We start from the raw sequence: 57671 nt of genomic DNA, 5'->3' as shown, positions 1-57671 counted from the left end.
TTTGTAGGTTGTGTAAAAGCTGTGGATAAAGATAAATATCCACAGCTTTTACACAATAAACTCGGCTATGTTGAAGATTGAAAAATGCAGGAGAGAAGAAAGAAAAAATGATAGAATAGATGAGGTGTATATATCGATGTAGCAGAGATTAGGCGGCAGAAGCAGGATCTATGCGGCATCTAGATAAATAAAGTTAGTACGTTAGTAACAAGAGGTAAGAAACAGCATATTCGCGCTGTTAAATAAATATACAAAGATAATAGGAGAGTTGAATATGTTACAAGATAATCTCATCCTAGAGCACTATGGATTAAATGAATTAAATTTTGATACGATCAAAAGCTACCGGGATCGATTTGCTGAAGTAAAACCAGCTCATCCTTGGAATGCGCTTGAAACAAAAGAGTTTTTATACAAAGTAGGAGCATGGGGAAAGGTAAGAGATACCCATAAAGAAGGAGTTACGCTCGCAGGCCTGCTTTTATTCAGTGAAGAACGGATTATCACAGAAGTTTTACCACAATACTTTTTAGAATACCGGGAAAGTAAAGGGAATGAAGAATGGACAGAGCGTTTTACCTCTCAAGACGGGACGTGGTCAGGAAATATTTTCGATTTTTATTTCCATATTCATGAAATTGTTCGCAATAGCGAACCCCAGTCGTCAATCGCTTCCTCTTTAACAGAAGTTTTAATCAATATGCTTATTCATGCAGATTATAATGGCGAGGGCGGCGTTATTTTAGAAAAGCAACCTTCTCATTACGTTTTTTCTAATCCAGGTCTTTTGTTAGTACCTACAGATTCAGTTTTTAGTAAAACCGTTAGTCAGCTTCGAAACCCGAATATCGTTAAGCTATTCAGTTTACTAGGGCTATGTGAACGTTCGGGCTCTGGCTTGAAAAAAGTGAAGCAAAACTGGAGCTTGCATCATTATAAAAAGCCTTCTGTTGATCAAGATGTTTCTATGCATCGTACGGTAGTCACGTTATCTCTGTCCACTCAAGAAAGACAGATTAGTTCTTCTGAAAAAGACACTTATCATACGTCTGTAACTGATTTGGGAAATAATTTTAAAAGTGTCGAAAAATATCAAAACATACCTGAAAACAATGTCGAAAATAACTCCTATAATAAAAATAAAGACTCTTATAATAAAGATTTATTAGAGGAGTTAAACTCATGTAATAACGACAATAACTCCTATAATAAAGAAGAAAACTACTATAATAGTGAACTTAACTCATATAATAAAGATGATTACTCCTATAATATTTATCAAAGCTCCTATAATAAAGAATCGGAAGATGGTTCTTCTAATTCAGGGAATGGTGAGGATATTGATACGAAGCTATGGGATATTGCAGCGCTGGCTCGTGAAAAAAAACGGCTTTCGCCTAATCAGATGGAGCATATTATTCTTGAATTATGCAAAGAAAAACCGCTCATGCTTAAAGAGTTTGCTTATTTACTAGAAAGAACGCCGGATGGAGTACGTAATAATTATTTAACAAAGCTATTACGAAAAGGACAATTACAGTTGAAATATCCAAATCAGCCAAACCATCCAAAGCAGGCATATTTATTCCATAAGAAAGATACAGGGAAGTAAATCAAGCAACCGCTAGAACAAATAAAGATTAGGCTGAAAAAATTGATAAGGGAGAGTTTGCTGAAAGCTACAGATCTAAGGGAGAAATTCACCATAAAGTTGCCAAGCTGCCAGACTCTCTTTATATGAGTTCTGGCTCGTATAAAGGAGGAAATAGAGTGTGAAAAGCAAGTGCGTTCTTATTTTTCTGGTGGTTGTATGGCTGTTTAATATGGGGAAAGGAACAGGATGTGGATCAAAGGTGAATGCAGAGATGAATATACCGCTGTCGACGTGGGTGTGGGATACAAAGAAATGGATGTTGGACCAAGAAGCTATTCGTGAAAAACTTCAAGAAAAAAAGGTGACAAAGGTTTATTTACAAATTGACGCTCATCTTTCACCTTCTGTATATAGGCATTTTATCCAACAAGCGCAAGTCCAGGGTATAGATGTCTACGCACTTGACGGCGCTCCTTCTTGGATAGGGCCTTCTGGTATAGAAGAGCAAGACGCATTTTTTAATTGGATAACAGCTTACCAAGCAGAAGCGGAAGAACAACAGCAATTTTCAGGGGTTCATTTAGATATAGAGCCGTATTTGTATAAAAGCTGGAAAAATAATCGAGCGAAAAGTATTCTGCAGTATCAATATGTTATTTCTCAAGCTGCAGTACAGTCTCGTCAGTTACACTTGCCGCTTGCTGTAGATATACCGTTTTGGTTTGACGAAGTTCCATTCAAAAATAGCAACGGTTCCGGTTCGCTGGGGCATTGGATTATTCAGTACGCTGATGAAGTCACAATTATGTCGTACCGAAACCATGCGGATAAAGAAGACGGTATTGCTGACATAACGCAAAATGAACGCAAGTGGGGACGTGTACTATCCACTCCGATTGAAATAGGGGTAGAAACGATGGCTTCAGATGAAGGGGAATACATTTCTTTTTCTGCTAAAGGAGAAGAAAAGATGATGCAAGAGCTGGGTAAGTTGCTTACGAAGTGTCAAGCTAAAAACCCTCCAAGCAGTATAGCTGTTCATCATTTTGATAGCTGGCTACAGATGAAACCATGACAACGAAAAGACCGCTGCATCACTGCAGCGGTCTTTTTGGGTTTAGGGAGTATAGATACAATATAGCCATTTTATTAAAGGACTATACATAAAAAAAGTAACCATTTAAAAAATGGCTACTCACACAAAGGGGGGGAACTTAATCTTATCATTCCCACTTTTTCTAAAAGATATGCCTCTTTTAACCCGTTTTTTTAAAATAATTTAGTCGTCCAAGATTCGCAGTTCCACACGTCTGTGACTACATCTTGATAAAATTCAGGTTCGTGACAAATAATTAAGATACTTCCTTTGTATTCTTTTAAAGCTCGTTTTAATTCATCTTTCGCATCTACATCCAAGTGGTTTGTAGGCTCATCCAGTACAAGAATGTTGGTTTCATTGTTAATCAGCTTACATAGACGGACTTTTGCTTTTTCTCCACCGCTTAGAACTTCTACTTTACTTTCAATATGTTTGGTTGTTAAGCCACATTTAGCTAACGCTGCACGAATTTCATATTGGGTAAAGTGAGGAAACTCGTTCCATGCTTCTTCAATACACGTATTGTAGTTAGCTGATTTAACTTCTTGTTCGAAATAGCCAATATGCTGGTAATCGCCTTTTTCTACAGAGCCTGAAATCGGTTTGATTTCTCCTAGAATACTTTTTAAAAGAGTTGTTTTCCCGATTCCATTTGCTCCTACAAGGGCAATCTTTTGACCTCGCTCCATTTTTAGATTCAGTGGCTTAGAAAGCGGCTCTTCGTATCCAATGACTAAATCAGATGTTTCAAAAATTAATTTGCTTGAAGTACGAGCACTCTTAAAGTTAAACTCTGGTTTTGGACGCTCTTGAGCTAGTTCAATTACTTCCATTTTATCCAGCTTTTTTTGACGGGACATGGCCATATTTCGTGTCGACACGCGCGCTTTGTTTCTCGCTACGAAATCTTTTAAATCTGCCATTTCTTGCTGTTGTTTTTTATAAGCTGCTTCAAGCTGCTGTTTTTTCATCTCATATACTTTCATAAAATCGTGGTAGTCTCCTACATAGCGATTTAACTCTTGGTTTTCCATATGATAAATTAAATTGATCACGCTATTTAAAAATGGAAGATCGTGAGAAATTAAAATAAAGGCATTTTCATATTCTTGCAAGTAGCGTCGTAGCCACTCAATATGCTGTTCATCCAAGTAGTTTGTAGGCTCATCAAGTAAAAGAATTTCTGGTTTTTCAAGCAATAGTTTGGCTAGCAATACTTTTGTACGCTGTCCGCCACTTAAATCCTGTACGTCACGATCTAAGCCGATATCTTCTAATCCTAATCCGCGCGCAATTTCTTCGACTTTTGCATCGATAACGTAAAAGTCATTGTTTGTTAAGAGGTCTTGAAGCGTACCGACTTCTTCTAATAGTTTTTCGAGTTCTTCTGGTGATACATCCGCCATTTTCTCATAGAGGCCATTCATTTGAGCTTCTAAATCAAATAAATATTGAAAAGCACTTTTTAGTACATCACGAATAGAAAGGCCGCGCTCTAATGCCGTGTGCTGATCTAAATAGCCAACGCGCACTTTTTTAGACCATTCTACTTTTCCCGCATCCGGTTCTAGCTTGCCTGTAATGATGTTCATAAATGTTGATTTACCTTCGCCGTTTGCTCCAATCAAGCCGACGTGTTCACCTTTTAACAATCGAAATGATACATCGTTAAAAATCGCACGGTCACCAAAACCATGGCTTAGATTTTTTACGTTTAATACACTCATGCTGACACACCTTTTCTTTTAAAATATCTATCGTACGTTTCGTTATAAACAAATTGATTCATAACGATTATAGCGAACTTATATACATAAATCCATATGAGTTTTCCAGCCTTGAAAGTCATATAAAATTCACTCGCGTCTTCCTTTCACTTGATTCATACTATATATATCAATGTAGAAAATCCTTCATGACGAAGGGACGGTTATATCGAATCATTCAAATAGAGTATATAGAAGAATAAAAAGGCAGGGGGAAAAGAAATGAACATTTATACGATACTAGTGGCAGGAAGAATGCATAAGGAGCTGGAGGAGATAATCAAACAAAAGCAGCTGTCTCAGACGTTTCGATTTATGGAAGAGCAAGACGTTACAATGGAAGATTTAAACTGGGCTGACGCGCTTTTATCCTTCGGTCCAACGAATTACTTTAAAGACCATAGCTTCAAATGGATTCATTCTCTCGGTGCAGGAGTTGATCGGTTCTTAGAAAGTGGGGATTGGAAAAAGAGCGTGATGTTAACACGTACGGTTTGTTCATTTGGTCAGCGGATCAGTGAATATTGTCTTAGCTATATGCTAGCTGAACTTCAGCACCACGCACAGTTTCAGCATCAGCAAAAACAAAAGCAGTGGAAAGCGGTAGAGCCTCAGCAGCTTTCTGCTCAAACGGTCATCATTTATGGAACAGGTGAAATCGGAGGACGTCTTGCAACCGTTTTAAAATCTTTTGGTGTACGAGTGATAGGAGTATCTAAAAGTGGAAATGAAAAGCCGTCATTTGATCAAGTAGTCTCGATTTCAAATGAGAGAGACTTGCTAAAAGAAGCTGATTGGATTATTAGTACAATGCCGCTAACGAATGAAACAAAAAGCTACTTTGATTCAAAATGGATGAATGTAGTTGAAAATGCATACTTTATAAATGTTGGACGAGGTGCAACTGTAGATGAAAATGCGTTAGTAGAGGCTATTGAGCAAAAGCGTATTCGAAAAGCATACATAGACGTATTTGAACGTGAGCCGTTAACGAAAGAATCTTTTTGGTGGAATCATTCACATATCATCATAACACCTCATATTTCGGCGGTGACTACGCCTGCAGAAGCCGTAGAGTGCTTTGTTGAAACGCTGCAAAAAGTTGAGCAAGGCGAATTGCCTTCTAACTTGGTTAATATTGAAAGAGGTTATTAAAGCATTATGATGCGCGTTTCCGCTATGAGAATGGTATACTGAAACTTGCTTTTCGTGGACGAAAAGAATGAAATCTGTTCTTCTAGGGGGGAACAAACGTTGAAGCAAGAAGAATTATTTGAACAAGCACGTGTATTTATAGAGACGTGCTACGCTGAACTTGAAAAAAGCGAAGTGGAAAAAAACAAGCGATTAAAAGAAATTCATCAGCAAATTATGTCACTCGGACATTATGATCATACATTTGAAGAGTTAGAGCACGGAGCTCGCATGGCTTGGAGAAACAGCAATAAATGTATCGGACGACTATTTTGGCAATCGCTCAATGTATTTGATAAGCGAGAGGTGAGCACAGTTGAAGAGGTAAGAGACGCTCTGTTTCATCATATTGAATATGCAACAAATGACGGGAAAATCCGGCCTACTATTACGGTGTTTAAACCGAAAATGCAAGCAAAAGAACCGGTTAGAATCTGGAATCATCAGCTAATCCGCTATGCTGGGTACGAGACGGAATATGGTGTGATAGGAGATCCTGATTCTGTTGCGTTCACGGAGGTTTGCCAAAAGCTAGGGTGGGAAGGTGAGAAAACTCACTTTGATGTTCTTCCTCTGGTCCTGCAAGTTAATGAAGCGTCACCTCGATGGTTTGAGATTCCAAAACATTTAGTGAAAGAAGTAGCTATTACGCATCCGGAACTTCCTGAATTTGAAGACTTACAGTTAAAATGGTACGCTGTCCCGATGATTTCAGATATGAAGCTAGAAATTGGAGGGATTGATTACGTCGCAGCACCATTTAATGGATGGTACATGGGGACTGAAATTGGTGCCCGAAATTTGGCGGATACGTATCGCTATAATCAACTTCCAAAAATAGCTTCTATGATGGGATTGAACATGGATTACAACGCGACGCTTTGGAAGGACAAAGCTATTATTGAATTAAACGTTGCGGTGCTTTCTTCTTTCAAACGAGAAGGTGTTAGCATTGTAGATCATCATACGGCTGCTCAGCAATTTCACTTGTTTGAAGAAAGAGAACAAAAAAATGGCCGGGAAGTGACTGGGAACTGGACATGGTTAATCCCACCGGTTTCACCAGCTACCACACATATTTTTCATAAGCCTTATAAAAATAAAGTATTATCACCAAATTATTTTTATCAAGACGCAGCTTATTAAATGAACAAAAAAGAGAGTACAAATTTGTACTCTCTTTTTACACGTTAATTAATTTTTGTGTTTATCAAGCAAGTTAGCAAGTACATATGTTTTGTACTTTTCCACTTTGCGGCCTTCATGGTTGCGAACTCCTCGTTTTTTAAGTTCCTCAACATACCAACCTTTGCTTCCTACGTGCATACTCAAACACCCTTTCGTCATTTTTTTAGGATGAACAGAATGAGGTTCATTGTCTGCTCGAATGGAGACATCTTGTCTTTCCAATACGTGCCTCATTGTAACATCTTTTATTTTATGATGAAAGGGAAAAAGGTCAAAAAAACGAGAATGATTTCAGGTGAATTTTAGTTTGTTCATTCCTCGTTTTTTTGAGATAGGAGGAGGAGGTTTAATTCGTCTTTATTTTGGATTAGATCTTCTAATGTATACTGATCTAACACTTTAATGAAGGCTTGCATGGCTTCATGCAAAACACTTTTTAACTTGCAGACGGGGCTAATAATGCAGAAGTTTCCTTCACGGTCAAAACATTCAACAATATGAAAATCTTCTTCAGTTTGACGTACCACTTTGCCAATATTAATGTCTTTTGGAAGCTGAGCTAAACGAATACCGCCGTTTCGTCCTCGTATCGTTTCAATTAAGCCAAGTTTTCCAAGTTCGTGAATGATTTTCATAAGATGGTTCTTTGAAATATTATACGCTTCAGCAATTTCTTTTATATTGCTTAGTTTATTATTATCGCGAACGCCTAAATATAATAAAACTCGCAGTGAGTAATCTGTATATTGTGTGAGCCTCATCTTTTTACCTCTTCTCTTATCAGCAGCTGATATATCTATAATAGCATGTCTATATCTAAGAAATACAGAAAGAATGCTCACATTTTTGACAGGGTGAATTTGTGAACATTTCTTTAAATGTGTATATAAAATATATCTTTTTAAGTAGGATATGAGTATCATAAAGATGTATTAAAAATATATCTTTTAAAAATGAATCTTTCGGAGGCGAAAGTTATGAAACAAACAACTATTTCTATTGTAAAAAGTACAGTTCCTGTTTTAGAAAAGCATGGGCAAGCAATCACAACTCGTTTTTATGAAATGCTTTTTGAACAGTATCCTTCTTTAAAAAATGTATTCAACCAAACAAATCAAAAAACAGGACGTCAGCAAATGGCGTTAGCTAATACAGTTTATGCCGCTGCGCAGTACATCGATCGGCTTGAAACGCTGCTTCCAGTTGTGAAGCAAATCGCCCATAAACATCGCAGTATCGGCGTGAAAGCAGAGCACTATCCAATTGTCGGCGAGTTCTTATTAAAGGCAATTAAAGATGTTTTAAAAGAAGCTGCGACCGATGAGATTATGGAAGCTTGGAAAGAAGCTTACGGTGCCATTGCAGACGTATTCATAAGTGTGGAGCAAGAGTTATATGAAGAAGCTGAAAAAAAAGGATGGAAAGATTATAAAAAACTAATGGTTCATAAAAAAGTAAAAGAAGCAGAAGGCGTGTACTCGTTTTATTTAGTATCACCTGATCAAAAAGCACTGCCTGCTTTTCTGCCAGGTCAGTACGTGAGTGTACGAATTCCTGGTCAAGAATATTTATCCATTCGCCAGTACAGCTTATCTGGCTATCCAAACCAACCATACTATAAAATTACGGTGAAAAAAGAAAAACAAATGGAAGACGGGGTCGTGTCAACGTATTTACATGATCAATTGAAAGAAGGAGACTTGCTTGAAGTCAGCGTTCCAGCAGGAGATTTTGTCTTAAAAGAAAATAATAAATCAGTATTTATCAGCGGAGGTGTAGGAATTACTCCAATGATGTCAATGCTTCATCAAGCATTGGAAAACAATCAAGAAGTAACATTTATTCACAGTGCTAAAAATGAGCAGTTTCATGCAATGAAACGAGAGCTTCAATCGTTGTCAGAGACATATACGTTTGAACAGCACGTTTTCTATAGTCAAGCGCAAACAGATCAGCATGATGAAAACATAACGTATGGTCGCTTAACTAAAAAAGAGCTAGCTAAATATGTCGGCGATAGACATGCATATTATTATGTTTGTGGATCTTCTTCATTTACACAAATGGTGTTAGAAGGCCTAGATGAAATGGGCATTTCCCAAGAAAATATCATGTATGAATCGTTTGGCCCGAAAATGAGTATGACTCCTTCCGCATAAATGTATGGAAAAAGGGTAAAAAGCTAACAGTAGACAATACTGTTAGCTTTTTTTATGAAAGGGAGTTTAAAGATGACAAATAAGCAGTATGACATGGTGGGAATAGGAATAGGCCCTTTTAATTTAGGCTTAGCGGCCCTTGCTGAGCCTCTTGATGAAATTGATGCAGTCTTCTTTGATAAAGAAGAGAAATTTGAATGGCATCCGGGCATGTTAATTGACGGCACGGACTTGCAGATTCCGTTTCTAGCAGACTTAGTTACATTTGCAGATCCAACAAGCCCCTATTCTTTTCTAAATTATATTCACAAGCAAAAGCGCTTGTATCCGTTCTTTTTCTTTAATCGTTTTGACATTCCGCGTCAAGAATACAACGAGTACGCGAAATGGGTAGCGGAGCAGCTATCTTCCTGCCACTTTTCTTCAAAAGTTGTGGATGTGATACCAAAAAATGAAGAAGAGTATTATGAAGTAAAGGTAGAAACACCTGAGGGAATTCAAACGGTAAATGCTAAACACGTTGTAATGGGAACAGGAAGCATTCCACTTGTGCCTCCGGCTTTTGAAGAAAAGCTAAATGAGCATATTTTACACAGCAGCGGCTATTTACATAAAAAAGAAGAGATTCAAAAAGGAAAGCATGTAACGATCGTTGGTTCAGGGCAAAGTGCTGCCGAGATTTTTCTGGATTTACTAGAAGAACAGACTGAACATCATTACCACCTTACATGGTTTACAAGATCCTCTAATTTTTTTCAGCTTGATCAATCCAAGCTTGCTCAAGAGTTATTTTCGCCAGACTATGTAGATTACTTTCATTCGCTGTCTTTTGAGGAACGTACAAGCACGGTAGAAGATTTAAACCCCCTACGTCACGGAATTGAATCTTCTACCTTAACGAAAATCTATGATTTACTCTATCATCGTTCACTTAAAGGAAGAGTACCCGTTACGATTCAAGCTTCGACTGAAGTAAGTGACATTCATAAAAAAGCAAATGGATATGAGCTGGAGTGTAAACAATTAAAGGCTGATCGCTCTTTTCAATACGAAGCGGATCGTTTGATATTATCCACGGGCTATAAGCCAAAGATTTCGCCGTTCATCGAACGAATAAAAGATGATATCGAATGGGAAGATGACAAGCGTTTCAACGTCACAAAAGATTACCGGCTTGTCTTTAAACAACCCCGTAACCACCACTTTTTTACGTTAACTAACATTGAACATTCACACGGATCTGGCGCAACAAATCTTGGTTTATCCGTTCAGCGTAATCAGCGTATTCTGAACGTAATTGCAGGTAGAGATGTGTATCCAGTTCCAGAAGAGACGACGTTTCAGACATTTAATTTGTTTTGAATGTCTGATTTATAAAAACCTACACTGTGTTTTTAGATTATTGTAGAAAAGTTTTTTACTCATAAACCATGTTTAAAAGAATAGTGTACGGGTATTTTATTTATAGAACATTAGTACACAAATCAATTAAGGAGTTGCTTAGAATGAGTAAGAAAATTGCAGTATTAGTAACAGATTTATTTGAAGATGTGGAATATACAGATCCAGCCAAAGCCTTTGAAGAAGAAGGCCATACGCTAACAAAAATCGATGTGAAAACAGGCGAAGTAACAGGTAAACAAGGCGAAACAACATTAACAATTGATAAAGCAATTGCCGATGTAAAACCAGAAGATTTTGACGCATTGTTTTTACCCGGAGGCTTCTCACCAGATATCTTGCGTGCGGACGATCAAGTCGTAGCTTTTACAAAATCATTTATGGATGAAGGCAAACCGGTTATGGCTATTTGTCACGGGCCACAGCTGCTAATCAATGCTGAAACATTAAAAGGACGTGACGTAACTGGTTTCAAATCAATTGCTATTGATTTGAAAAATGCAGGCGCAAACTTCCATGATAAAGAAGTTGTGGTATGCGGTAATCAACTAGTTACAAGCCGTACACCAGATGATATGGAAGCATTCGTACGTGAATCAGTAAACGTCTTAAAATAAGTAAATAATATTAGTAAAACTTTCTGTAAAAGGCGATAACAGGGTGATTTACCACTCTGCTGTCGCCTTTTTTGTATGTAACGTTTTTGACGAGGAATTTACAGTTATATTACCGCATTGGATGGAGCTGTTTCTCAAAGTATATGAAAACCTTTTACTATCAATAGATGGAAGCCGCGTAATATAATCGAAATATTTTTTACATAAGTGTGAGTATAATTTTGGTAGCTTAAAAGGCGTTGCGAGTTTCATAGTTTTCATGCAACAATGAGGGTGCATCACGAGATTGGCTTGCTACAAGCTTAGATGCGTTGCGGTTTTACAAAAAACTTTATTATCACATAGGAGGATTTCAAACATGAAGAAAAGGTTTCGTATTGCCACTGTCGCAGGTGCCGTATCATTAGGATTACTAACAGCAGGACAAGCAAATGCAGCAGCTCCTGATTGCAACACTCCAAAACAAATTACCATTAAAGATGCTCAAGCAGCACAAAATATAAATGTAGATGAGCTATTAAAGAAATTTAACGCTCAAGGACAATCTGCTCAAGCAGAAGCTCCACAACAAGAAACACAAACACCAGAGCAAGCTGAAGCAGCTCCACAGGAACAAGCAAAAGCACCAGAGCAAAGTGAAGAGGCAAAAGCTCCTGAGCAAACACAGCAAAACACAAAAGCTCAACAATCAGAAAATACTGATAAAGCAGAACAAACAAAAGATGCTAGTCAATTTGAACAAAAAGTAGTAGATTTAGTAAACCAAGAACGTCAAAAACAAGGTTTAAAGCCTTTAACACTTAACAAAGAATTAAGTGACGTTGCACGCACTAAATCAAAAGATATGATGGATAAAGGTTACTTTGACCACAATTCACCAACGTATGGTTCACCATTTGATATGATGAAACAATTTGGCATTGAATATACAACTGCAGGTGAAAATATTGCAAAAGGTCAGCAATCTCCTGAGGATGTAATGAATGCTTGGATGAATAGTGACGGTCACCGCAAAAACATTCTAAACCCTGATTTTACTGAAATTGGTGTTGGATACGTAAAAGGTGATACTACGTACTGGACTCAACAATTTATCGGTAAGTAATACAAAAAGAGCAGGATATACCTGCTCTTTTTTGCGTTTTTAGCTGTCCAATTTGGGTATAGTAAAGTAAGAACACGTAAAGGAGTGCCTTAAATTGGGACGTATAGTAAAAAAAATTCTAGTCGCTGTTTTTCCTATCCTGTTAAAAGAAGGATATCGTCATTATAAAAATCGTAAAACTCGAACTACTCCGTCTAAAGGGTATAAATAAAAAGGACTCGAAAGAGTCCTTTTTATTTTATGCTTGAACAGGGATATGCTTAAATTCTTTTACGTTAAATAATCCTTTGTCGGTTAATTTTAGACATGGAATAACAGGTAAGCTCAAGAAAGATAAAGTCAGCAACGGATTGAATTTCTGTGAGATATCGAGATCATGAAGAGCTCCGTGAAGCTGCTTAAGTAAGCTGTTCACTTCATTGTAAGGATGAGGTGACATTAATCCTCCGATGGAAAGAGGGAGGGAGCCAATCACTTCATTGCCTTTTACAATAACAATACCTCCGCCGATTTCTTCAATTGCCGCAATTGCTTTTGCTAAATCCTCGTCATTTGTTCCTACCGCTACGATGTTATGTGAATCGTGAGCAATCGTAGTAGCAATCGCTCCGTCTTTTAACTGAAAGCCTTTTACGATCCCCAGACCAATATTCCCTGTTAAATGATGGCGCTCAACAACAGCCATTTTCAGCTGATCGTTTTCTACAGAAGGCTGAAATTCGTTTTGCTTCACTTGAACTTCTTCTACAATATGATTTGTAAGCAGGCTGTTTGGATTAATTTCAATAATATTAGCCCGATTGTGCTGAAGTGGTATCGTAAGTTTGTTAATAGAGAACTCTTTCAAATGAACAGAATTCATTAGTTCTGTCGGAAGATCAATTTGTTCTTCTTGAACAGACAGCATCTCTCCATTTTCAGCAATGAGCTCTCCGTTTTGATAAACATGTGCTGCAGATATATCGGTTAAGTCTTCCAGCAGAATAAAATCGGCTTTGTAACCAGGAGCAACCGCACCTCTATCTTTTAACCCGTAGCATTCAGCGGCATTTAATGAAGCCATTTGAATCGCAATTAACGGATCCAGCCCGAGTTCAATAGCAAAACGAACATTATAATCAATAGAACCTTCCGTTAATAAATCATCTAGGTGTTTGTCATCTGTACAGAATAAAAATCTGCGTGCGTTGCGTTCATTTACAGCGGGTAATAATTGCTTCAAATCTTTAGCGACAGAACCTTGGCGGATCAGAACATACATCCCGCGCTGAATACGTTCAATTGCTTCTTCTGCTGTTACGCATTCATGATCTGTTGAAATGTTAGCGGTACGATAAATATTAACGCCCGTAGCATCTAACCCTGAGCCGTGCCCATCAATTACACCATTTGCATCGTTAGCTGCTTGTAATTTATCGAGCATATCGTTATCTCCATCTCGCACAGCAGGGAAATCCATCACTTCTGCTAATCCAAGCACGCGAGGGTGAGAGAAAAATGGCGCTAAGTCAGCTGCTTTTAAGACGGCTCCAGAGCTTTCAAAAGGAGTTGCTGGAACGCTTGAAGGTAAATTCACAAATACGTCTAAAGGAATGGAATCCGAGTTTTGAAGCATAAATTCAATGCCAGATTTCCCTGAAACATTCGCAATTTCATGAGGGTCCGTTACGACAGTTGTGACGCCTCTAGGTACAAGAAGTTTTGAGAACTCTTTAGGTGTAACCATTGATGATTCAATGTGAACGTGTCCATCAATGAATGTAGGAGAAATGTATTTTCCTTTTGCATCCACGACGTTATTCCCATCGTATTGACCTATTCCAACAATCACTCCATCTGCAATCGCAATATCGGCTTCGATGATGGAAAGCGTAAAGACATCGATAATTTTCCCGTTTTTCACTACAAGATCTGCAGGTATTTTTTTATTGGCAACAGCAAGCTGTTTTTTTAAGGTTGTTTTTGTATTTGACATGAATGTGACTCCTCTCATTGTATAACTGAATAACAATGAAGGACTATGTAAGGGAGAACATAAAGAAGAATAAAAATGCAGTATGAATGATGTTCAACCCTCGTAGTCCAACTATTTACGGTAGTTCGGTAGAAACTCTTGGACCCTATTTCCAAGACTATACGAGCTTTAGGTATTTCGATACATTCTATAGACAAATAATAAAAACGTCAATTCCTAATAAAAAAGAAAGATTTTTGGGAATATTTCATCTATGTGTATGTAAACGATTTAACTCTTATTTGCTCGCTAAAAGGTGCAGCATTCATGTATAGAAAAAAATGTAGAAAAAACCGTCAATGGCTATTAGTCATTGACGGAGTTGTCATTAAGCTTGTTTACGCAGTGTACCTAATTCTTCCGCGATCGCTTGCATTTCACTTGGGCTAAAAGAATCTTTTCTCATTACCATATCGTATAAGTACTTTAAGTCTTCATACATTTCTTCGTCAAAAGCTTCAGCTTTAATTGCTCCGATATTTAGCATGCGCAATTTTTCACTAATGCTATCGACCATATGTTTAATATTCTCTGGAGATTTTACTGATAAATCCACTTTGTTCATCCTTCCAGTTGCGTTTTTTTTATTGTAACATGTTTTTATCGTGTGAACACTTTTATGTCAGGTTCTTATCCACAGAAGAGTGGAAACGATATAAATAAAAGAAAACTATTTTTTAGTTTAAAAATGATTGTATATAATGTTTGTAATAAGGGAAAGGAGTCGAGACTATGATTAACGTATTATTCGTTTGTTTGGGAAATATTTGTCGTTCACCGATGGCAGAAGCGGTTTTTAAAGATATGGTGAAGAAAAAAGGGCTAGAAGGACAAATTCACGTAGATTCTGCAGGCACAGGAGGCTGGCACAAAGGCAATCCTCCTCATGAAGGGACGCAGTCTATTTTAACGAAAAACAACATTGATTTTAAAGGGCAAACAGCAAGACAAGTGATTCAAGAGGATGTAGCTAAATTCCATTATATTATTGGAATGGATATCGAAAATGTAGGAAATCTGAGAAGGATGGCTGGACATACTAAAACAGGTTATATTGCAAGACTTTTGGATTTTGTGCCCGATTTACATATTGAAGATGTGCCTGATCCTTATTTCACGGGAAATTTTGACGAAGTATATGACTTAGTTCAAGAAGGATGCAAGGCTCTTTTAGACGAAATTATAGAGAAGCATTTCTCAGAATAAGTGATACTTAAAAAATAAAAAACGGAGGAGAAACGACAAATGGGTAAACGAAATAAGCTAGTAGAAGGTATGGTCATTGGAGCAATTATAGGAGGAGCTGTTTCTTTATTTGATAAAGAAACCAGACGTTCCGTCATTCAAGGAAGTAAAAAACTGAAAGACAAAACAAAAACTCTTATTCAGCATCCTGAACTTGTGACGGATACTGTGAAAGAGAAATATGAAACGATCCGTACGACCATTGAGCAAGTTTCTGAAGATGTATCATTTGTAGCGGGAAAAGTAGAAAAGTTAAAAGAAACAACCCCTCAGGTGATGGAAATTGTAAACGATACAAAAGAAGCATTTGTAGAGAAGTATGGTGATGAACAAAAATAAATAAGGAGGCACATATGGCTGGAATATACATAAATAACATCGTAAAGTTTGGAAAAGAACTGATGGGCCGCATTCATCGAGATGAGCTGCCCAGCTTATCAGCTGAATTGGCTTATTATTTGCTGCTCTCGCTATTTCCTTTTTTAATTTTCTTAATTACGCTGATTGGATTTTTGCCATTGGAATCAACAGATCTGCTTGACTTGGTCGAAAATGTAGCGCCACAGCAAACGCTGCACATGATTGAAAGCAACGTTTCTCATATCATTGGTTCTCATAATGAAAAACTATTGTCCTTTGGTATCATTGCCACGATGTGGTCTGCTTCAAATGGAATTAATGCGATCGTAAGGGCATTTAACCGAGCGTATCACGTACAAGAAAATCGGCCGTTTTTAGTGGCGAGAGGCATGGCAGTTCTCCTTACTTTTGCGATGATATTTGTTATTATTGTAGCGCTTTTACTTCCTGTTTTTGGTCATATGATTGGTCTTTATTTATCGTCTACGTTTGGATTTTCAGAAACTTTTCTCGCTTTATGGTCTGCTTCCCGCTGGATTATCAGCGGTCTCATTTTGTTTACTGTTTTTACGGGGTTGTATTACTTTGCTCCTAATAAAAAGCTGCTGATTCGAAATGTTGTAAAAGGAGCGGCTTTTGCTACGGTCGGATGGACAGTGGTATCGATGCTATTTGCGTACTATGTAAATCATTTCAATAACTATACGGCTACATATGGAAGCTTGGGCGGAATTATTATCTTGCTTATTTGGCTGTACCTATCGGGTATGATTATCGTTATTGGAGGAGAAATTAACGCTATTTTCTACGACCGCCGAGTCAAATCTTCATAGTCACAAATTGGGATGAAATCATTCGCAAGATATGAGCATACTAACAAAGTGAAAGGGAGGTTTTACATCATGACAAAGCATACAAAAAAAGATGGAAGCAATACAAAACAAAATAAAAAGAGCCAGCCAAAGCATAAAACAAGCAACAGCCAAAATGGACAAAACGGTTACCATTAAGGCATTGATTTCCATAATAAAAAGCCTAACAAATACGTTAGGCTTATTTTCGTTAAGATTTTAGCAAGCGAAGGCCGTTTAAGATAACTAAAATGGTGCTGCCTTCGTGACCAATAACACCAAATGGCATATCAAGCACTTGGAAAAAATTCGAACAAATTAATAAAAAGATGACGGCAATAGAAAAAATAACATTTTGCTTCACAATTGAGTTCATTCGTCTGGAAAGAGCTACTGCATCCGAAATTTTTGATAAATCATTTTTCATTAAAACGATATCTGCCGTTTCAAGTGCCACATCCGTTCCTTCTCCCATAGCTACTCCAACGTTAGCAGTAGCGAGAGCAGGTGCATCGTTAATACCATCTCCCACCATTGAAACGGTAGGGAATTTTTCTTTTAACGCTTTAATTTTATCTACTTTCGCTTCAGGCAAGCATTCTGCAATGTATTCATCGACGGCACATTCTTTTGAAATGGCCTCGGCTGTTTTTTCGCTGTCTCCTGTAATCATGACGGTATGAATACCCTGCTCTTTAAGAGATTTAACAGCTTCTACAGCTTCTGTTCGTACAACGTCTTTTAGCGCAAGCAATCCCACAATACCATGCTGGTCTTTTGCGTACACAATCGTTTTTCCTTCACTGGCAAGCGTAGATGAAATCCCATTTTCAAATTCAGCTGCTTCTTCTTTACCTACAAAATCTGCTTTTCCTATCTTCCACGTATCTCCTTGAAGAGACCCAATCACACCGTATCCGGGAACGTCTTCAAGTGAATCTGGCTGAACGAGCGTCAATTCCTGCTTGTTTTTCACAAAGTCAACAATGGATTGAGCAAGCGGATGATTAGACTGACGTTCAATTGATGCTATTTTAATAAGAAATTCCTGTTCGTTTATATCAGAACGTACAATAACATTTGTCACTTCTGGCTTTCCTTTTGTTAACGTGCCTGTTTTGTCAAAAGCAATTGCGCTTAAATGGCTTAACCTTTCCAAATGCACGCCGCCTTTGAACAAAATTCCTTTTTTTGCTCCGTTTGAAATAGCAGACAGCGAAGCAGGGGTGATAGATGCAACTAGGGCGCAAGGAGACGCTACAACTAAGAGAATCATTGCTCGATAAAATGTCTCGGTCCAGCTCCATCCAAGCACATAGTGGGGGAGAAACAGCATAACTGCCACAACCGATAGAACAATTTTTACGTATGTGCCTTCAAATCGTTCGATAAACAATTGAGAAGGAGACTTTTCACTTTGAGCCGTTTGAACAAGTTGAATGATCTTTTGAAACAGCGTCTCAGCACTTGGCTTTGTCATTTTAATGGTAATGGCGCCTTTCACATTCACCGTGCCCGCGAATACTTCATCATCGAGCTGTTTTAGTACGGGAACAGATTCACCCGTAATAGCCGCCTGATCAATCGTTGTTTGACCTGAGACAACAATACCATCGGATGGCACTCGTTCACCCGGCTTAACTAACAGCAAGTCTCCGATTTGTAAATCTGAAATGGAGACAATTTCTTCTTGGTCTCCAATCAGCCGCGTTGCTTCTTGCGGCTGCAAATTCATTAAGGCGCTAATTTCTCGGTTGCTTTTATTCATGGTGTACGTTTCTAATGCACCGCTTAGTGCAAAAATGAAAATAAGCATAGCACCTTCTGTCCAGTAGCCAATTACAGCCGCTCCAATGGCAGCAATAATCATTAGCATTTCGACGTTTAATTCTTTATTTTCAATCGTTTCTTCAATGCCTTCTTTTGCTTTAGCAAATCCACCTATCACATAAGCTAATACAAAGAGCGTAATAGATACAGCTGTATCCTGCTGTTTTGAAATCAGCCAGCCGGCTAAAATAAGGACTCCGCTCAACAGTGCAGCAATGAGTTCACCATGTGTTTTTAATACGTTGACAGCAGAAGATGTTTGCGGCGTTTGTTCTTGTTTTTTAGGTAACGCATTTTCCATACAAATCCTCCTTGAACGATAATTGAGAAAAATAATCACAATCATTACCCCTAAAAAAGCACGAAAGCTGCCATCTCAGCGATAGCAGCAAACTTTTTCCATTTATTATCTTTTGAATTGGGATATTTAGTATAGTATAGCACGGAACAAGCAAGGAGGTAACAACTAATGCTTAAAAAATAAAAACAGAATGCAGCTGGACGTCTGCATTCTGTAAAAAACGTACTACATATCTAAATGCTCTTCATAATATTTATAAGCGGAAGTGTAAATGTGCTCGATATCGGCATCCGTCATGTACATTAAGGTTTCACGGTCAATCCCCTTCATTGTTTCAATAAATGTAATCATGTTTTTACGTTCTTGTCTGCTCATTTATTATTCTCCTCTCCATCTGTTTTAATACAGTTTATTATATTTAATTGTATTATATAACAGAAAAAGTATTTTGTGTGGATTTTTTTTAAAAATAGGCAAAAAAATTTTGAAAGACGTAAATAATTGACTATAGAGAAAAAGGTACTTTATAATTTATATATGAACATATGCTCATATACTTGCATATAATGAACGGAGAGATGTTATGAAAAAAGATGAACATTCGTTTTTATCACCTCAAACAGTAGAAGAAGCATCAAGAATACTAAAAGCTATTTCAGATCCTACGAGAATGAAGATTCTCTATTTGCTATTTCAAGAAGAATGTTCAGTCGGTCATATGGTTGAAGTGCTTGGTGTTTCACAATCAGCTATTTCACATCAGTTAACTCACTTGCGTCATTTACGTTTAGTAAAATATCGCCGTGAAGGGAATACGTATTTCTATACGTACGACGATGAACACGTGGTTGGAATACTGCATCAAGTGATTCAGCACGTAGAATGCGCACATAACGATTAGAAGGAGGGGCTTTGCATGAGTCATGATCATCACCACCATCATCATCATGGTCATCATCACCATTTTGATACACAGCGTGAAGGCAACAAAAAAGGTCTGTTAATTGCACTAATTATCACCGCGGGTATTATGGTTCTTGAGTTTGTTGGAGGGCTTTTTACAAATAGTTTAGCGCTATTATCCGATAGCGGACACATGCTGTCTGATACAAGCTCACTTGCTCTTAGCCTCGTAGCCATATGGTTTGCTAACCGAGCTGCTTCGGCTAAAAAAACGTACGGTTATTATCGTTTTGAAATATTAGCGGCTCTTTTTAACGGAGTGGCACTGTTTGTAATAGCAGGGTTTATCATTTATGAAGCCTATCAGCGCGTACTGGAGCCGCAGTCTGTAGCAAGCGGCAGCATGATGCTGATTGCTGCTGTTGGTTTACTCGCTAATTTAATCAGCGCATGGTCACTTATGAGACAAGGCGATGTAAAAGGAAATGTAAATTTGCGCAGCGCTTACTTACACGTATTGGGAGATGCTTTAGGGTCTATTGGAGCTATTGTAGCGGGACTTCTTATGATGCTGTTTGGATGGTATATTGCTGATCCGATTATTTCTGTAGTTGTGTCTGTATTAATTTTAAAAAGCGCTTGGGGCGTGCTTGCTCATAGCGTTCATATTTTGATGGAAGGCTCTCCTGAAGGAGTGGATCACAGTGAAATAAAAAACCTTCTTGAAAACATTGAAGGAGTCAAAGATGTGCATGATTTACACATTTGGACGATTACTTCAGGACTGGACTCATTGAGCTGTCATATGCGCGTAGAAGATGAAAAAGATTGTCAGCAGATTTTGCAAAAAGCCATTGATTTAGTACACGATCACTGTGGCATTGAGCATACGACGATACAAATTGAAAAATCAGCTCTTCAGCACCGAACGCTAAAAGTTTAAAAACAAGCGAGAACTTATAAGTTCTCGCTTGTTTTTTGCTGCATAGGCATTTTTTGTCCGAATACAAAAAGAATGATAAAAATAAAGCCAAGCATCCCGCTAATAATATTAAAAAAGCTGACATGATGAAAGAACTGAATAAAAGTACCGCCTATGTAAGGACCGGCAAGGCTTCCGATACTAAAAGCAATGCCGCATAGTAAATTACCTGTAGGAAGCAGACGGGTAGGAATCAAATCCGTCATATAGCTGATTCCTAAACTAAACGTAGAACCTACAACCATGCCTGCTATAAATAAACACGCTACTAATGGAATAGCGGTGTCTTCCAAGAGACTTGCTGTAAAAAAAGTCACGGCTCCAATTGATAAAATCCATCCTAATACCAATTTCCGTCCGAATTTATCGCTCAGTATGCCAAGAGGAAGCTGAAACACAATAGCTCCAACTGCAAAGGAAGTCAGCAGCAGTGAAATAAACTCTACTTGCAATCCAATTCGTAAACCGTATACAGGAAAGCTGCCGTTCAGTGATGACTCTAAAAAACCATATCCAAAAGGCGGTAAAAAAGCAATCCAAGCATATTTAGCCGCTTTAGAAAATCGCTTAGCCGTTTCTTTTAATGAATTAACCTCAACTCCCTGAAGGGGAAATTCATTTTTTATCAAAAATAAAAATACCCACGTTAGAAGACATAGAGCAGAAGAAATCATAAAAGGCAGCGCTTGATTAATTTCAATTAACGGCGTCATTAAAGGACCAACAGCAAAACCAATACCAAAAAAGAGCCCATACAGTGAAATGTTTCTACCTCTTTTATCAGCAGGGGAAGACGATGTAATCCACGTTTGAGTTCCAAAGTGCAGCGCGTGATCTCCTATTCCAATAAATAAACGGAGCACAAACCAAAATACAACAGATTTCCACAGGGGAAACAAAGCTAAAGATACAATAACTAAAAGTCCTCCTGCTGCGATAATTGGCTTGTATCCGTATCTGCGAAGCGGCGCTTCCATGAAAGGAGAAATAAATAAGATGCCCAGGTACAATCCAGTTGCGTTTAATCCGTTTATAGTAGAGGAAAGACCATCTTTCTCAAAAATAATAGCAATTAAAGGAAGCAGCATGCCTTGGCTGAATCCAGAAATGGCGACAAGGCTAACTAAAATCCAGAAACGTTGTTGATGAGTAACACCCATAGCATTTAACCTCTTTTTATCTATATTTTGTCAATCCAACTGTTTAATCGTACAAGGAAAACGCTTTATTGACAAGGATATAAACAGGCCGTGCTGTCCATTTGACATCTTTATGTAAGGGGAGTAGAATAAAACGTGTAAATATTTACATGTTTTTATTTACAATTAAGAGGTGATTGCTATGATAGAACCAGGGCTGAAGAAAATAGCAACATTCACAATTAATGCTGGTACACCCGTCGTTATTGGTCATACAGGATTAGGAAAAAAACAGTTTATTCCCATTAAGTCAGGTACTGCAGACGGGGAAATAAAAGGCTTAATTCTTCCAAGTGGAGCGGATTCTCAAATTATTCGTTGGGATGGCCGCGTCGATTTATCTGCACGATATGTCATTCAAACAGAAGATGATGAACTTATTTATATTGAAAACAATGGAATACGTCAGGTTAGTGAAGAGTTTAGAGAACAGGCTGCTGAAGGTGAAATTATACCTCCAGAGTACGTTTACTTTCGTACGATTCCTGTCTTTGAAACTGGAAGTGCAAAGTATAAGTGGTTACAGGACCGCATGTTTATAGGCGCTGCTGTAAGAAACCCAGAAAGCGTTGTGCTAGACATATACGAAGTTTTATAAATCAAATCAAAGGAGAGGTATAGACATGGAAAAATTTATTGGAAATCATATGATTTACACATACGAAAACGGATGGGAATATGAAATCTATATTAAAAACGAAAATACAATCGATTATCGTATTCATAGCGGAATGGTGGCAGGACGATGGGTTCGTGACCAAAAAGTAGATATTGTGAAATTAACAGAAGGTGTATATAAAGTATCTTGGACTGAACCAACGGGGACAGATGTATCTTTGAACTTTATGCCTAATGAAAAACGCATGCACGGAATTATTTTCTTCCCAAAATGGGTACATGAACATCCTGAAATTACCGTGTGCTATCAAAATGATTATCTTGATTTAATGCATGAATCCCGTGAAAAATACGAAACATATCCGAAATACGTGGTTCCCGAATTTGCTGACATTACATTCATCAAAAATGTCGGAGTAAACAATGAGGAAGTTATCGCTCAAGCGCCTTACGAAGGAATGACGGATGATATTCGCGCTGGAAAATTAATTTAATACGGAGTCATACAAAAGGCTAGGACAAAAGTATATTAGTTGAAGGAAGATCCGAACGAAGTTGATTCTTGATCAAGAATCAACTTCGTTCGGATTTTTTTATTGTGATGGTGCCCGGAAATAAACCGCGGTGTAACAAGTGATCTATAGTGAGAGTAGTTGGTTATATAAAAAACGGTTTATAATGAAGGAAAGGAGTGAAGAAAATGGAATTTAACATGAAAAAAGAGGCGGGGTTTACGACAGATTTTCCTTATGGAGAGCTACATATCGCCGGAGATGAAGAGCATGGCTTTCGTCCGTATCAGCTAATGACATCATCCATTGCCGTGTGCAGCGGAGGCGTGTTAAGAAAGATTCTAGAGAAAAAAAGAATCGCTTTTTCCGATTTACGCATCCAAGCTGATGTAACGCGCAATGATGAAAAAGCGGGGCGAATCGAAAAAATTCATTTGCACTATATCATCACGGGAAAAGACCTGCCATTAGACAAAATTGAAAAATCGATTGAGCTAGCCCGAAAAAATTGTTCAATGCTACAGTCGGTTATTGACAGTATAGAAGTTACAGAAACCTTCGAAATAAAATAAAAGTGGACATTGTCCACTTTTATATTTCTTTTGGTTTGCTTCCGGCTTTATCAAAATAGCGCATGCGTTCAGGAGTCAGCTGAAGAAGCAAAAAATTTGGGTCATCTGGACTTTTAATCCACTCTTTTAACTTTTCATTCCAAAATTTCTTTTTTAACTCTTCGTTTGTTTCTACATTTACTTTGGCTTCTACCTCTACATACGGATCACTCCAACCTTGCCCATCATAGCCTAACAAAATATGAACGTAAGGGTTTTTTTCTAGTTCTTCGACTTTGTGGGTATCTTTATTGGTGGCGGTGTAAAGCACAAGATCTTCATGAAAAAACATCATAAAGCGTGAATAAGGTTTTCCATCTTGAATCGTAGCTAACGTTCCGATTGTATAGTCATCCAGTACCGATAAAATTTGATTTTTTACATCATTACTCATTTTTTCACTCCTCATTCTATCTCATTATCCTTGGTAGTTTGGCTGATTTTTAAATATCTTAATCAAAAATCAATTAGAGGTTTATCATTTATAAAGATAGGTTAAAAATACTAACATTGACGGTGAGTCTATACAAATTCCATTAATTTGATATGATTGATTTTGTTGTCAAAAAATGAATAAGGTAGGTGTACATATCGATGATCAATCGGATTTTTCTGATAGCGGTTATTCTTGGGGTGCCGTTATCTGTTATTGGGCACATGATGCACTGGTCAGATGTTCTTATGTTTATTATTTACTGTTTAACAATCATTGCCCTCGCAGCTTTTATGGGAAGAGCTACAGAGAGCTTAGCTGTTGTAGCTGGTCCTCGAATAGGCGGTCTATTGAATGCTACCTTTGGTAACGCTGTAGAATTAATTATTTCGATTTTTGCTTTAAAAGAAGGCCTTACAGCCGTGGTGCTTGCATCGTTAACCGGTTCTGTATTAGGAAATCTCCTTCTTGTAGGCGGTCTTTCATTCTTTATCGGGGGACTTAAATTTAAGCGTCAAGAATTTAATGTCTATGATGCAAGACATAATTCTGGATTATTGATCTTTGCCGTTATCGTTGCGTTTGTTATTCCTGAAGTGTTTGCTAGCGAAATGGACGAAGCGAAGACCATGTCTCTAAGTGTCGGAATTTCCATTATTCTCATCATCTTATACTTAGCGGCGTTATTCTTTAAGCTGGTCACGCATCGAGGCGTGTATCAGCATAAAAGTGAAGAAGTGGAAGAACATGAGGAGCCAGAGTGGTCAATGTGGAAAGCGATTGCGGTTCTCTTTTTGTCTACGTTAGCGGTGGCTTATGTATCCGAAAGCTTGGTAAGTACAATCGAAATTGTCTCGGAAAGCTTTGGCTGGAGTGAGCTGTTTATCGGGGTCATCATTGTAGCAATTGTTGGGAACGCGGCAGAGCATGCTTCCGCTATTATTATGGCCGTTAAAAATCGCATGGGTGTAGCTGTTGAAATTGCTGTTGGATCAACTTTACAAGTAGCGATGTTTGTAGCACCAATATTAGTACTTGTTTCGCTAATGTTCGAAAGCCAAATGTCTCTTGTTTTTACTTGGCCTGAGTTGATTGCGATGGTAACAGCCGTATTTTTAACAATTGCGATTTCTAATGACGGAGATACAAACTGGTTTGAAGGCGCAACTCTTTTAGGTGCTTATATTATTATGGGAATTGGTTTTTATCTTATTTAAAAAAGAAACGTTCACTTTATGTGGACGTTTCTTTTTTGTGAGTGAATAGAAGAATTTCCCTTTTGGTATTCAGGATAAAACAGGGGATGTTTGAAAAAACTATGGTTGCATTCATTAACGATGTTGAAAGGAGTTTCTAGATGTTACGTAAATTGCTTTTATTTGTGTTTACCATCATTATTTCGTTTTCATGTTCAACGAAGATCGCCATTGCAAAAACAGCTCAGCCTACCATCAACGTGCCTTCTTCAGCTTTAAATATTTCAAAAGAAAATACGTATCCAAATGCTAGTCAAGACACGCCTTATTTGCAGCCGAGTGAGTTCACAAAAGAGCTCATTGAAACGTCAAATGTAAAAATTGAAAACCCTGATTTAATTCGTATATTAAATGAATCAAACATTTCTAAAACTCCATGGGCAATTGGATTTAGAGCAACCATTTTTTTAGGACAGTGGCCGTTAAATTATGAATCAACAGAAACAAACGTTAACTGGCAGCACCAGCGAATCAATACGAATCATTATGATAACAGAGCAGGAAAAACTCAGTACAAAATGATGTACAGTCAGGAAAATCAAAGCCATGTAAAAGGCGGATTAACGGCAAAAGTGCCTCAGCCTGATCATGTTAAACAAATGATGCTAATTGAAGCAGCTAAAAAAACAAAGCTCACTTTATCATTTCAAACGTTTGTAGGTGCCGGAACGAAAAAAGACCAGGTGTATAACGTAGCTCCTAAAAAAGTAGGTTATCTCTATGCGTACACGCCTGCTGTAAGTGAAAAGGGAAAAGTAACGTATGGGGAAGTATATGTAACGGTAAAAGGCAGCAAGCGTTCAATTGTGGTGAGAAATGTAACGTCTCAAGGAATTGGAGCATGGATTCCAGTACAAGATTATGTCTCCTTAAGTTTCGGGGCTTACGATCAGCCGAGATAACAAAAAAGAGATTCCAGTGGTGGAATCTCTTTTTGTTATTTTGTAATGTTCGCTTGGAGTTTGCTAAAATCAGTATCTTGATAATAGCTGTTTTTTACCAAAATATTAGGTCCCAAACAAGAGACCGCTGAACAATGGCAGCTAAGTTCTTTAGAAATTGTGCTTTGCTGCCACGTATCAAAAGCGTCTGTAAGCTTTGTATCTTGAATGTTGCCAAGAGGAGGCGTATCACCAAAATCAGTTACGATAATATCTCCGTCGAAAATATTTACATTTAGGCGAGAACGTCCGTCTGGATCGTTTCGAACGGTTACATTTTTACTGCTATACAAGCGCTGTAAAAGCGTTAAGTCTTCCTCGTTATTACTGCATGCATAAAACGGCAGCGTGCCGAATAGCATCCACACATTTTCATCTCGAATATCAAGAAGGTGATGAATCGCTTGACGCATTTCAGGAAGAGATAATGTCTCTAAGGTGCTGGCAAAGTCACTTAGATACATAGGGTGTACTTCGTGACGCTGACAAAGCATTTCATCCACAATTTGACGATGAATTTTTTCCATATGAGGAAGCGTACGTTTATTTAACATCGTTTCAGCTGATACCGTTACACCTGCTTTTACAAGCGCGCGGCTGTTTTCAATCATACGGTCGAAATATTTGGCGCGCTGCTCATAAGTAGGCTTTCGCTCCATCATTGCAAAGCCAGCTTCCACAAAATCGTCCATCGTTCCCCAGTTGTGAGAAATATGTAAAACATCTAAATAAGGAATGATTTGTTCGTAACGAGCAAGATCTAATGTTAAATTTGAATTAATCTGTGTACGGACACCACGTTCATGTGCATACTTTAATAAAGGCACCACATAATTTTTCACAGAAGATAGGGACATCATAGGCTCTCCGCCCGTAATGCTTAACGCCCGAAGAGTTGGAATTTCATCGAGACGTTTTAAAACTAAATCAAGAGGCAGTGCGTTTGGGTCTTTTGGCTGCAGCGTATATCCAACTGCGCAGTGCTCACATCGCATATTACAAAGCGTCGTTGTTGTAAATTCAACGTTTGTGAGCGTCGGTTTGCCATATTGTTTCATATCTAAATACGCTTCCCACGGATCGAACTCCGGGGTAATTCGTTGTAAAGTGGCCATAAAAAAACTCCTTTTATTTTTCCGTAAAGTGAAATGATGATGAAAACATCTCACGGTCCGTCCTGCTAGACTAAATTATACGTCCCATTCAAAACGGACACCAGTGACTATTATGGATTTTATTGCTTTTAGTTGTCAAATATGAAAGTATTCGTTAGGATATAAGGAAATAAGAATGAAAAGCTACATCAGGAGGGTTTAAAATGGGAAACGCCGTTCGAGATAAAGATTCACAAGTACGTTATTTAAAAGATCGTTTAAATATGTTTGTACATGTATTAGACTCTATGGAGCCTGAAAACACAGATCTAGAAGATATTGACCGTTTGATTACAATGATTGATGACCTAGAAGCAAAATGTGAGCAGTTTAAAAAAGATAAAGAATGAAGAAGAAAAAAGCGCTAGAAAAACTAGCGCTTTTTTGCTTGAAGTAGAAATCCTCCTATAAAGGTCTTTCGAAACAATTTTTGAAGGAGTATAATAAATTTTGAAAGTTGTACGACAGATAGATAAATACATACATTAGCGGGATATGGGAGGAATTAAGTGATGATTGAAGCTTTAAAACAAAGCATGTACGATTTAATTGTTGAAACATCTACAAAATTGCCAAAAGACGTTCGACGTGCTATCGCAAAGGCAAAAGCGCGTGAAAATGCAGGAACGCGTGCAGCAATGTCTTTAGCGACCATTACCAATAATATTAAAATGGCGGATGATAACTTATCGCCAATTTGTCAAGATACAGGTATGCCAACATTTAAAATTAAAACCCCTGTAGGAGTGAATCAGCTTCAAATTAAAGAAGCGATTTATTGGGCAATTGAAGAAGCAACAAAGCACGGAAAGCTTCGCCCTAATTCTGTAGATTCGTTAACGGGAGAAAACAGCGGTAATAATTTAGGCGGAGGCACGCCGGTTATTAAGTTTGAACAGTGGGAAAATGACTATATTGATGCGCGTCTTATTTTAAAAGGCGGCGGCTGTGAAAATAAAAACATTCAGTATAGCCTGCCTTGTGAAGTAGAAGGGTTAGGCCGAGCTGGCCGTGATTTAGACGGTATTCGTAAATGTGTGATGCACTCAGTATACCAAGCGCAAGGCCAAGGCTGTAGCGCCGGCGTCATTGGTGTTGGAATCGGTGGCGACCGTACAACAGGCTATGAATTAGCAAAAGAGCAGCTGTTCCGAAACTTAGATGACGAAAATCCAAACGCTCAGCTGAAAGAATTAGAAGAGTATGTAATGGAGAATGCTAATAAGCTAGGAATCGGTACAATGGGCTTTGGCGGAGAAACGACATTACTTGGCTGTAAAGTCGGCGTAATCAATCGTATTCCTGCTAGCTTCTATGTGTCAGTTGCGTATAACTGCTGGGCTTACCGTCGCTTAGGTATTAAAATCAACGCTGATACAGGAAGCGTTCAAGAGTGGCTGTATCAAGAAGGCGAAGAAGTAGATTTTAATAAAAATGCAGGTGCAGAAGAGAAACAAAATGCGGATGAAACAAAAGAAGTTGTATTACAAGCACCTATTACAGAAGAGCAAATTCGTGAATTAAAAGTTGGTGACGTAGTGCGCATCAACGGTATGATCTACACAGGACGCGACGCTATTCATAAACATTTAACAGACCACGATGCGCCAATTGATTTAAATGGACAAATCATTTATCACTGTGGCCCGGTTATGTTAAAAGACGAAGATGAAAAATGGCACGTAACCGCTGCAGGACCAACAACAAGTATCCGTGAAGAACCTTACCAAGGAGATATTATGAAGAAATTTGGTATCCGCGCGGTTATCGGTAAAGGCGGTATGGGTCCTAAAACGCTTGCTGCTCTTCAAGAGCACGGGGGCGTATACTTAAATGCTATCGGCGGAGCTGCGCAGTACTATGCTGATTGTATCAAGAGCGTAGAAGGCGTTGATTTGATGCAGTTCGGTATTCCTGAAGCAATGTGGCATTTAAAAGTAGAAGGTTTTACAGCTGTAGTGACGATGGATTCACACGGAAACAGCTTGCATGCAGATGTAGACAAGTCTTCATTTGAAAAGCTTGAGCAATTTAAAGAACCGGTATTTAAATAAACATACTTCGGGAACGTATGGTAAAAAGTAACGTTCATGAACGAGAAAATTGAGTGGATACTAAGCGTAAAATGACTTCCGAAAGGAGCTTCTTATGCGCCGGTTCACCTTTTTTCTCGTTTTTTTATTCGTGATGTCAACAGGCATAGCATCTGTTGAAGCACAAATGTATCCAAACACTCCGATCAGCTGGGGATTTCAAAAAAGTAAAAATCACAAGCCTGCATCCGCAGGTACAGCTTATGAACACATTCTTGCTAAGTATGATGCGTTTTACCTCGGCGATACAACTAAAAAAAACATTTATTTAACGTTTGATAACGGTTATGAAAATGGCTATACACCGCAGGTATTAGACGTGCTCAAAAAAAGAAAGGTTCCTGCGACGTTTTTTGTAACAGGACACTATTTAAAAGAAGAGCCTAAGCTAATTAAGCGAATGGTAAAAGAAGGGCATATTGTCGGCAATCATTCATGGCATCACCCTGACTTAACTCAAGTGGATGATGCACGTTTTAAAGAAGAGCTGCAAAAAGTAAAAGATGAATACAAGAATATTACCGGTCGTGATGAAATGAAGTATCTCCGCTCACCTAGAGGTGTATTTAGCGAACGAACGCTAGCTCTTTCAAAGCAAGAAGGCTATACGAATGTATTTTGGTCACTAGCATTTGTTGACTGGAAAGTGAATGAACAAAAAGGCTGGCGCTACTCATACGACAATATGATGACTCAAATACATCCAGGTGCGATCATGCTTCTGCATACCGTTTCAAAGGATAACGCAGATGCGTTAGATCAAGCGATTGTGGATTTAAAAAAGCAGGGCTATACGTTTAAAAGCATTGATGATTTAATGAACGAACGTAAACAATTGAAGAAAAGTCCTTCTAAAACGAAATAAAGATAAAAACCGACGGGAATATTTCTTCTGTCGGTTTTTTGCTGTTGAAGTGTTATAATATGCGTTGATGTCTTTTTTAAAGCGATACGGTCCAATAGGTTTTAAGCAGCTAAAGACCGTTAATAACTATATAAAGAATTTAAACTAATCGGAGTTGGTCTCATGAATAAACCAAAAACTGAAATGAAAGTTCAAAAAGGACAAACGTTTCCGTTGACGATAAAAAGACTCGGTATTAATGGAGAAGGCGTAGGCTATTTTAAGCGCCAAGTCGTCTTTGTACCGGGAGCATTACCGAATGAAGAAGTGGTTGTAGAAGCAACAAATGTTCAGCATAAGTTTGCCGAAGGGAAAATCAAGCGAATTCGCAAAAAATCTCCTCATCGCGTAGAAGCACCCTGTCCGATTTACGACCAGTGCGGAGGCTGCCAGCTTCAGCACTTATCTTATGAAGGTCAGCTAGAATCCAAGCGAGATATTGTTCTGCAAGCGTTCGAACGTCACAGTTCATTAAAAAAAGTAGAGGAAAAAACTCGCCAAACGATTGGTATGGAAGATCCGTGGCGCTACCGTAATAAATCTCAGTTTCAAGTCGGCGTGGACAAACAAAAAGTCATTGCGGGTTTGTATGGACTGAATTCTCACCGCTTGATTGATATTGAAAACTGTCCCATTCAGCATAAAGCTACAAATCACGTGACAAAAGAAATAAAACAAATTTTACAAGACCTTCAAATTCCTATCTACAATGAGCGTAAACGCCGTGGAATTGTGCGTACCATTGTATCTCGAGTAGGGTTTGAAACGGGTGAAGTTCAAATTGTCTTGATTACAGCTAAAAAAGAAATTCCGAAAAAAGAGCTGCTGATGAAAGAAATTCAGCGCCGCCTGCCGGAAGTGAAATCACTCGTACAAAACGTAAACGGTCAAAAAACATCGCTTATTTTTGGAGACGAAACGTTTACACTTGCTGGAAAGTCGGTGATTCAAGAAACGTTAGGTGATATCTCATTCGAACTTTCAGCGCGTGCATTTTTCCAGCTGAATCCTCTCCAAACGGTGAAGCTATATGAAGAAGTAAAAAAAGCAGCTGCGCTAACAGGCAGTGAAAAAATCGTAGATGCTTACTGCGGAGTAGGGACAATTGGCTTATGGCTTGCTAAAGATGTCAAAGAAATTCGCGGAATGGACACGATTGAAGAATCCATTGTAGACGCGCGAAAAAATGCCAAAGATCATGGATTTGAACATGCCACGTATGTAACAGGTCCGGCTGAAAAATGGATGCCGCAGTGGGTAAAAGAAGGCTGGAAGCCAGACGTTATCGTCGTTGACCCGCCGCGAACAGGCTGTGATGACAAGCTTCTAAAAACAATTTTACAAGTAAAGCCAAAGAAAGTGGTTTACGTATCTTGTAATCCATCCACATTAGCCAAAGATGTGCAGCAGCTGTCGAAGGCTTATAACGTTGATTACATTCAGCCTGTTGATATGTTCCCTCATACAGCGCATGTGGAGAATGTAGTGAGTTTGACGTTAAAGAAATGAATAGAAAAAGAGTAAAAGAGCAGATTTGATTCTGCTCTTTTTTCTTTGTAATAAGGAGGTCTTTATCACAAGTAAAGGAACAAGGTTTTTATGTAGTATCATATTTCAAATAAGGAAAATAAATGAAACTAATTTCTCCTATTGACAAAGCATCCATCTGGTATTAGAATAAACAACTATTCGACAGTCATTATCTTGATTGAAAAATTTAATACGTAGAAAGCTATGATTGCTATGGATCACACTATAGCAGGAGCAGCTTCTGGAGAGATCGCGATAGTTTCGCGACGCCGAAGGGTTCACAATCTCAGGCAAAAGGACAGAAGAGTACCGGATATTTATTTGGCATGTTACTAATTGGTAGCATGTACCATAATATTTGTTATTCTTATGACCATGAGATTGGAGCGCATCCAATCTCTTTTTTTATTGGGCTTTATTTTGTAGTCCGCACGATCGCATCAAAGGTTTTATTGTTAGGAGGAGTTAGAGTTGGAACAACGAGAATTAAAGAGGGATTTATCCAATCGTCATGTTCAGCTAATCGCGATTGGAGGAACCATTGGGACGGGATTATTTTTAGGTTCTGGTAAAGCCATACAGCTTGCAGGTCCCTCTATCATCTTTGCTTATTTAATTGTGGGTATTTCGCTTTTCTTTGTGATGAGAGCGCTAGGAGAACTACTGCTGTCTAAAGCAGGTTATCAATCGTTAACAGATATTGCTGAAGAGTATCTTGGACCATGGGCTTCATTTGTCACAGGGTGGACGTACTGGTTTTGCTGGATCATGACAGCTATGGCTGATGTGATTGCCGTTGGCGTATATGTGAAATATTGGTTCAATATTCCTCAGTGGATTCCTGCACTTATTTGTGTAATCATTTTATTAGGACTTAACTTATTAACCGTAAAATTATTTGGAGAATTAGAGTTTTGGTTTGCTTTAATAAAGGTTATTACGATTCTTGCGTTAATTGTTATTGGCGTTATTTTACTGGTAATCGGATTTAAAACAGATGCAGGATCCGTTACGGTTCAAAATCTTTGGAGTCATGGAGGACTGTTTCCAAACGGTGTTTCAGGTTTCTTACTTTCATTCCAAATGGTTATTTTCGCATACGTCGGGGTTGAATTGGTAGGGGTATCGGCAGCGGAAACATCAAATCCCCAAAAAAATATTCCATCGGCCATTAATAAAATTCCGCTGCGAATCTTATTTTTCTATGTTGGAGCGCTTATCGTCCTTTTATTTATTAACCCGTGGATGGAATTGAATGCAGCAGAAAGCCCATTTGTTAAAACCTTTAGTTTAGTCGGAATTCCGCTTGCTGCTGGAATTATTAATTTTGTTGTATTAACTTCAGCCGCTTCTGCTTGTAATAGCGGAATGTTTTCAACAAGCCGTATCTTATATAACTTAAGTAAAAATGACCAAGGGCCATCTACGTTTGCAAAACTGAACAAAAACCACGTACCAAGCAACGGATTGTTTGTATCTACGCTGGTTATCTCGGCGGGAGCTTTGTTAAGCAAACTGATACCAGATCAAGCTTTTGGCATCGTAACAACCATCAGCGCTATTTGTTTCATTTGGGTGTGGAGTATCATTTTGATTTGCCATCTAAGATATAAAAAAACACGTCCACAGCTACATGCAGCATCAACATTCAAAGCACCGTTAACACCATTTATAAACTATGTTGTGCTAGCGTTGTTTGCAGTGATTCTTATTATTATGCTGTTTTCTGATGCGACGCGCCCAGCCTTATTGTTGACACCCGTTTGGTTTATTCTCTTATTTGGTTTTTACGGGGCTAGAAGGAAGAAGAAATAGTAAATGGGTGACCTCATCATTTCGTGATGGGGTCTTTTTATTGGAAGATAAATAATTGATTTCTACTGTATGAAGAAAATGCAGTAAGCAAAGTTTATATAAGAACCCTAAAAAAGTTTTAGCAGAAAATACAGTGAAAAAGCTCATAGTTTTCTGATAGTAATGTAGAACCAAATGCTTTTCTTCTATGTCTAAAGGTGGAATTCTATCATTTACATGGAAAAGTTTTCATTTTGCAGTACAATGGAGGTAGACTTCATTGAATTAAGGTGAACAAACATGAAATGGTTTAAATCTCATACGTTTTGGAAAATCTTCACGATTAATGTGCTTCTTATTTGTACCGTACTGACGCTAATGTTTATAGTTTCAAGAGTGATGCTGCCTAATATTTCTCAAGATCAATATCGACAGGTAACTGATAAAACCGTCAAGAGAATGAAAGAGCAAATTAACATCGTTATTAAAGATATTTGGAGCTTGGGCGACGAGGTACAGCAAGATCCTATTTTTTTATCAGATGATGAACAAGAGATAGACAAAGAACTGCAGAAAATAGTTAATATTTCACCGTATATCGATAGCGGAACCATTTTTAATACAAAAGGGTATGTGGAGCATTATTACCCAGATGATTTAAAGAGTATGAAGCACGTGAACTTAAGTAAAAGAAAATATTTTCAAGAAGCGCTGCGAACTAAAAAAATATATTTAAGCGATGTCGTTTCAGCAGACACAAAGCATTACATTGTGGTGATGGCAATTCCTATTTTGGATGAGCAGCAAAATGTAAAAAAAGTTATAAATTTAGCGCTGCGCATTGAAGAAAATAAAAGCTTTCAATCCATTTTTCAAACGTTCGATATAGGAGAGAACGGCTATACGTTTATTGTAGACCGCAATGGTAGAATTATTTCACACCCTGAGAAACAGAGAATCGGTGAAAATGCCAGGGAAAATGAAATCGTTCAGGAAACGATGAATCATAAATCAGGATATCAGCGCGTTGTGAACACCGAAGGTAAGTACTTCTTTGCGTCATTTGAATATATTCCTGTTTTGGATTGGGGAATTGTCGCTGAATTACCCGTTGAAGAAATTTACAGGCCTTATGAAACGTTTGAAAAAACGCTTTGGACCGTTTCAGGTATTACAATTTTACTGCTTTCTTTTTTTACTGCGTTATATGCAAGGCAAATTGTGAATCCTATTCGTAAACTATATGAATTGGCGGGACAAGTAGCGCGCGGGAATTTTAATCAAAAAATTCCGGAACGAGAAATTGAGCGGGGGGAAATCGGTACTTTATCTAAACAGTTTAATGAAATGATTAGCTATATACGCCATTCTAAAGCAAATTTACAGCAAAAAGAAAATCAGCTGCAGGAACAAAAAACGTTTTTAAGACAAGTCATTGACATTAATCCAAGCTATATTTATGCCATTAATCAAAAAAGGGAGTTCATTCTTGTTAATGAATCTTTTGCGATGCTGCTAGGTGAAAAATCTGATGACTTGATTGGACAACCAATTGATAAATATCAATTCAACCTTCAATCAGATCTTTTATATAAAGGGACGTTTTCAAACTGTACGCAAAAAGGGATGGTATTAGAAGAACAGTTTAAAGATTCGAAAGGAAACCGGCGCTGGGTCGAAACAGCAAAACTTCCTATTATGAATGAAAAACAGGAAGTGATTCAAATGCTGTGCGTATCGACAGATATTACGGAGCGTAAAAAAGCAGAAGAGAAGCTTAGAACTTCTGAGAAGCTTGCCGTTGTAGGAGAACTTGCAGCTGGAGTTGCTCACGAGATCAAAAATCCTTTGACTTCTTTAAAAGGTTTTGTTCACTTATTAAAAGAACAAAATCCCAAAGATGCTTTGTATATAGATATCATGGAAACTGAATTAGAACGAATGAATGGAATCGTAGAAGAATTTTTGATGTTAGGAAAACCTCAGGTTATGAATGTTGAACCCTTGAATATGCAAGCGCTTGTTCAAGAAGTGTGCTCGCTTCTTGAACCTGAAGCAGTAGAAAAAAAGGTAGCTTTCATATTTGAAAGGGATGAGCAATTACCGCAGGTATATGGAGATAAAAATCAGTTAAAACAAGTATTTATTAATATTATTAAAAACTCTATCGAAGCAATGCCTGAAGGAGGGGGCATTCATATTACGATTAAAGCAAAAGAAAACCACCTTTGGCTGCAGCTTGCTGATGAAGGGCAAGGTATTCCTCCTGAACGGTTAGCGAAGATAGGTGAGCCTTTTTATAGTACAAAAGAAAAAGGTACAGGTTTAGGGCTGATGGTTAGCTATCGGATTATTAAAGCTCATCATGCGCAGATGACATTTTCTAGTCAGTTAAATCAAGGAACAAGTGTGGATATATTGTTTCCAATCATAAAAAAGTAGGGGAAGTTCCCCTACTTTTTATTATTATACTTATAATATATCAAAAGCTTTCATGCTACTAAAACAAACGAAAGCGCTAAAGAAGATATCCACAGGTTAACAAGAAGTTAACTGCTGAATTGTATAGGATATTCACAACTTTATCCACATTATTCACATTTTTTCAGAAAATTTACATAAAAATTACCCACTGTCATTTCAAGTTATGAAAGCGGTAATATACATATCCGATAAAGTTATGCACATTATCCACATAATTGTGGGTAAACTTTGTGGATATAGTAGATTATTAAAAAAACGTAAATCATACGCATGAAATCTTCGTGTTATTATCTTTACATAATATAAAACGTCCTTCCGATACACAGTGTACAGAAAGGACGTTGGGATGATCAAGCGTTGGATAGAGATGTTTTGCCTCACTTATTTTTTCGTGTAGCCGCCTGCACGATCCGCTTTTTTAAACTCGCGGCCGTAATAGATTTCTTGAGCGCTACTTAACGTATTTTTTGCGTTTTCTTTTCGTTTCTTTTCAGACATAAAAAAACCTCCAATTAACGTTTTTCGATCATGCTACTTATTTTTTCCAGAATCTCTCGTTTTTAATCATAAAAAAAAGCTCTCCGTGTAACGGAGAGACTCTTACGCTTCTTTAAGCTGGTGATCTTCTTGAACGTCTTGTTCGTGACGCAGGTAGTATAATGTATACAAGTCTTTTGGAATTTCGTATAAATCATATACGTCTTCATGTTGATTAATTTCATCGTATAAAGCTTTGTGTGTTTCATTTGCAAGTACTGCATAAGGCAGTTTTTCGGCAGCCTTAATAGACCTGATATTGATTTTACGAATTCGCATAAAAATTCGCTCTATATTTAACTCAAAGAACAGTTCATTAAAGAACGCTTCTTTTGCAATTTGATTATATCCTTTTCCATGAAACGGTTTGCCAAGCCAAGTGCCTAAAAAACCGGCTTGATCCTGTACATCAAATAAATTAATGGTGCCGATAGGGTTACCCCATTCATCTAAAATCGTGCGAGAAATAATTTCTCCATGATCTTCTGCTTCCATCGTTTGTTTAGTCACAAATAAAAATTCTTCATAGGAATGGGCTTTATGACGAACAAAAGGGAAGACATCAGGATGTACCATGAGTTCGTATAGAGATTGACAGTCATTTAGGTCACGTTTTTTTAACATAACTTTTCCCTCCTGATCGAGGGTATATACAGACTCCAATCAAGTCCCCACCCTCGAAATTTTTTAATAATTAAAAAAATTTCGGGGTGGGAATCGAACCCACTAGAACCAGTTACCTGGTGGCGCACCATTTGCCTTCCCATTACAAGTCAACAAACATAAAAAGTCAACGTGTGATGTTTATGCTTTTGTGAAATTCACATGCTTCTAAACGTATCATACTAAAAAAAATAAAAAAAGAAAATAGGTAAAATGTTAATTTTTTTTAAATAATATTTTACCATCTATCATGGTGAAAATAGGCTTTGCTAAGTAGTGAAAGGGATGATGGCTCCATAGCACTAAATCAGCGTCTTTTCCTGCTTCGATACTGCCGATTCGATGATCAATACGGAGATTCCGAGCAGCAGTAATCGTGATGCCTTCTAATGCTTTTTGCTCTTCGAGTCCTTCACGTACGGCAATGGATGCGCAAATATTTAAATACTGAATAGGCGTATAAGGATGGTCCGTTGTAATGGAAACTTCTACTCCTTCATTGCAAAGAGCTTGATAGGTTTTCCACGTTTTATTCTTAAGTTCAACCTTTGAGCGGCGTGTTAAAGTTGGACCTACGCTCACTTTTAAATTTCTTCCACCCAGCTCTTTAGCAATTAAATGGCCTTCTGTACAGTGCTCAATACGGACGTCTAAATGAAATTCATCTGCTAAGCGAAGAGCTGATAGAATATCATCGGCTCTATGAGCATGAATCCGAACTGGAATTTCTCTATTCAGTGCTTGAGTGAGAGGTTTGATGCGCAAATCATCTTTGTTGTCACTGCTTGCTGCGTGATAAAAGGCTTCTCGCAGCATCCCCATAATACCCATTCGCGTAATCGATTCTTTATTGCCGTGGCTGTGAATTCGTTTTGGATTTTCTCCTAGCGCAATCTTAAGTCCAGCTGTCTCTTGAATTAACATTTGAGAAATGCTTGTTCCAGCTGTTTTAATAACGGAAGTTGTGCCTCCAATCACATTTGCACTTCCTGGCATAATGTGTACAGACGTAATACCCGCTTCAATGGCATCTTTAAACCCAGGATCTAAAGGATGTACACTGTCAAAAGCTCGGATATGTGGAGTCATAGGTTCAATGGTTTCGTTAGCATCATTCCCGGCCCAGCCGGTTCCTTCATCATATAATCCTAGATGTGTATGAACATCAATAAATCCAGGGAATAAATAACGCTGTTTGCAGTCAATGACTTCTACTCGAAGAGGTGGCTGCAAGTTTGGCCCAATTAAAACAATTTTTCCATCTTGAATGAGCACATCACTATTATAAATAGGTTTTGACGTAATAGGATAGAGCGTTGCATTTTTCAAGAGAATGGTTTTCATAAAGTTACTCCTATCTATCGGCAGCTTAGTCACCTGTTTTAGGGAAATAACAGAAAATAACTAGAGTAAATCTCGCAATGCATCTTCTAATACAGTATATGTAAAAATGTAATTCTGTTGAATCAATTTTTCAGGTAAAACGCGCTGTCCCTTTAAAATAATCATACTCATTTCTCCCATCAGCAGCTGAAGGCCAAAGCTAGGTACGGGCATCCAATGAGGACGATTCAACACTTTTCCAATCGTCTTTCCAAACTCTTTCATTTGAACGGGATTTGGGGCAGTGACGTTAACAGCTCCCTCTATTTGTTCGGTATGAATACAATAATCAATGATCTTCACGACGTCTTGAAGATGCACCCAAGACATCCACTGTTCTCCGGAACCGACTGTTCCTCCTGCAAATAATTTATAAGGAAGGGCCGTAGAAGGAAGTGCTCCACCATCTTTTCCTAATATAACGCCGAATCTTGTTAAGACAGTACGAATATTGAGTTCCATCACTTTTAGCGCTTCATTTTCCCACTTTTTTACCGTTTCAGCCAAAAAGTCTGTCCCGATCGATGGAGAAGCTTCTGTGAACGTTTCTTTCGTTGATGTCCCGTAATAACCAACGGCGCTTGCATTTACATAAAGTGACGGTTTTTCGGGTAAAGAAGCCATAATGCGAAGAATTTCTTGAGTAGAAGAAAGGCGACTTTCCACGATGGCTTTTTTGCGTTCGTCCGTCCAGCGGCCGCTGTTAAGTGAAACGCCAGCTAAATTGATAAAAATGTCTGCTCCTTCTACATGCTCTTCAGGTTGGCTGTTTTCTTGCATCCACTCTACATATTTAAGTTTCGGATCTCTTGCAGCTTTATCTGCATTGCGTGTTAAAATATATACATAATGTTTTTGTGTTAAAAAATGTTTTGTTAAAGCTTTACCTACGAATCCAGTTCCTCCAGCAATAACAATTTTCATACGAACTTCCTCCTTTATTGAGATAAATAAAAATGTGTATGATACGTTTGGCGGTTCTTCAGCCATCAATTTAATAAGAAATATGAGGTGAAGGTTAATGCCTGTTGTCACAAAGATCACAACGCAAAAGAATAGCGGTGAACGTTATAATGTGTATTTAGATTACGGTAAAGGTGAAGAGTTTGGTTTTGGTGTTGACGAAAATGTCCTCATCAAATATGACTTAAAAAAAGGTCGTGAGCTTGATGAATTTGAATTAACGGAAATTCAGTATGCAGATGATGAGAAAAAAGCTTATAATTTAGCGATCATTTACTTATCTTATCGAATGCGCTCTGAAAAAGAGGTACATGATTATTTAAAGAAAAAAGAAATTAACTCTACTATTATTCAACAAGTTATTCAGAAACTAGTCAGCCACCGTTATTTAAATGATGAAGAGTTTGCCAAAGCATTTGTGTTAACTCAGATGAACACGACATCAAAAGGACCAAATGTGATTCAAAGAGAATTAAAAGAAAAGGGGATTTCTGATTCCATTATTACCCTTAGTTTATGTGAATACCCTGAAGAACAGCAAATTCAAACTGCTGTAAAATTAATTGAAAAGTTAAAAGGGAAATATAAAAAATTATCTCAAGTAATGATGAAACAAAAAATGGAACAAGCATTGGCAGTGAAGGGCTATTCGTTTTCTGTTATTCAAGAAGCATTTCAGCGAACGGATACAGAAAAAGAAAGCGATGAGGTTTGGGAAGCTCTGCAATATCAAGGAATGAAAGCTCATCGTCGTTTTTCAAAGTATGAAGGCTGGGAATATCAGCAAAAAATGAAGCAGGCTCTTTATAGAAAAGGATTTTCCATTGAACAAATTCAATCATTTCTAGATTCTATTGAAGAGGAATAGAGCCAGGAAAAAAGTATGTTAGTTGAAGGAAGATCCGAACGATGAATCGAGATTCTTGATAGAGAATCCAACTCGTTCGGATTTTTTTATTGTGATGCTTCAATCTTTTTAAAACAAAATATCTTCTGAGTCATTCTGCTGTTTATAAATAATCTCAGCGATTTCTGAAGCTGAGCGCAAGCGGCTTTTATCTTTAATGTGGTTGTTGTGATCCCAAAAAGGAGTATTCATGCCTCCCATATAAGCTGCCGTCACATGAAGGTTGGTATCTTGGTACTCCACTTTTAAACTTTCTGTAAATCCCCTTACGCCAAATTTACTTGCCACATAGACGCTTTCATTGGCTTTCCCTCGAAGTCCTGCAGTTGAAATGATATTCATAACTTTAGGTTCAGGTCTCGTCAAGAGATGAGGCATAAGCGCTTGCGTTAAAAAAATAGTTCCTTTTACATTTGTATCGATGACTTCATCGATTGCTTGTTTTGTATAATCTGTCAAAGGACCAAAATGTCCAATGCCTGCGTTGTTGATAAGGATATCTACTGAATGCTGCATCAGCAGTTTTTCTACAGATTTTCCTACTTCTTCATACTGTGTAATATCTACAGACATCGTATATACGTTTTCTCCTAGCTCATGCTGCGCCTCAGTTAATTTCTGTTGATTGCGTCCAGCTAGAATGACGTTGCAGTCTTTTGCGTAAAGTTTTGCGAGTTCTTTTCCAAGACCCGTCGCACCGCCTGTGATTAGCACTGTTTTCATTCCCAAAACTCCCTTTTCATAGTCTCCCTTTAGTTATACCTTTTGTTATAATAAAATGAAAGCAAACAAGGGGGAAAACAGCATGTCTGAAAAACGTTACAGTGATATGACGACGTATGAACTTCAACAAGAAATTGGGTCTCTTCAAGAAAAAGCACGAAAAGCTGAACAGCTTGGCATGGTCAATGAGTATGCAGTATTAGAAAGAAAAGTAACAATGGCTAGATCGTACTTATTGGATCCTGAAACGTTTCAAGCAGGGGAAGTATATGAAATTCAAGGAGATCCGGGTTCATATTTTAAAATTGATTATATGAACGGAGTTTTTGCATGGGGGTTTAGACTTGGCTCACCGCAAAACGAAGAGGCATTGCCTATTTCCATGTTGAAAAAATAAAGGGACGAACAAGCAGCACGAAGTGTGCTGCTTGTTTGATATCTATATTCGCTTTACTTTTAAACAAATAAGCAAAGCAAGCGGTTATTCTTCGCGCTCATTAGAAGCATGCATACGTTCTTGCGGATGCGTATTGATCGTTCCATTTGCACGTTTTGAAGCGTATTCTGCTTTTGCTCGAGGTTCGCCTTCAAACTTAGTATGATGTTGGTTTGTAAAATCTTTTGCTTTATTGCGCATCGATACCTCTCCTTTTACAACAGAAAGCGTTGCGGTTATGATATAGTACATGAGGGAGTGAATAACTCCGCATTTATAGTGTAAGTTAAAAGTGCAAACATACTCATAAAGAATTTTGGTAATCGAGGTGTTCTTATGAACGATATATTCGAAAGATTAACGAATCAGCTATTAAGCAAAAATAGTTCGCTTTCATACGCTCAAGCCCGTACATGGGTCGAACTTTTCTGGGAAGATTTTGAGTCATCTTACGCAAAAGCAGGATATGATTATAAAGGGAAAGAAGCGACGGAAAAGGTTGTTACGATGTACATCAACAGCTACGGTGACAAACTTCATGAAATCGCGGTTAAAAACCCTAAATATCAGCATTTATTAAATAACGATGACTATTTAAAACATTAAATAAAAACGAACCGTCTTCTCAAGACGGTTCGTTTTTGGGTTTCATATTTGTTCTTGTTATGATTAGTGCGGGAGGTAATCAAGCTTTTTACGCAATTTTTTCTCACTGAAAATCCAACCAGTGTACGAACAAATAATATTTAAATCGTAATCAAGCTGGACCACGGCTACAAATGGATAGTAGTCTTTGCTGCGGTAGCGTAAATCAATAAAGCGCACTTCAATGTGGTCGTTATATTCGTCCAGTTCCCACCTATAAATAGGTGAAAAGGAAAGAAAAGCAGATAAATTTTCATCTTTTTTCGCTACTTCAATTACGGCCGATTCAGGAATTGGAACTTTATCAAACGTATCATAAATAAAAATTTCTTCTCCGATTGCTCTTCCTACATGAAAGTACTTTTCGGTCGTCACGGCTAAGTGCCAGTGAGTGAAACGCAGCGTAGGAGAGATATTGAGCTTGATAACATCAGGAAACTGTTTTCGAAGCTTCTTGGCGATTTGGTGGCGCATATAAAAGCGCAGTCCATAGTAAAACGCCAATAACACATATAGCGTAATGAATGTTGGTCCTGGCTCTGCTCCAATAAACCAGATTAAAATTGCGAGCACGTGGGCTGAGAAAATCACGTAATCAAACGTGTTGATTACGCCAAGCGCAATCCATTTATTTGTGAAAGGCCGTAAAGCCTGCGTGCCATAAGCGTTAAAGATATCAACAAAAACGTGAATAATGACGCCTGCAAAGGTCCACATCCATAGGTGCAGCAAGTTAGCTCCTGGCAGCAGAAGCGAAAGAATGAGCACGATAAGCAAAGGCCATAAAATAACAGCCGGGATAGAATGTGTAATTCCACGGTGATTGCGGATATACTGTGCATTGTTTCGCAGCTTTAAAACAGTGTCTAAATCAGGTGCTAATGACCCGGCCATTACGCCAATCATCACAGCATCCATTGTGGCTGTATTCGCAGATACAGTGGGGTCTAATGTTGCAAGGCCGCCCAGAGCGATTCCCATTGCAATGTGTGTACCAGTATCCAGAGCGAACTCCTCCTTTGTAAGATGATGACGATCTTAGATTATTCTAATTCAGCATGAAAGCTTGATTTAAAGCAAAAAATCTCATTTTATTATTAACGCAGCAAATCGGCTGTTTTTATTCATTATTTGAACAATTCATTTTACTATTCATATTTGTAGTTGTTATAAGGTTATCATAAAGTTACTAAGATTCAAAAAGCAACACATTGTATATGTATAGTTAATACCTCGGAGGCTATGACGTGAAACAAAGTAAAGATATTGTACAAAATTTTGATATTCAAGCATTTCAAAATGACTTAATCTCTTGGTTTGAGCAGGAACAGCGCATTTTACCTTGGCGTCAAGATCAGGACCCTTATAAGGTGTGGGTATCTGAAATTATGCTTCAACAAACGAGAGTAGATACGGTCATTCCTTATTTTAATAATTTTATTAGCAAATTTCCCACTATCAAAGACTTAGCTTATGCGAATGAAGATGATGTGTTAAAAGCGTGGGAAGGATTAGGCTATTATTCTCGTGCCCGTAATTTGCAAAATGCGGTTCGAGAAGTTCACGAACAATACGGGGGAGAAGTTCCAAATACGCCAGCAGAAATCTCCAAACTAAAAGGAGTGGGTCCTTATACAACAGGGGCCATTTTAAGTATTGCATACGGAGTGCCGCAGCCTGCTGTAGATGGAAATGTCATGCGTGTGCTATCGCGCATTTTATCCGTTTGGGATGATATTGCAAAACCAAAAACAAGAAAGTTGTTTGAAGAAATCGTGCATGAAATTATTTCAACAGATAATCCTTCCTATTTCAATCAAGGTATGATGGAACTTGGTGCCATTGTCTGTACACCAACTTCTCCTTCCTGTTTGTTATGTCCAGTTCGCGAACACTGCCGCGCTTTTGAAGAAGGAGTGCAGAATGAGCTTCCCGTTAAATCAAAGAAAAAAGCGCCGCGTGCTCTTCAGCTTGCTGCAGCGGTGATTAAAGACGGTGAAGGAAATTATCTAATTCATAAACGTCCAAGCAAAGGACTTTTAGCTAATCTATGGGAATTTCCAAATATAGAAGTAGATCTTAGTATAGCGCCAGATCATCAGCAGCTTCAGGCATTTATTCAAAACGAGTACGGAGCTGATATTAAAATTCATGCGCCGTTTACCACAATTCAGCACGTGTTTTCTCATATCGTCTGGAACATCACAGTATATGAAGCAGAGCTTGCAAGTGATATCAGTGCATTAAAAAATTTGAAAGTAGTTTCTGAAAAAGACTTAGAACAATATGCATTTCCGGTTTCCCATCAAAAAATCTTAAAAGAATATTTGCTTGTTAAATAAAAGAAGCGTGGATAAACTCCGCGCTTCTTTTTATTTAATCATATGATACGTGCGTGCCGTGTGTATAATCTGCTTCGTGGTGCTGTAACCCGCCTCGTGCTTCAATTTCTTTAATAATTTGCTGATGAATACTTTGTCCTTCAGCATTTAAATACGGCGTCATTTGCTGTAAAGAGTGATGGAAAAACGCAAGCTCGCTGTCTTTCCACTCGCTTTTAGAAATCATTGAAAGAGCCGTCATGTCTCGACCTACATACATTCTATTCACCTCGTTCATTTTATCAAGTTTTATCTATTTTCCCTATATTACTTGTTTCTTATGCGATAAAATCAGTACAATGTAAAGATAATATGATACATAAGGGAGATGACATCATGTCACAAAAGGTAGCACTAGTTACGGGAAGCAGCAGAGGTATTGGTAAAGAGATTGCCTTACGTCTTGCTAAAGAAGGATACGATATTGTATTAAACTATGCACGAAGCAAAAGTGCAGCGCAGGAAGTAGCCGAAGAAATCAAAGCATTAGGCAGAGAAGCATTAGTTGTTAAAGCAAACGTAGGAAAAGTAGAGAAAATTAAAGAAATGTTTGAGCAAATTGATGACGCATTCGGTCGCTTAGACGTATTTGTAAGTAATGCAGCTTCAGGAGTTTTACGTCCTATTATGGAATTAGAAGAAACTCACTGGAATTGGACAATGGACATCAATAGCAAAGGATATTTATTCTGTGCACAAGAAGCGGCTAAACGTATGGAAAAAGTAGGCGGAGGAAAGATTGTTACCATCAGTTCGCTCGGTTCTATTCGCTATTTGGAAAATTATACAACAGTAGGCGTGTCAAAAGCTGCTGTAGAAGCATTGACCCGCTATTTAGCAGTGGAGCTTGCTCCAAAAAATATTGTGGTAAATGCTGTATCTGGAGGTGCTGTGGATACAGAAGCATTAAAGCACTTCCCAAATCGTGATGAACTGTTAGATGATGCGCGCAAACATACTCCAGCTGGTCGTATGGTGGAGCCAAAAGATATGGTAGATGCAGTGATGTTCTTAGTCTCCGATCAAGCAAATATGATTTGCGGTCAAACGCTTATTATTGACGGAGGGCGTTCACTTTTAATGTAAGGTAAATGTATTTTGTGCTTGCGCTTTAAAATACTGAAAAAAGTTTGCATACCCTATTTACCTCCCGGGCATATTAATTTTCGTGGAGGTGATTACAATGGCAAAACAAACTAACAAAACAGCATCTGGTACAAGCACACAACACGTGAAAAACCAAAATGCTCAAGCATCTAAAAACAATTTCGGTACTGAATTTGCTAGCGAAACAAGTGCTCAAGAAGTGAGACAACAAAACGCACAAGCTGAAGCAAAGAAAAACCAAAACTCTGGTAAATACCAAGGTTAATATCAAAAGCGAACTTAACGTCTTTCATACGGCGATGTTAAGTTCGCTTTTTCTTATATAAAAAGCAACAAAGTATGACAAAACTTCTTGAAACTTTACACAACTCGTCAAAGGAATCTGGATCACCTAAACAGAATGTTAACAGAAGTGCCGCGTGTATGGTTAAAGCAAATAGAGAGGAGCTATCGTATGAAAAAATTTGATCAGCTAGTAACTCAACAATTGGAGACCATGGATCAACTTCTGTTTTTGCAGTCTGAGATTGAGCGCTGTCAGGAAATCGAAGGTGAACTAATAAAACTTCATGAAGAAGCAAAACTTCATTCTGTGCAAGATGAAATTAGTGAAATGAAGCTAAAATTAAAAGAGATTCAATTGACGTTTGAAGCACAAACCGAAGACATTATTCGTACATATAAAAGTGAAGGGGCTTGCTCTACACTTGCTTAATGAACATTGATGTGTCACTTCCTCTCTTTTTTAAGGCTGCCAAGCAAAGGAAAAGTAGGGGGAGTGACTTTTTTGAACTCAAGAAGGTTAGCACATTTGTGTTAAAATGAGAGAGAAACCGTTATAATAAACATAAGACAAATGGAGACGTTATATGAATTTTTTTAAGTGCTAAAATGAAAGTAGGTATTGGAGATGGGAATTCCGGTGGAAGGAGAAACAATTCAAATACACAGCTACAAGCATAATGGACATATTCATCGCGTGTGGGATCGGACAACCGTATTAAAAGCAACCAATAACTTAGTGATTGGAGGAAATGATCGTACAGTCGTTACAGAATCAGATGGACGAACATGGGTCACAAGAGAGCCGGCAATTTGTTATTTTCATGCTCAGCAGTGGTTTAACGTCATTGGGATGATCCGTGAAGATGGAATTTATTATTACTGCAATATCAGTTCGCCGTTCATTTATGATGACAATGAAGCGCTCAAATATATTGATTATGATTTAGATATTAAAGTCTATCCAGATATGACATACACCCTTCTTGATGAAGATGAATATGAGAAGCATCGAAAAGAAATGAATTATCCAGAAGTGATTGACCGTATTTTACATAATCACGTCGAGGAGTTAAAAGGTTGGATTCGACAGCGAAAAGGCCCGTTTGCTCCAGATTTCATTGACATTTGGTATGAACGTTTTTTAACATATCGGCATTCTTGATGAATGAGCTAGAGAACATTATGTTAGGCCGTCTAAAGCTGACTGTTTGATATAATGTTCTTTTTGGCGTTATGGTCGCCATCTTTTAGAAGAGATAAAAGCACTAAAAAATCGACGCGTGTACATATACTAAGGAAGCTTGCCCTCATAGATAGAAAGGGGAGATTTTATGGGAAGTATAAGACGCTACATGAAGTTTGTACAGCCATACAAATGGCAAATTGTCGGCACTGTCTTAATTGGTATTATTAAATTTGCTATTCCTTTATTAATTCCGCTGCTTTTGAAATATGTTTTGGACGATATCGTAAATGGACATGGCATGTCTTCCTCTGAAAAAGTTCATAAAATGGTGACGATTATGGGGATTTCGTTTGTTATATTTTTAGTGTTAAGACCTCCCATTGAATATTACAGGCAGTATTATGCTCAGTGGGTATCGAGCAAAGTATTATATGATATTCGGGATCAGCTGTTTAGCCATATTCAAAAGCTTAGCTTGCGTTACTATGCAAACACGCGAGCGGGTGAAGTGATTTCACGAGTCATTAATGATGTAGAGCAAACAAAAAACTTTGTTATCACAGGCTTAATGAACGTATGGCTTGATATGATGACGATTGTAATAGCCATTGTGATTATGTTTACGATGAATGTACCTTTAACACTGGTATCTATTATTTTGCTGCCGGTTTATGCGTTCTCTGTAAAATATTTTTACAGTCGTCTGCGCCATTTAACGCGAGTCCGTTCGCAGGCTTTAGCCGAAGTACAGGGTCACTTGCATGAAAGGGTTCAAGGAATCTCTGTTATTCGCAGCTTTGCTATTGAGCCTCATGAGCAGAAACAATTTGATAAGCAAAATTCAAATTTTCTACAAAAAGCAATCAATCATACGAATTGGAATGCCAAAACATTTGCAGTAGTGAACACCATTACCGATTTGGCACCTTTAATCGTGATTACATTTGCTGGATATCAAGTCATCACAGAAAGTCTTAGCGTAGGAACGATGGTAGCATTTGTGGCCTATATTGACCGCTTGTATAATCCGCTTCGCCGCTTGGTCAATTCATCGACTACGCTCACGCAGTCTGTTGCATCTATGGACCGGGTGTTTGAGTTCATTGATGAAGAATACGATATTACAGACAAGAAAGATGCAAAAGAATGTACTGAGCTTCATGGAAAGGTGCAGTTTGAGCACGTTTCATTTGCTTATGAAGAAGAAGAAAAACCTGTGATTCATGATATTAATTTAGATGTAGAAAAAGGAAAATCCGTTGCGTTTGTTGGAATGAGCGGAGGAGGGAAATCCACGCTTATCAGCTTAATTCCGCGCTTTTATGATGTGACAGAGGGGAAAATTCTCATTGATGACATTGATATCAAAACCTATAAAGTACGCAGCCTGCGAGATAAGATTGGAATCGTCCTGCAGGATACGGTGTTGTTTAGTGACACGGTTAAAAACAATATACTGCTTGGAAAGCCAGGAGCGACAGATGAAGAAGTAATTGCTGCGGCAAAAGCCGCAAATGCCCACGATTTTATTATGAATTTGCCCGAAGGATATGATACAAAAGTGGGAGAGCGGGGAATGAAGCTATCAGGGGGACAGAAGCAGCGTATTTCCATTTCGCGCGTATTTTTAAAAAATCCAGCTATTCTTATTTTTGATGAAGCCACTTCAGCTCTAGATTTGGAAAGTGAGCACTATATTCAAGAAGCATTAGCTGAACTAGCAAAAGACCGTACGACTTTCATTGTAGCCCATCGTTTATCTACAATTACTCATGTTGATGAAATTGTACTTTTAGAAAATGGAAGAGTAGTCGAACGAGGTTCTCATGAGGAGTTAATTAAGAAAAAAGGTCATTACTATCAGCTCTTTAACGTTCAGCAGCTTGATACAATTTAAAAACACCACCTATTGTCTAACAATAGGTGGTGTTTTTAATCTTCTTGTCGCTGATGATTAATATCAAATGAGTTAGCATCCTTGTGATAGTTTTGGAACGTATCAATCAGCTTATCAAGATGCTCTAACTCTTCACTATACTCAATGATGACAGAAATTAAAGGGAAGATATGATAAATAACCTTATTCTCTTCATCATTATCGTATATTTTGTACTGCATAAATTTATCGATTAAAGCTCGTTTTCCAACGCAGGCTTCGTTTGGTACAGTAGTGGTTGGCTGTACGCGTAATTTCCCAATGAATTTTAATAATACTTGCTCATGATACATTAACAGGCACTCAACTTCAGATTTGATTAAATCTTGAAATTGCTGCGGCATGACTTGAAGATCATTTTCCACTCTGTGAAGTAGTTTCAAGGTTGTAAGAGCTCGTGTTGTTACGGTAATCATTTGACGAAATAAAACGAGCTTGCGTGACTTAACAAAACGTTTTTTGGTTGAATAAGTGCGTTCTTCTTTGTAAAAATCAAAGATTTGATTCATTTTAGCCACATTGTCTTTCATTTTTTCAATGTCTTCTTTTAACAATGTGTGCTCAGATGCGTGATAAAGATTCATGCGAATCCATTTAATAATTTCTTCCGTTGTGCTTACAATTTTATAATACAGCTTTGTTTCATACTTTGGCGGAATAAAAATAAGATTGACAATAAATGCTGAGAATACCCCAAGTAACACTGTACCAAAGCGTATAAGCGCATATTCAACGAAATTATCTCCTGGATTTTCCATGATTGCAATTACTGTCACAAGCGCAAGCCCAATTGTATTATTAATACGTAATTTTAAGTTGACTGCAATGACAACAACAGCGGTAAAACCAATAATGATGGGATGGGTACCAAAAATAAGTCCAAAACAAACTGCAGAAGCAGCTCCAATCACATTCGCCTGTATTTGCTCCAATATCGTTAAATAAGATCTGTAAATAGACGGTTGAATTGCAAAAACTGCCGCAATTGCCGCAAATATTGGAGATGGTAAACTTAGAAATTCACCTAATAACAATGAAAGTGTAATGGCAATTCCCGTTTTTAAGATGCGGGCACCAAGTTTCATGTGCGTTCGTAGTTCCTTTCTGTAAAAAAGTTTTTTCGTTATGAAGAATGTTCCCCAAAACAAATGATAAATTGCAAAAATCAATCCTTCTTTATTACATAACCTGTTGGAAATAATATAAACAATAACATACTATACAAGGTTTAAGAATGGATATCAAGAGAAAACAAGCAGAAAAATAAGGGTATTTCTCGGGATTTTTCGACAGGATGACAAAAAGGAGATGACGCGTAAGAAATGGTTATGAAAGGTGGGAATGTTCTATAAGGAAACCCAAAGGCAAGATAAAAAAGCACTCATTTTCAAACGAGTGCTTTAGAGTAAAAATTAGCGTTCTTCACTTAACTGTTTAAATGCTTTTTCTACAGCTTCTAAAGTGTCGGTAATATCTTTTTCTGTATGAGCTGTAGTAAGGAACCATGCTTCATATTTCGAAGGAGCTAAGTTGACGCCTTGGTGGAGCATTAGTTTAAAGAAGCGTGCGAATAATTCGCCGTCTGTATTTTCTGCTTGTTCATAGTTTTTAACTGTTTCTGTTGTAAAGTAGAGAGTAAGAGCGCCTTTTAATCGATTGATCGTAATAGGCATGTTATATGTACGAGCATGTTTTAAAATACCTTCTTCGAGCATCGCCCCTAGCTTATCCAGCTGTTCATAAACGCCTTCTTGCTTTAGTACTTCCAGGCAAGCAATCCCAGAAAGAATAGAAGCTGGGTTTCCTGCCATTGTACCTGCTTGATAAGCGGGCCCAAGTGGTGCCACTTTTTCCATGATTTCTTTCTTACCGCCATAGGCTCCGATTGGAAGACCGCCCCCGATGATTTTTCCAAATGCAGTGAGGTCAGGTTTTACACCAAGCAAATCTTGAGCTCCACCGTACATAAAGCGAAACGCTGTAATAACTTCATCGTAAATAACAAGCGCTCCAGCTTCGTGAGTTAATTCGTTAACTTGTTCTAAAAAGCCGGGTTCGGGCTCAACAATTCCGAAGTTTCCAACGATCGGTTCTACTAAAACAGCCGCAATCTGATCGCCCCATTTTTCTAATGCTTCCTTGTAAGGCTCGATATCGTTAAAAGGAACCGTGATGACTTCATTAGCGATACTTTTTGGTACACCAGCAGAGTCAGGAGTTCCGAGTGTAGAAGGACCAGATCCAGCTGCTACCAATACAAGGTCAGAATGGCCGTGGTAGCAACCTGCAAATTTAATGATTTTATCGCGTCCAGTATAAGCTCGTGCTACACGGATTGTTGTCATAACTGCTTCTGTTCCAGAGTTGACGAAGCGCACTTTATCTAATGCGGGCATCGCTTCTTTGAGCATTTTAGCAAATGTGACTTCATGAGCAGTTGGAGTACCGTAAAGAACACCCGTTTCAGCTGCTTTTGTAATAGCTTTCGTGATATGAGGATGAGCGTGTCCTGTAATAATAGGACCGTAAGCTGCTAAATAGTCAATATATTTATTTCCATCGACGTCCCAGAAATAAGCTCCGCTTGCCTTTTCCATTGCAACAGGTGCTCCGCCTCCTACGGCTTTATATGAACGTGAAGGGCTGTTAACGCCGCCTACAATATGTTCGAGCGCTTCAGCGTGTAATTGTTCTGATTTTGTAAATTGCATGTTATGCCTCCTAATGAAAAGTTCAACTTCTTTATTCTATCAAACTTATTTGTTTCTTGAAAAACATTCGAGAACGTGTATGATAGAAATTTGTGAGCTAACTGCTAGAAAATAGTTCCTCGTCTCTTGGAGGAGTTGCTAGCAAGGGCGCCGGAAACAATAAAAGAAACCACTAATACGTCGACGTAACGGAGGGAATACAATGAAAAATGCTATTGAGGTGAATCAACTTCGGAAAGAATTTAAAGCCTATTCTAGCCGCTCTGGCCTTAAAGGGGCATTCCGGGATTTATTTACCCGTAATTATAGAGTTATGAAAGCTGTGAACGATATTTCGTTTACCGTAAAACAAGGGGAAATGGTAGGTTATATAGGAGAAAACGGAGCGGGGAAATCGACCACAATCAAAATGCTGACAGGAATCTTAACTCCTACTTCAGGCGAGATTACCGTAAATGGAATGAACCCTCATAAAGAAAGGGAGAAGTTTGCCCAAACGATTGGAGTTGTTTTTGGTCAACGCTCTCAGCTGTGGTGGGATATTGCCGTACAAGAATCTTTTCGCTTGTTAAAAAAAGTATACAAAGTGTCAGATGAAGATTATAACGCTCATATGGAACATGTTATTCAAACGTTAGATATTGGACCGCTGCTAGATAAGCCGGTGCGAAAGCTTTCTCTAGGTCAAAGAATGCGCTGTGAGCTGGCTGCTGCTCTTATTCATAATCCGCCGCTTCTATTTTTAGATGAACCGACGATCGGTTTAGATGTGCTGGTTAAATTAAAAATCCGCCAATTTTTAAAAGAAATTAATGAAAAATATAATACGACGATTTTGCTTACGACACATGATTTAGCAGATATTGAAGCTTTATGTGAACGCGTTGTAATGCTCGATGAAGGCAGTATTATTTATGACGGATCACTGCAAAAGCTGCGTTCGAATTGGGGAGACCTTAAACAAGTCACGTTTGAATTTGGAACCGCGCCAAATAAAGAGCAGTTGAAGCTATTGACGCAAGGGATGCCTGTTAACTGGATTGAAGGTGATCAAAAATATTTGTGGACAGCACAGCTTCAAAATAAAGGGGACTTAATGTCACAGCTGATTGCTAAAGTGGTGGCAAAGCATGAAATCAATGATATTAACATTGAAGAAATTTCAACGGAAGAAATCATCCGCAACATTTATGAAGAAGGTGTTGTGAATGGATAAATATATAGAGATGATACGCATTCGCTTTTTAATGATGCTGGCGTATCGGACGAATTATTACAGCGGAATATTGATTTATGCGATTAATATTGGTGCTTACTACTTTTTATGGTCCGCTATTTATGGTGGAAAAGAGAATATTCAAGGCTTATCCATTATTCAAATGACAACGTATGTAGCCGTTTCATGGATGGCAAGAGCCTTTTATTTTAATAACATTGACCGTGAAATGGCAATGGAAATTAAAGATGGCAAAGTGGCAGTAGAGTTAATTAAGCCTTATAGCTACCTTGGTATGAAAACGATGCAAGGACTGGGAGAAGGGATTTTTCGGCTGCTGTTTTTCTCAGTGCCCGGTATGATTATTGTCGCGTTTTTATTTCCCGTACAGTTCTCAGCAAATGCCGCAACATGGCTTTATTTTGGACTGTCTTTGATTTTTAGTTTCATTATTAATACACAAATTAATTTATTAACGGGTATCACGACTTTCTTTCTCTTTAACAATGACGGACTCATTCGAGCGAAGCGCGTTGTTATTGATTTGTTTTCAGGACTTCTTCTGCCCATCAGTTTCTATCCTTTATGGGCGCAACATATTATGAGCTATTTCCCTTTTCAGGCCATTAGTTATATTCCGAGCATGATTTTCACAAATGGATTTAAAGGGCAGGAAGTAATAAATGCTCTTATTACACAAGCAGTTTGGTCAGGGCTTCTATTTATTCCTATTGCGTGTTTGTGGAACATAGCGAAGAAAAAAATGGTTATTCAAGGAGGGTAGTCTATGAAAATGTTTTATTTTTCGATTTTCTTTCAGTACATTAGTCAATATATGAAAACAAGGCTTCAGTATCGCACCGACATGGTGGTTGAAATCATTTCAGACTTATTGTTTCAAACAGTTAATTTGATTTTTATTTTAGTTGTATTTGGACATACTCAGTCGCTGCACGGATGGTCACGAGAGGAAATTATCTTTATTTATGGTTTCTTTTTGGTCCCTTTTGCTATTTTTTCGTCTTTCTTTAACATTTGGGATTTCAACGAGCGCTACATTGTCAAAGGTGAAATGGACCGAATTTTAACGCGGCCGATTCACAGTTTGTTTCAAGTTATTTTAGAGCGGATGGAACTGGAATCATTGTTTGGTGGTATCACAGGGATTGCCGTAATGGCTTACGCTGCGTCTTCTTTACACCTTCATTTCCAGTGGTATGATGTTTTTATTTTTCTATTGTTTATTTTAGGAGGAGCGCTTGTATACGCAGGAATTTTCATCGCCTTAGCAAGCATAGGCTTCTGGTCGGATGCCAGAACCTCTATTATGCCTACTATTTATAATATTGGAAACTACGGAAGGTATCCTGTAGATATTTATAATAATGTCATCCGATATGTTTTAACATGGATTCTTCCTTTTGCATTTGTAGGCGTATATCCAGCTGCTTATTTCTTAGGAAGGTCAGAATGGTACGGATATGCATTTTTAACCCCGGTGATGGGAATCGTCTTTTTTGTAATCTCTATTTTCTTATGGAATACAGGTGTCAAAAAATACAGAGGAGCAGGCAATTAAATGCCTGCTCTTTTTCGTGGCTTCTGAGTAGTAATGAATGGACAAGGATGCGCGTATAGTGGTAGTAGAGTATAAATTAAAGGAGTAGAATGATGGTTATTTTTCTAATCCTCGTTATCATTGTTTTTGTAATCGGTAGTATGAAGTTTCTTTTTGAAAAAGAACTTGGAGAATTTCATTTTTTCTCAATTGGTCATTTCTTTGTCTTGTTTTATTCATATATCACAGTTTTATTGGGGTTTAGCCTTATTTATACAGTGTGTGAGATGGGAAGTATTCCAGTGTTAAGCGGAGGGTTTGAACATGAAGGTCATTACTTTTATACGCTGTTTAACAGCATGTATTTCAGCGCAGCGACGTTATTTTCAGTAGGATACGGAGATATGTATCCGGTTGGAATCGGGAAATTATTTGCAACTTTTGAAGCGTTTATCGGCTACATTATGCCTGCAATCTTTGTGATGCGAACTGTTACCCGCACTTAAACTTGTCATCTTATCTAATATTGGGTACGCTATTCAAAGAAAATGAAAAGCGTAAAGGAGCAGATAAATATGACAGCTGTAGTTGGAGAAAAAGCACCCGATTTTGTATTAATGTCTACAAATGGAGAACAAGTATCACTCGCTTCGATGAAAGGAAAAAACGTTGTGCTGTATTTTTATCCGAAAGATATGACGCCAGGCTGTACAACGGAAGCTTGTGATTTCAGAGATCAGCATGAAAGTTTTGAAGAGCTAGATGCGGTGATTCTAGGAGTGAGCCCGGATCCAATCGACAAACACCATAAGTTTATTGATAAGCACGGTCTTCCATTCTTGCTTTTAGCTGACGAAGATCACAGCGTAGCTGAAGAGTATGGAGTATGGAAACTGAAAAAAAACTTTGGAAAAGAATATATGGGCATTGAACGCTCCACTTTTATCATTGATAAAGAAGGAATGCTCGTAAAAGAGTATCGCAAGGTTCGAGTAAAAGGGCATGTGGAAGAAGCTTTATCTTTTATTAAAGAAAAAATGGCATAAAAACAGGCAGATAACTAGAGCAGTTTTAGTCTTTGAACATACAATATCAGTGTAGGGCATACCTCCTCAGATGTTAATATATTTAAAAGTGTGGATTGATTTCCACACTTCTTTTTTTGCATAACATATATGAATAATCTCTACTTATTACATAAAATAGGAATAGGCATCAAGTTGACAAAACGTGGGTAAAACATGTAGACTAATTATAAGAATTATAAAGTAATAATACTTATAGAAGAGGGGTGCATGACGTGTCAAATCATTTACAAGAAGCCCTTGAAACGTTAAAAGGTACTGGCGTTCGTATTACACCACAACGTCATGCTATTTTAGAGTATTTAATCAATTCTATGACACACCCAACAGCAGATGATATTTATAAAGCGCTGGAAGGTAAGTTTCCAAATATGAGTGTAGCAACCGTTTACAATAATTTAAGAGTATTTCGCGAAGTAGGTATTGTAAAGGAACTAACATACGGTGATGCATCAAGCCGGTTTGATTATGTTACAACAGAGCATTACCATGTGATTTGCGAAAGCTGCGGAAAAATTGTGGATTTTCATTATCCTGGTTTAGACGAAGTAGAAAAGCTGGCTGCTCATATTACTGACTTTGATATTAGTCACCACCGAATGGAAATTTACGGAACGTGTCCTGATTGTACGGCTAAAAAAGCGCATTAATAAGCTGATAGTAGTGATACTATCAGCTTTCTTTTTGTTTTTTTCTATTATACTTTTCATCGAATTGTTTTCCTTCAAGAGACCGGTCAAGCGTAAGCGGCTCGTTGCAATACATACACATATCTACGCGCCCTAGCATTTTGGTTTGCTTTTGACATGTAGGGCAGGTTACTTGAACTGCTTTTGTAGAAAGCATGCCAATCCAGAAATAAACGCCGGTACTAGCTACGATGCACAGTAAACCTAAAAGCATAAAAATAGTCATTAGCCAGACTGAAGACCGAAAGAAAATTCCCCCATACATAACAATGAAACCAACAAAGATCAGGCTGAGTGCAAACGTGCGAATCTTGTTAATTTTATTTGAATACTTTATCCCCATCAGTATCCCCCCTGTTACCAATATATCATAGAGTGAGACAGTGAATAGTAATAAAAATTGAATCTTCGGAAAATTATCCGTAGTTTTTGAGCTTTCTGAATGATTTCCATAATTCTGAGTGGGATATCCGTTATACATCGTATATAATAAAAAAAGAAATCTTAGTCCATAGCCTTTAAAATTTTGAAAAATATTTGTCTATTACAGTTAGGAGAGCTCAAAATGGAAGATGTTTTACGGCCAATATATCAAGAAAGAGCTAGCAATAAAGACACACTCGGTATTTTACTGATTGAAAAAAAGAAATCAGAATCTCCAGTGACGGATAATTTGGATGCTATCTTATTTATTGTGACCAAAACCACAGAAAATTCTCTTTTTATTAAACAATACGAATATGAAAATGAGCGTGCTGCACTTTATATGGCTTCTGAACAGCAAATGAGTGAATGGATTATGAATGGGACGAACCGCCGTATTATTGATTGGATCTTAAATGGTAAAGTGCTATTTGATCGAAACGAATATATGGAAAACTTAAAGAAACGCTTAATTGATTTCCCAAGAGAAGATCGGACAAAGAGAATAGGTGTCGAGTTTGCTAAGTTGATTCGCCGATTTAAAGAAGGAAAAGACTTTTATGCGTCTAATCATTATTTAGATGCATTCAATCATGTCATTCATGCTCTTCATCATTTAGCACGACTGTCTGTGTTGGAAAATGGATTTCACCCAGAAGTGACAGTGTGGAACCAAGTGAAAAAAATAGAACCTGAAAT

General features: G+C 37.9%; 61 protein-coding genes and 2 riboswitches (1 of these 63 cut by a window edge). Of the genes, 40 read left to right on the top strand and 21 right to left on the bottom strand.

The window, feature by feature from the left end; all coding sequences use genetic code 11:
• Positions 1-274 precede the first annotated feature (274 nt).
• Positions 275-1612: an ATP-binding protein gene (locus SCI76_RS12250; protein ID WP_407545224.1), complete on the top strand. Its 1338-nt coding sequence runs from the start codon at positions 275-277 to the stop codon at positions 1610-1612.
• A 160-nt stretch (positions 1613-1772) separates the two neighbouring features.
• Positions 1773-2669: an amidase gene (locus tag SCI76_RS12245; RefSeq protein ID WP_155008624.1), complete on the top strand. Its 897-nt coding sequence runs from the start codon at positions 1773-1775 to the stop codon at positions 2667-2669.
• A 194-nt stretch (positions 2670-2863) separates the two neighbouring features.
• On the opposite strand, the gene SCI76_RS12240 is transcribed toward SCI76_RS12245, so the two are convergent.
• Positions 2864-4420, bottom strand: a complete 1557-nt coding sequence (locus tag SCI76_RS12240) for an ABC-F family ATP-binding cassette domain-containing protein (protein WP_048021590.1) — start codon at positions 4418-4420, stop codon at positions 2864-2866.
• 261 nt (positions 4421-4681) lie between these two features.
• On the opposite strand from SCI76_RS12240, the gene SCI76_RS12235 reads away from it, so the two are divergent.
• Together SCI76_RS12235 and SCI76_RS12230 are read left to right on the top strand one after the other, a co-directional pair.
• Entirely contained in the window at positions 4682-5614 is a 933-nt protein-coding gene (locus tag SCI76_RS12235; protein WP_048021589.1) for a D-2-hydroxyacid dehydrogenase, read from the top strand.
• A gap of 99 nt (positions 5615-5713) precedes the next feature.
• A complete protein-coding gene (locus tag SCI76_RS12230; protein ID WP_048021587.1) occupies positions 5714-6799 on the top strand; it encodes a nitric oxide synthase oxygenase in 1086 nt (361 codons plus the stop codon).
• Positions 6800-6847: 48 nt separating this feature from the next.
• On the opposite strand, the gene SCI76_RS12225 is transcribed toward SCI76_RS12230, so the two are convergent.
• Positions 6848-6979 carry a YflJ family protein gene (locus tag SCI76_RS12225; RefSeq protein WP_016762840.1) on the bottom strand — a complete coding sequence of 44 codons (132 nt, stop codon included), beginning with the start codon at positions 6977-6979 and terminating at the stop codon, positions 6848-6850.
• Between the two features lie 173 nt (positions 6980-7152).
• Entirely contained in the window at positions 7153-7602 is a 450-nt protein-coding gene (locus tag SCI76_RS12220; RefSeq protein WP_028410145.1) for an Rrf2 family transcriptional regulator, read from the bottom strand.
• Between the two features lie 216 nt (positions 7603-7818).
• On the opposite strand from SCI76_RS12220, the gene hmpA reads away from it, so the two are divergent.
• The 4 genes from hmpA (at position 7819) to SCI76_RS12200 (ending at position 12123) form a co-directional block, all read left to right on the top strand.
• Positions 7819-9000, top strand: a complete 1182-nt coding sequence (gene hmpA / locus SCI76_RS12215; RefSeq protein ID WP_407545223.1) for an NO-inducible flavohemoprotein — start codon at positions 7819-7821, stop codon at positions 8998-9000.
• Positions 9001-9072: 72 nt separating this feature from the next.
• Complete coding sequence (locus SCI76_RS12210; RefSeq protein WP_048021584.1) at positions 9073-10362, top strand: lysine N(6)-hydroxylase/L-ornithine N(5)-oxygenase family protein; 1290 nt, start codon at positions 9073-9075, stop codon at positions 10360-10362.
• 143 nt (positions 10363-10505) lie between these two features.
• Positions 10506-11018, top strand: coding sequence for a type 1 glutamine amidotransferase domain-containing protein (locus SCI76_RS12205; protein WP_013081517.1), 513 nt, complete (start codon positions 10506-10508; stop codon positions 11016-11018).
• Between the two features lie 358 nt (positions 11019-11376).
• Complete coding sequence (locus tag SCI76_RS12200; protein ID WP_048021582.1) at positions 11377-12123, top strand: CAP domain-containing protein; 747 nt, start codon at positions 11377-11379, stop codon at positions 12121-12123.
• 238 nt (positions 12124-12361) lie between these two features.
• Here SCI76_RS12200 and ade read toward each other — a convergent pair whose 3' ends face one another.
• Positions 12362-14098, bottom strand: a complete 1737-nt coding sequence (ade, locus tag SCI76_RS12195) for an adenine deaminase (RefSeq protein ID WP_407545222.1) — start codon at positions 14096-14098, stop codon at positions 12362-12364.
• Between the two features lie 83 nt (positions 14099-14181).
• Positions 14182-14283, bottom strand: a riboswitch (purine riboswitch).
• Between the two features lie 182 nt (positions 14284-14465).
• Positions 14466-14693 (bottom strand): DUF1128 domain-containing protein, encoded by a 228-nt coding sequence (locus SCI76_RS12190; protein WP_013055127.1) that lies wholly within the window; start codon positions 14691-14693, stop codon positions 14466-14468.
• Positions 14694-14869: 176 nt separating this feature from the next.
• Here SCI76_RS12190 and SCI76_RS12185 point away from each other — a divergent pair, with 176 nt between their 5' ends.
• The 3 genes from SCI76_RS12185 to SCI76_RS12175 are packed head-to-tail and all read left to right on the top strand — an operon-like array spanning position 14870 to position 16575.
• Positions 14870-15343, top strand: a complete 474-nt coding sequence (locus tag SCI76_RS12185; RefSeq protein ID WP_048021578.1) for a low molecular weight protein-tyrosine-phosphatase — start codon at positions 14870-14872, stop codon at positions 15341-15343.
• A gap of 39 nt (positions 15344-15382) precedes the next feature.
• The gene (locus SCI76_RS12180; RefSeq protein ID WP_048021576.1) at positions 15383-15721 is read left to right on the top strand and encodes a hypothetical protein; all 339 of its coding nucleotides are present in this window, start codon (positions 15383-15385) and stop codon (positions 15719-15721) included.
• 14 nt (positions 15722-15735) lie between these two features.
• Positions 15736-16575, top strand: a complete 840-nt coding sequence (locus SCI76_RS12175; RefSeq protein WP_034267022.1) for a YihY/virulence factor BrkB family protein — start codon at positions 15736-15738, stop codon at positions 16573-16575.
• Positions 16576-16804: 229 nt separating this feature from the next.
• On the opposite strand, the gene SCI76_RS12170 is transcribed toward SCI76_RS12175, so the two are convergent.
• The gene (locus SCI76_RS12170; protein ID WP_034267025.1) at positions 16805-18724 is read right to left on the bottom strand and encodes a heavy metal translocating P-type ATPase; all 1920 of its coding nucleotides are present in this window, start codon (positions 18722-18724) and stop codon (positions 16805-16807) included.
• A gap of 225 nt (positions 18725-18949) precedes the next feature.
• Positions 18950-19099: a BH0509 family protein gene (locus tag SCI76_RS12165; protein WP_013055132.1), complete on the bottom strand. Its 150-nt coding sequence runs from the start codon at positions 19097-19099 to the stop codon at positions 18950-18952.
• Between the two features lie 208 nt (positions 19100-19307).
• Between SCI76_RS12165 and SCI76_RS12160 the strand changes: the two genes are divergently transcribed.
• Positions 19308-19625, top strand: a complete 318-nt coding sequence (locus SCI76_RS12160) for a helix-turn-helix transcriptional regulator (protein ID WP_034267028.1) — start codon at positions 19308-19310, stop codon at positions 19623-19625.
• A 15-nt stretch (positions 19626-19640) separates the two neighbouring features.
• Positions 19641-20570 carry a cation diffusion facilitator family transporter gene (locus SCI76_RS12155; protein ID WP_049162767.1) on the top strand — a complete coding sequence of 310 codons (930 nt, stop codon included), beginning with the start codon at positions 19641-19643 and terminating at the stop codon, positions 20568-20570.
• 14 nt (positions 20571-20584) lie between these two features.
• Here the strand turns inward: SCI76_RS12155 and SCI76_RS12150 are convergent, their stop codons facing one another.
• The gene (locus SCI76_RS12150; RefSeq protein ID WP_168761410.1) at positions 20585-21769 is read right to left on the bottom strand and encodes an MFS transporter; all 1185 of its coding nucleotides are present in this window, start codon (positions 21767-21769) and stop codon (positions 20585-20587) included.
• Positions 21770-21950: 181 nt separating this feature from the next.
• Here SCI76_RS12150 and SCI76_RS12145 point away from each other — a divergent pair, with 181 nt between their 5' ends.
• The 3 genes from SCI76_RS12145 to SCI76_RS12135 all read left to right on the top strand — a co-directional run bounded on the left by SCI76_RS12145 (position 21951) and on the right by SCI76_RS12135 (position 23510).
• The gene (locus SCI76_RS12145) at positions 21951-22406 is read left to right on the top strand and encodes a DUF3237 domain-containing protein (RefSeq protein ID WP_168761409.1); all 456 of its coding nucleotides are present in this window, start codon (positions 21951-21953) and stop codon (positions 22404-22406) included.
• Between the two features lie 25 nt (positions 22407-22431).
• Positions 22432-22920: a phenolic acid decarboxylase gene (locus SCI76_RS12140; RefSeq protein ID WP_168761408.1), complete on the top strand. Its 489-nt coding sequence runs from the start codon at positions 22432-22434 to the stop codon at positions 22918-22920.
• Positions 22921-23126: 206 nt separating this feature from the next.
• Positions 23127-23510, top strand: a complete 384-nt coding sequence (locus SCI76_RS12135; RefSeq protein WP_034263756.1) for an OsmC family protein — start codon at positions 23127-23129, stop codon at positions 23508-23510.
• Between the two features lie 19 nt (positions 23511-23529).
• Here SCI76_RS12135 and SCI76_RS12130 read toward each other — a convergent pair whose 3' ends face one another.
• On the bottom strand, positions 23530-23943 hold the full coding sequence (locus tag SCI76_RS12130) for a pyridoxamine 5'-phosphate oxidase family protein (RefSeq protein WP_034263743.1): 414 nt from the start codon (positions 23941-23943) through the stop codon (positions 23530-23532).
• Positions 23944-24143: 200 nt separating this feature from the next.
• Here SCI76_RS12130 and cax point away from each other — a divergent pair, with 200 nt between their 5' ends.
• Together cax and SCI76_RS12120 are read left to right on the top strand one after the other, a co-directional pair.
• Positions 24144-25199 (top strand): calcium/proton exchanger, encoded by a 1056-nt coding sequence (cax, locus tag SCI76_RS12125; RefSeq protein WP_034263745.1) that lies wholly within the window; start codon positions 24144-24146, stop codon positions 25197-25199.
• A gap of 140 nt (positions 25200-25339) precedes the next feature.
• Entirely contained in the window at positions 25340-26140 is an 801-nt protein-coding gene (locus SCI76_RS12120) for a YfkD famly protein (protein WP_028412446.1), read from the top strand.
• 35 nt (positions 26141-26175) lie between these two features.
• On the opposite strand, the gene yfkAB is transcribed toward SCI76_RS12120, so the two are convergent.
• On the bottom strand, positions 26176-27294 hold the full coding sequence (gene yfkAB / locus SCI76_RS12115; RefSeq protein WP_407545221.1) for a radical SAM/CxCxxxxC motif protein YfkAB: 1119 nt from the start codon (positions 27292-27294) through the stop codon (positions 26176-26178).
• Between the two features lie 203 nt (positions 27295-27497).
• Here yfkAB and SCI76_RS12110 point away from each other — a divergent pair, with 203 nt between their 5' ends.
• From SCI76_RS12110 to SCI76_RS12085, 6 genes are all read left to right on the top strand, one after another.
• Entirely contained in the window at positions 27498-27683 is a 186-nt protein-coding gene (locus SCI76_RS12110) for an SE1561 family protein (RefSeq protein ID WP_013081532.1), read from the top strand.
• Positions 27684-27845: 162 nt separating this feature from the next.
• A complete protein-coding gene (locus SCI76_RS12105) occupies positions 27846-29387 on the top strand; it encodes a fumarate hydratase (RefSeq protein WP_098627107.1) in 1542 nt (513 codons plus the stop codon).
• 94 nt (positions 29388-29481) lie between these two features.
• Positions 29482-30291 carry a delta-lactam-biosynthetic de-N-acetylase gene (pdaA, locus tag SCI76_RS12100; RefSeq protein ID WP_165635413.1) on the top strand — a complete coding sequence of 270 codons (810 nt, stop codon included), beginning with the start codon at positions 29482-29484 and terminating at the stop codon, positions 30289-30291.
• Positions 30292-30453: 162 nt separating this feature from the next.
• On the top strand, positions 30454-31839 hold the full coding sequence (gene rlmD, locus SCI76_RS12095; protein ID WP_168761405.1) for a 23S rRNA (uracil(1939)-C(5))-methyltransferase RlmD: 1386 nt from the start codon (positions 30454-30456) through the stop codon (positions 31837-31839).
• Between the two features lie 252 nt (positions 31840-32091).
• Positions 32092-32172, top strand: a riboswitch (glycine riboswitch).
• Positions 32173-32331: 159 nt separating this feature from the next.
• On the top strand, positions 32332-33675 hold the full coding sequence (locus SCI76_RS12090) for an amino acid permease (RefSeq protein ID WP_221831900.1): 1344 nt from the start codon (positions 32332-32334) through the stop codon (positions 33673-33675).
• Positions 33676-33954: 279 nt separating this feature from the next.
• The gene (locus SCI76_RS12085) at positions 33955-36096 is read left to right on the top strand and encodes a PAS domain-containing sensor histidine kinase (RefSeq protein WP_028412439.1); all 2142 of its coding nucleotides are present in this window, start codon (positions 33955-33957) and stop codon (positions 36094-36096) included.
• 423 nt (positions 36097-36519) lie between these two features.
• Here the strand turns inward: SCI76_RS12085 and SCI76_RS12080 are convergent, their stop codons facing one another.
• From SCI76_RS12080 to SCI76_RS12065, 4 genes are all read right to left on the bottom strand, one after another.
• On the bottom strand, positions 36520-36636 hold the full coding sequence (locus tag SCI76_RS12080; RefSeq protein ID WP_013055148.1) for a YfhE family protein: 117 nt from the start codon (positions 36634-36636) through the stop codon (positions 36520-36522).
• Positions 36637-36738: 102 nt separating this feature from the next.
• The gene (locus SCI76_RS12075) at positions 36739-37299 is read right to left on the bottom strand and encodes a GNAT family N-acetyltransferase (protein ID WP_013055149.1); all 561 of its coding nucleotides are present in this window, start codon (positions 37297-37299) and stop codon (positions 36739-36741) included.
• Positions 37300-37554: 255 nt separating this feature from the next.
• Positions 37555-38682, bottom strand: coding sequence for an amidohydrolase (locus SCI76_RS12070; protein WP_033580772.1), 1128 nt, complete (start codon positions 38680-38682; stop codon positions 37555-37557).
• A gap of 60 nt (positions 38683-38742) precedes the next feature.
• Complete coding sequence (locus SCI76_RS12065; RefSeq protein WP_063248460.1) at positions 38743-39645, bottom strand: TIGR01777 family oxidoreductase; 903 nt, start codon at positions 39643-39645, stop codon at positions 38743-38745.
• A gap of 97 nt (positions 39646-39742) precedes the next feature.
• Here SCI76_RS12065 and recX point away from each other — a divergent pair, with 97 nt between their 5' ends.
• Positions 39743-40552: a recombination regulator RecX gene (gene recX / locus SCI76_RS12060; protein ID WP_048021552.1), complete on the top strand. Its 810-nt coding sequence runs from the start codon at positions 39743-39745 to the stop codon at positions 40550-40552.
• Positions 40553-40660: 108 nt separating this feature from the next.
• Here the strand turns inward: recX and SCI76_RS12055 are convergent, their stop codons facing one another.
• Positions 40661-41314 (bottom strand): SDR family oxidoreductase, encoded by a 654-nt coding sequence (locus SCI76_RS12055; protein WP_028412435.1) that lies wholly within the window; start codon positions 41312-41314, stop codon positions 40661-40663.
• An 82-nt stretch (positions 41315-41396) separates the two neighbouring features.
• Here SCI76_RS12055 and SCI76_RS12050 point away from each other — a divergent pair, with 82 nt between their 5' ends.
• Positions 41397-41711, top strand: a complete 315-nt coding sequence (locus SCI76_RS12050) for a YfhH family protein (RefSeq protein WP_028412434.1) — start codon at positions 41397-41399, stop codon at positions 41709-41711.
• 84 nt (positions 41712-41795) lie between these two features.
• Here the strand turns inward: SCI76_RS12050 and SCI76_RS12045 are convergent, their stop codons facing one another.
• Complete coding sequence (locus tag SCI76_RS12045) at positions 41796-41951, bottom strand: small, acid-soluble spore protein K (protein ID WP_028412433.1); 156 nt, start codon at positions 41949-41951, stop codon at positions 41796-41798.
• A 135-nt stretch (positions 41952-42086) separates the two neighbouring features.
• On the opposite strand from SCI76_RS12045, the gene SCI76_RS12040 reads away from it, so the two are divergent.
• A complete protein-coding gene (locus tag SCI76_RS12040) occupies positions 42087-42356 on the top strand; it encodes a YfhJ family protein (RefSeq protein WP_028412432.1) in 270 nt (89 codons plus the stop codon).
• 63 nt (positions 42357-42419) lie between these two features.
• On the opposite strand, the gene SCI76_RS12035 is transcribed toward SCI76_RS12040, so the two are convergent.
• A complete protein-coding gene (locus tag SCI76_RS12035; RefSeq protein ID WP_074682687.1) occupies positions 42420-43400 on the bottom strand; it encodes a metal-dependent hydrolase in 981 nt (326 codons plus the stop codon).
• 242 nt (positions 43401-43642) lie between these two features.
• On the opposite strand from SCI76_RS12035, the gene mutY reads away from it, so the two are divergent.
• Entirely contained in the window at positions 43643-44737 is a 1095-nt protein-coding gene (mutY, locus tag SCI76_RS12030) for an A/G-specific adenine glycosylase (protein WP_063248458.1), read from the top strand.
• A 34-nt stretch (positions 44738-44771) separates the two neighbouring features.
• Here the strand turns inward: mutY and SCI76_RS12025 are convergent, their stop codons facing one another.
• Positions 44772-44996 (bottom strand): hypothetical protein, encoded by a 225-nt coding sequence (locus tag SCI76_RS12025; RefSeq protein ID WP_063248457.1) that lies wholly within the window; start codon positions 44994-44996, stop codon positions 44772-44774.
• A gap of 116 nt (positions 44997-45112) precedes the next feature.
• Between SCI76_RS12025 and fabL the strand changes: the two genes are divergently transcribed.
• From fabL to SCI76_RS12000, 5 genes are all read left to right on the top strand, one after another.
• Positions 45113-45862, top strand: a complete 750-nt coding sequence (gene fabL / locus SCI76_RS12020; protein ID WP_028412429.1) for an enoyl-[acyl-carrier-protein] reductase FabL — start codon at positions 45113-45115, stop codon at positions 45860-45862.
• A 97-nt stretch (positions 45863-45959) separates the two neighbouring features.
• On the top strand, positions 45960-46148 hold the full coding sequence (locus SCI76_RS12015; protein WP_048021547.1) for a gamma-type small acid-soluble spore protein: 189 nt from the start codon (positions 45960-45962) through the stop codon (positions 46146-46148).
• Between the two features lie 189 nt (positions 46149-46337).
• On the top strand, positions 46338-46598 hold the full coding sequence (locus SCI76_RS12010) for a YgaB family protein (RefSeq protein WP_013081548.1): 261 nt from the start codon (positions 46338-46340) through the stop codon (positions 46596-46598).
• Positions 46599-46793: 195 nt separating this feature from the next.
• Positions 46794-47330, top strand: coding sequence for a DUF402 domain-containing protein (locus tag SCI76_RS12005; RefSeq protein ID WP_013055163.1), 537 nt, complete (start codon positions 46794-46796; stop codon positions 47328-47330).
• A gap of 169 nt (positions 47331-47499) precedes the next feature.
• Positions 47500-49251, top strand: a complete 1752-nt coding sequence (locus SCI76_RS12000) for an ABC transporter ATP-binding protein (RefSeq protein WP_013081549.1) — start codon at positions 47500-47502, stop codon at positions 49249-49251.
• A 35-nt stretch (positions 49252-49286) separates the two neighbouring features.
• On the opposite strand, the gene SCI76_RS11995 is transcribed toward SCI76_RS12000, so the two are convergent.
• Positions 49287-50375 carry an aromatic acid exporter family protein gene (locus tag SCI76_RS11995; protein WP_063248456.1) on the bottom strand — a complete coding sequence of 363 codons (1089 nt, stop codon included), beginning with the start codon at positions 50373-50375 and terminating at the stop codon, positions 49287-49289.
• A 327-nt stretch (positions 50376-50702) separates the two neighbouring features.
• On the bottom strand, positions 50703-52001 hold the full coding sequence (locus SCI76_RS11990; RefSeq protein ID WP_028412426.1) for a glutamate-1-semialdehyde 2,1-aminomutase: 1299 nt from the start codon (positions 51999-52001) through the stop codon (positions 50703-50705).
• A 202-nt stretch (positions 52002-52203) separates the two neighbouring features.
• Here SCI76_RS11990 and SCI76_RS11985 point away from each other — a divergent pair, with 202 nt between their 5' ends.
• From SCI76_RS11985 to perR, 6 genes are all read left to right on the top strand, one after another.
• Positions 52204-53217 carry an ATP-binding cassette domain-containing protein gene (locus SCI76_RS11985; RefSeq protein ID WP_407545220.1) on the top strand — a complete coding sequence of 338 codons (1014 nt, stop codon included), beginning with the start codon at positions 52204-52206 and terminating at the stop codon, positions 53215-53217.
• Positions 53210-54001 (top strand): ABC-2 family transporter protein, encoded by a 792-nt coding sequence (locus SCI76_RS11980; protein WP_014461819.1) that lies wholly within the window; start codon positions 53210-53212, stop codon positions 53999-54001. The genes SCI76_RS11985 and SCI76_RS11980 overlap by 8 nt, the downstream gene beginning before the upstream one ends.
• A 9-nt stretch (positions 54002-54010) precedes the next feature.
• On the top strand, positions 54011-54796 hold the full coding sequence (locus SCI76_RS11975; protein ID WP_013055169.1) for an ABC transporter permease: 786 nt from the start codon (positions 54011-54013) through the stop codon (positions 54794-54796).
• A gap of 92 nt (positions 54797-54888) precedes the next feature.
• A complete protein-coding gene (locus tag SCI76_RS11970) occupies positions 54889-55281 on the top strand; it encodes an ion channel (RefSeq protein WP_013081554.1) in 393 nt (130 codons plus the stop codon).
• Between the two features lie 69 nt (positions 55282-55350).
• Complete coding sequence (gene bcp, locus SCI76_RS11965) at positions 55351-55821, top strand: thioredoxin-dependent thiol peroxidase (protein ID WP_407545219.1); 471 nt, start codon at positions 55351-55353, stop codon at positions 55819-55821.
• Positions 55822-56075: 254 nt separating this feature from the next.
• Positions 56076-56510 carry a peroxide-responsive transcriptional repressor PerR gene (gene perR / locus SCI76_RS11960; RefSeq protein WP_013055172.1) on the top strand — a complete coding sequence of 145 codons (435 nt, stop codon included), beginning with the start codon at positions 56076-56078 and terminating at the stop codon, positions 56508-56510.
• 22 nt (positions 56511-56532) lie between these two features.
• On the opposite strand, the gene SCI76_RS11955 is transcribed toward perR, so the two are convergent.
• The gene (locus SCI76_RS11955) at positions 56533-56892 is read right to left on the bottom strand and encodes a YgzB family protein (protein WP_014461817.1); all 360 of its coding nucleotides are present in this window, start codon (positions 56890-56892) and stop codon (positions 56533-56535) included.
• Positions 56893-57114: 222 nt separating this feature from the next.
• On the opposite strand from SCI76_RS11955, the gene SCI76_RS11950 reads away from it, so the two are divergent.
• Positions 57115-57671 carry the 5' portion of a nucleotidyltransferase-like protein gene (locus tag SCI76_RS11950; RefSeq protein ID WP_047751718.1) on the top strand. The gene runs 310 nt beyond the window's last position, so 557 of the gene's 867 nt are visible here — the first part of the coding sequence; the start codon lies at positions 57115-57117; its stop codon lies off the right edge, out of view.

It is taken from the genome of Priestia sp. HNGD-A6 (assembly GCF_045784335.1).
In the GTDB taxonomy this organism is placed as follows: Bacteria; Bacillota; Bacilli; order Bacillales; family Bacillaceae_H; genus Priestia; species Priestia zanthoxyli.
Note: the sequence above shows the minus strand (reverse complement) of the source record. Positions and strands in the feature narration are given on the sequence as shown.

Coding starts and splice junctions, on each gene's coding strand:
- SCI76_RS12250 (WP_407545224.1), top strand. CDS start 275: ATGTTACAAGATAATCTCATCCTAGAGCACTATGGATTAAATGAATTA.
- SCI76_RS12240 (WP_048021590.1), bottom strand. CDS start 4,420: ATGAGTGTATTAAACGTAAAAAATCTAAGCCATGGTTTTGGTGACCGT.
- SCI76_RS12235 (WP_048021589.1), top strand. CDS start 4,682: ATGAACATTTATACGATACTAGTGGCAGGAAGAATGCATAAGGAGCTG.
- SCI76_RS12225 (WP_016762840.1), bottom strand. CDS start 6,979: ATGCACGTAGGAAGCAAAGGTTGGTATGTTGAGGAACTTAAAAAACGA.
- SCI76_RS12220 (WP_028410145.1), bottom strand. CDS start 7,602: ATGAGGCTCACACAATATACAGATTACTCACTGCGAGTTTTATTATAT.
- hmpA (WP_407545223.1), top strand. CDS start 7,819: ATGAAACAAACAACTATTTCTATTGTAAAAAGTACAGTTCCTGTTTTA.
- SCI76_RS12210 (WP_048021584.1), top strand. CDS start 9,073: ATGACAAATAAGCAGTATGACATGGTGGGAATAGGAATAGGCCCTTTT.
- SCI76_RS12205 (WP_013081517.1), top strand. CDS start 10,506: ATGAGTAAGAAAATTGCAGTATTAGTAACAGATTTATTTGAAGATGTG.
- SCI76_RS12200 (WP_048021582.1), top strand. CDS start 11,377: ATGAAGAAAAGGTTTCGTATTGCCACTGTCGCAGGTGCCGTATCATTA.
- ade (WP_407545222.1), bottom strand. CDS start 14,098: ATGTCAAATACAAAAACAACCTTAAAAAAACAGCTTGCTGTTGCCAAT.
- SCI76_RS12185 (WP_048021578.1), top strand. CDS start 14,870: ATGATTAACGTATTATTCGTTTGTTTGGGAAATATTTGTCGTTCACCG.
- SCI76_RS12180 (WP_048021576.1), top strand. CDS start 15,383: ATGGGTAAACGAAATAAGCTAGTAGAAGGTATGGTCATTGGAGCAATT.
- SCI76_RS12175 (WP_034267022.1), top strand. CDS start 15,736: ATGGCTGGAATATACATAAATAACATCGTAAAGTTTGGAAAAGAACTG.
- SCI76_RS12170 (WP_034267025.1), bottom strand. CDS start 18,724: ATGGAAAATGCGTTACCTAAAAAACAAGAACAAACGCCGCAAACATCT.
- SCI76_RS12165 (WP_013055132.1), bottom strand. CDS start 19,099: ATGAGCAGACAAGAACGTAAAAACATGATTACATTTATTGAAACAATG.
- SCI76_RS12160 (WP_034267028.1), top strand. CDS start 19,308: ATGAAAAAAGATGAACATTCGTTTTTATCACCTCAAACAGTAGAAGAA.
- SCI76_RS12155 (WP_049162767.1), top strand. CDS start 19,641: ATGAGTCATGATCATCACCACCATCATCATCATGGTCATCATCACCAT.
- SCI76_RS12150 (WP_168761410.1), bottom strand. CDS start 21,769: ATGGGTGTTACTCATCAACAACGTTTCTGGATTTTAGTTAGCCTTGTC.
- SCI76_RS12145 (WP_168761409.1), top strand. CDS start 21,951: ATGATAGAACCAGGGCTGAAGAAAATAGCAACATTCACAATTAATGCT.
- SCI76_RS12140 (WP_168761408.1), top strand. CDS start 22,432: ATGGAAAAATTTATTGGAAATCATATGATTTACACATACGAAAACGGA.
- SCI76_RS12135 (WP_034263756.1), top strand. CDS start 23,127: ATGGAATTTAACATGAAAAAAGAGGCGGGGTTTACGACAGATTTTCCT.
- SCI76_RS12130 (WP_034263743.1), bottom strand. CDS start 23,943: ATGAGTAATGATGTAAAAAATCAAATTTTATCGGTACTGGATGACTAT.
- cax (WP_034263745.1), top strand. CDS start 24,144: ATGATCAATCGGATTTTTCTGATAGCGGTTATTCTTGGGGTGCCGTTA.
- SCI76_RS12120 (WP_028412446.1), top strand. CDS start 25,340: ATGTTACGTAAATTGCTTTTATTTGTGTTTACCATCATTATTTCGTTT.
- yfkAB (WP_407545221.1), bottom strand. CDS start 27,294: ATGGCCACTTTACAACGAATTACCCCGGAGTTCGATCCGTGGGAAGCG.
- SCI76_RS12110 (WP_013081532.1), top strand. CDS start 27,498: ATGGGAAACGCCGTTCGAGATAAAGATTCACAAGTACGTTATTTAAAA.
- SCI76_RS12105 (WP_098627107.1), top strand. CDS start 27,846: ATGATTGAAGCTTTAAAACAAAGCATGTACGATTTAATTGTTGAAACA.
- pdaA (WP_165635413.1), top strand. CDS start 29,482: ATGCGCCGGTTCACCTTTTTTCTCGTTTTTTTATTCGTGATGTCAACA.
- rlmD (WP_168761405.1), top strand. CDS start 30,454: ATGAATAAACCAAAAACTGAAATGAAAGTTCAAAAAGGACAAACGTTT.
- SCI76_RS12085 (WP_028412439.1), top strand. CDS start 33,955: ATGAAATGGTTTAAATCTCATACGTTTTGGAAAATCTTCACGATTAAT.
- SCI76_RS12080 (WP_013055148.1), bottom strand. CDS start 36,636: ATGTCTGAAAAGAAACGAAAAGAAAACGCAAAAAATACGTTAAGTAGC.
- SCI76_RS12075 (WP_013055149.1), bottom strand. CDS start 37,299: ATGTTAAAAAAACGTGACCTAAATGACTGTCAATCTCTATACGAACTC.
- SCI76_RS12070 (WP_033580772.1), bottom strand. CDS start 38,682: ATGAAAACCATTCTCTTGAAAAATGCAACGCTCTATCCTATTACGTCA.
- SCI76_RS12065 (WP_063248460.1), bottom strand. CDS start 39,645: ATGAAAATTGTTATTGCTGGAGGAACTGGATTCGTAGGTAAAGCTTTA.
- recX (WP_048021552.1), top strand. CDS start 39,743: ATGCCTGTTGTCACAAAGATCACAACGCAAAAGAATAGCGGTGAACGT.
- SCI76_RS12055 (WP_028412435.1), bottom strand. CDS start 41,314: ATGAAAACAGTGCTAATCACAGGCGGTGCGACGGGTCTTGGAAAAGAA.
- SCI76_RS12050 (WP_028412434.1), top strand. CDS start 41,397: ATGTCTGAAAAACGTTACAGTGATATGACGACGTATGAACTTCAACAA.
- SCI76_RS12045 (WP_028412433.1), bottom strand. CDS start 41,951: ATGCGCAATAAAGCAAAAGATTTTACAAACCAACATCATACTAAGTTT.
- SCI76_RS12040 (WP_028412432.1), top strand. CDS start 42,087: ATGAACGATATATTCGAAAGATTAACGAATCAGCTATTAAGCAAAAAT.
- SCI76_RS12025 (WP_063248457.1), bottom strand. CDS start 44,996: ATGTATGTAGGTCGAGACATGACGGCTCTTTCAATGATTTCTAAAAGC.
- fabL (WP_028412429.1), top strand. CDS start 45,113: ATGTCACAAAAGGTAGCACTAGTTACGGGAAGCAGCAGAGGTATTGGT.
- SCI76_RS12015 (WP_048021547.1), top strand. CDS start 45,960: ATGGCAAAACAAACTAACAAAACAGCATCTGGTACAAGCACACAACAC.
- SCI76_RS12010 (WP_013081548.1), top strand. CDS start 46,338: ATGAAAAAATTTGATCAGCTAGTAACTCAACAATTGGAGACCATGGAT.
- SCI76_RS12005 (WP_013055163.1), top strand. CDS start 46,794: ATGGGAATTCCGGTGGAAGGAGAAACAATTCAAATACACAGCTACAAG.
- SCI76_RS12000 (WP_013081549.1), top strand. CDS start 47,500: ATGGGAAGTATAAGACGCTACATGAAGTTTGTACAGCCATACAAATGG.
- SCI76_RS11995 (WP_063248456.1), bottom strand. CDS start 50,375: ATGAAACTTGGTGCCCGCATCTTAAAAACGGGAATTGCCATTACACTT.
- SCI76_RS11990 (WP_028412426.1), bottom strand. CDS start 52,001: ATGCAATTTACAAAATCAGAACAATTACACGCTGAAGCGCTCGAACAT.
- SCI76_RS11985 (WP_407545220.1), top strand. CDS start 52,204: ATGAAAAATGCTATTGAGGTGAATCAACTTCGGAAAGAATTTAAAGCC.
- SCI76_RS11980 (WP_014461819.1), top strand. CDS start 53,210: ATGGATAAATATATAGAGATGATACGCATTCGCTTTTTAATGATGCTG.
- SCI76_RS11975 (WP_013055169.1), top strand. CDS start 54,011: ATGTTTTATTTTTCGATTTTCTTTCAGTACATTAGTCAATATATGAAA.
- SCI76_RS11970 (WP_013081554.1), top strand. CDS start 54,889: ATGGTTATTTTTCTAATCCTCGTTATCATTGTTTTTGTAATCGGTAGT.
- bcp (WP_407545219.1), top strand. CDS start 55,351: ATGACAGCTGTAGTTGGAGAAAAAGCACCCGATTTTGTATTAATGTCT.
- SCI76_RS11955 (WP_014461817.1), bottom strand. CDS start 56,892: ATGGGGATAAAGTATTCAAATAAAATTAACAAGATTCGCACGTTTGCA.